Genomic DNA, 56,912 nt, shown 5'->3' with positions numbered 1-56,912 from the left:
GGGCGCCTGGCGGACCAGGGTGCGGCGGCGATCGGCGGGATCGGGGGCCGTCTGCACGGACCCGGCCTCGCGGAGGCGGGCCACGGCGCCCGAGACCTGGCTCTGCGGCAGGCCCGTGCGCTGCGCGGTCTCCCCGACGGTGGTGTCCGGGTGTGCGGCGATGTCTCCGGCGACGATGACGACCGAGCGGGTGCTGCCCGCGTACTGCCCGGATCCGCCCGGAGGTTCGGGCAGGGCCTCCTCGCCGAGCTTCATCAGGGCCCGGCCCAGCAGGAACAGTTCGATTCCATCCACGCCCACAGATTACATCCCGATCGATCCATCGAAATGGATGCATCGCTCTTGATGCATCGAGATGGATGGAATAGGCTGGTCGCAGAGCAGCGGACGAAGGGCCCGCGCCGACCGCACGAAGGAGTCACCATGTTCGTCTCGCCGACCGCGCTTCTCGGTCCGTCCGTCCTCCGGGTCCCCGGCGCCACGCTCCACTACCGACTGGAGGGCTCCGGGCCGCTGTTGCTCGTCTCGCAGAGCGGCGACGGGGACGCTGACCGCACCGTGGACCTGGTCCCGCACCTGACCGACGCCTTCACGGTGCTCACCTACGACCGCCGCGGTCTCTCCCGCAGCCGGCTGGAGCATCCGGGGCGGACCACCTCGCTCACCGAGCACGCCGAGGACGTCCACCGCCTGTTGGCCGCCGTCACCGACGAGCCCGCCCTTATGCTGGGGTGCAGCCTCGGCGCGGTCATCGGGCTGCACCTGGCGGTGCGCCACCCCGGGCAGCTGTCCACCCTCGTCGCCCACGAGCCGGTCGCCCCCCGTCTGCTGCCGGCGGGTGAGCGGGCCCGGCACGAGAGGGAGCTCGCCGGGCTCCGAGAGACATACCGGGCGGACGGACTCGCCGCGGCCCTTCCCGCGGTCGCCCGCTCCCTGGGCATAGACCCGGCCCGACAGGCCACCGAGCCGGGCCTCACCCCGCAGCCGATGGACGAGCGCCGGCGCGCCAACTTCGGCTACTTCATGGAGCACGACGTCCTGGCGGTCCTCCAGGACACCCTCGACCCCAGAGCCCTGGCCACCCTGGCCGGGTCGCCGACCCGCGTCGTCGCGGCCCTCGGGGAAACCACCCCGACCCACGCCTTCGACCGCCGGTGCGGCACCGCGTTGGCGGAGCTGCTGGGCACGGGGACGGAGACCTTCCCGGGCGGACACAACGGCAACACCACCCACCCCCGCGCCTACGCCACCCGTCTGCGCACCGTCCTCGGGACGACCTGAAGCGGGGCGCCCCGGAGCGGCCAGGGGTGGGGTGAGGGACGTGGGCAGCAGCCGGGTCGGGCTTGCCGGGCCCGGCCTGCCGGGTCAGGTGCGGGGGGTCGGGGTGCGGAGGAAGAGGCGTCCGGCGAGATCGGCCCCGATCACGCCCCGGAGGCGTCCCGGGTGAAGAAGCCGCGCCGGCTGCGCAGTCCGCCGCCCGTGACGACGTACTCGTCGCCGTCTCCCGGCAATGGCGCGAGGGAGGCCGGGGCGTAGTCCGGGGGGGAGTTCGGTCTCGGAGGCCGCGCGGATCTCGGGCTTGATGCGGGCGCCGAGGGTCAGGGTCCCGCCCGAAACCTCGCCCGAGCCCGAGATGTTGTCCGAGACCTCGCGCGAGCCTTCGCACTCGGCGGTGTCGGCTATGGCGATCGTGAGGTCATCGCGTCGATGTCGTAGTCACCGGTGATCTCCGCGGCGCGGGTCGGGTCGAAGGGGATGGGCTCGGGGGCGCGCTCGTACAGGCCCAGGTGGGTCTCCGGGAGCCGGCGGACGACGGCCTGGTTGCAGAGGGTGCCCTCCGGGCCGGCGTTGGACACCGCGACGACGGCGAAGTCGTGTTCGGGGACGAGGAGCAGCTCGGCGAACTGGCCGTTGGCCGAGCCGCCGTGGCCGATCGTGGCGACCCCGTCCACCTCACGCAGGAACCACGAGAAGCCGATGCCGTGACCGAGGGAGCTGGCGCGCAGGACGGTCGTCCGCTCCCTCATCCGGTGCAGCAGCTCGGTCGGCAACAGCCGCGCTCCGCTCTCCGCGCGGCCGTCGCCGAGGTGGAAGCGGGCCCAGCGCAGTTGGTCGGCCACCGAGGAGACCAGGCCCCCACCGGGGTTGTTCGCGCGGGAGGGGGTCCAGCCGCCGGTGGGCGTGAGGCGGCCGCCCTCGTCGAGGTTGTGCCCGACGGCGACGGCGGCGTGGGTGGCGGCGGCGTGGGTGGCGATGGCCGGGTCGGGGGCGGGGGCGAAGAAGCTCTCGGTCATTCCGAGGGGCTCGAACAGGGGGGTGGTGAAGGCCCGTTCGTAGGTCTGGCCGGTGACGTGCTCCAGGATCCTCCCGGCCAGCTTGTAGCCGGCCTGGCCGTAGGAGGCGCGGGTGCCGGGAGCGGCGATCAGGTCGACCTCGGCCATCCTCGCCACGAAGGAGGCGAGGGCGTCGTCCCCCTCTCCGGTGTCGGCGAGGAGGTTCCAGTCCAGTCCGGCGGTGTGGTTGAGGAGGTTGAGGACGGTGATGCGGGCGGCGGAGTCCTCGTCGGCGAGCACGAGTTCGGGCACGTACCGGCGAACGGGGGCGTCCACGTCCACCAGACCCTGTCCGACCAGGCACATCGGCGCGGTGGCCGTGTAGGTCTTGGTGACCGAGGCCCACTGGTGGAGGGTGTGCGGGCCGACGGGACGCGGGTCGTCGAGGTCCGTCACCCCGTGGCAGGTGAAGACCTCGTGGCCGCCGGAACGGACCCCGACGACCATGCCGGGGACGCCGTGCTCCGCCGCCGTCGCCGCGACGAACTTCGCTCTTCGGGGGTCTTTCGGGATGGCCGGATCACGCCGGGGATGATCTAGGCAGGGGCCGGTGGCCGTCGGTACGTTGCGGGCATGGACCAAACGGCTGGCGATCCCAGTACCGATCATCGCGCCCTGATAGCGGCCTCCATCACCGTCGTCATGTGGGCTTCCGCATTCGTGTCGATCCGCGCGTCGGCCGAGCACTTCGGCCCCGGGGCACTCGCGCTCGGCCGACTCCTGACCGCCTCGGTCGCGCTGGGCGTCGTCCTGCTGATCAAGCGGGTCCCGCTGCCCTCGCGTCAGGCGTGGCCCGGGATCGCGGCGTCCGGCGTGCTCTGGTTCGGCCTCTACATGGTGGCGCTGAACTGGGGCGAGCAGCAGGTCGACGCCGGCACGGCCGCGATGATCGTCAACATCGGCCCGATCGTCATCGCCCTGCTCAGCGGCTGGCTGTTGAAGGAGGGTTTCCCGCCGAAGCTGCTCGCGGGGATGGCCGTCTCCTTCGTGGGAGCCGTCGTGGTGGGGATGTCGACCTCCGGAGGCGGCGCCTCCAGCCTGACCGGGGTGCTGCTCTGCCTGGTCGCCGCCCTCACCTACGGGGCCGGCGTGGTCTCGCAGAAGCCGGCGCTGCGGTACGCGACGCCGTTGCAGGTGACGACGTACGGCTGCTTCGTCGGGACCCTGTGCACCCTGCCCTTCGCCGGGCAGCTCCTGCACCAGCTTCCCGAGGCCCCGCTGAGCGCCACCCTCAACATGGTCTACCTGGGCCTCTTCCCGACCGCCCTGGCCTTCACCACCTGGACCTACGCCCTGTCCAAGACCACCGCCGGGAAGATGGGCGCCACCACCTACGCGGTGCCCGCCGTCGTGGTCCTCATCGCCTGGCTCGTCCTCGACGAGGTCCCGGGCTGGCTGACCCTGCTCGGCGGCGCGATCTGCCTCGGCGGGGTCGCGGTTTCCCGCAACCGCCCCCGCCCGGCGAACGAGGTGGTGGGCGCCGGCAAGTGACCTCGCCCCGCGCTGCGGCGGGGGTTCAGGAGGCGGCGCGGGCTGTGAGCGTCGCCTCCAGGCCGGTGAGGAGGGCCTGGAGGCCGAGTTCGAAGGTCCGCTCGGGCGCGGCGGCGTACTCGGTGGCGGCGGCCGCGTCCAGGCGCGCCCTCAGCCGGGGGAACTCCCGGGCCACCTCGGTGGCCTTGGCCATGGTGTCGGCGATGAGGGCCTCGGCGTCCCCGCCGTCGCGGCCGAGCCGCCGGTTCAGGGAGGCCGTCGCGGAGGCTCCGAGGACGCTCCCGAGCACGAAGGTGAAGACGGAGGCCGCCGCCCGGTCCGCCTCGGGGCCGGTGAAGCCGGCCGCCTCGTAGACCGCCAGGCTCAGGTCGTCGTGGCGCGCCTTGCCCGGACCGTAGAAGAGGTGCGTCCCGAAGGCGGTCACCAGCCAGGGGTGCCGGCTCAGCATCGCGTGCAGCGAGCCGGCCATCGCGGTGGCCGCGGCGCGCCATCCGAGGGTCTCGGGGTCGGCGGGCTCCACCTCGTTCCACACCCGGTCCCCGACGAGCAGGACCAGGTTGTCCTTGTTCTTCACGTGCCAGTAGACCGCCGTCGCCGCGCTGTCGAGGCGCCTGCCGAGGCTGCGCATGTTGAGGCCTTCGAGGCCCTCCTCGTCGAGCAGCTCGATCGCGGTCGAGAGGATCCGTTCCTGCGTCAGGGTGTCGCGTGCCATGGGGGTCACGATAGGCGCCGCCCCCGGACTTGTACAAAGTTCAGGCACGGACTTGCACTTAGTTCAAGAGTCGACCTACAGTCCTCTTGTACTTAGTGAAGGTCGATCGCGGGGCTTCGGGCGCCGCACGAGGGGGACCCACCGTGAACGCTCTCGTCGCCACGCTCCAACTGCTCGTCGCGGCCGCCCTCCTGAGCATCCCGCTGGTCCGCGCCCGCTACGGAGCCGCCGCGGAGGCGGAGCTCGCCGGCCAGGGGTGCGCCCGGGGTTGCTCGCCGAGAACGGGATGCGCTTCGACGCCGGCGGCCACGAGACCTGGGCCCCCGTCTCGATCGCCGCGGCCCTCGCCGCCGGAGCAGCCCTCAACCTCCTGGGCGTCTCCTGGGCACCGGTCACCACCTGGGTGCTGCTGACACTGGTCCTGCTGATCAACTGCCTGATCCTGCACAGCAACCTGACGGCGGTCTCCTCCGTCCGCGCCGCCTTCGCCCGCAAGGGCGACGAGGAACTGGCCCGTGTGGACGTGCCAGCCCTGCTCAAGGCCGCCGAAGCGGCCTTCCCTGCCTGGGTGTGGGTCCTGCAGAACGCCCGCCACGTGGTGGCGTTCGGCGCCTCGATCGCCGCCCTCGTGGTCGGGGTCCTCGCCTGACGGACCCCTCGGAAACCCGCACGGGCCGTGCCCCGTCCCGTCCCCCCGTCCGGGGAGGGGGCGGGGCACGGTCACAGGATCAAGGTGGCCTCGTTCCTTCCGAGCAGGTATCCGAGCTGTAATCGGTTGAGTGCTCCGAGTTCCTGCTTGATGGCGGCGATATGGGCCTGGAGGGACCGCTCACTGATCCCGATGCGACGGGCGATCGCCTTGTCCGAATAGCCCTCGATGAGCAGTCGACTGATGGACTCCCGGATCGCCGGGACGACCTCGTCGGCGGCCTTCGCCGCGTGCAGCGGGACGAACGGGAAGGGTTTCGCCCGGTCCCAGGCCTTGTCGAAGGTGTCGCGGAGGAATCGCACGATGGTCGGTTCGGTAATGGCGATTGCCGTCGTGCGGTCCTCGTTCGCCGAAATGAAGGCGACGTCGTCGACAATGATGAGGCGGTCGAAGAATTCCTCCAGGGTTCTTACTTGGGCCCCGTATTCCGTGACGGCGCGTACGTATTCCTTGGTCGCCTCGTCGAATCTCGTGGTGTGTTGATACAGGGTCCGCATGGCGATCCCCGCGGAGATGTGTCGTCGTACGGATTCCAGCGCGTCCTTCAACACCGCGCTCGGCCGCGCCCCGTCGGGCTGCGCGGTGAGGATGTCCCGGGACACCGAGGCCAAGGCCTCGTTGATCGCGCTCGAAATGCTGCCCAGGCCGTGGAGGTAGCGGACCCCCGGGCCCACCACCTCGTCCGGAGCAGCCTCCACGGCCGGGATCCGGGCCGTGTGCGAGGCCTGTTGCGCGGCCTCCTGGGCCAGCAGGCCCAGGTGTGCTGCGAGTTCCCGCAAAAACGCCTGCGGTTCCCCGGCCGCGGGCGAAGACGGCGCTTCAGATGCGCCGCTTTGGTCTTGTTTGACGTATTTGACTACGTCCACTTGCCACCCCTGTCTGTCCGGTCTGGAGGTGTTTGCGGCGGTTGAGACCCCGTGGGTTCCCGCAATGCGTAAACCCGAGCCATCGTAGGTCTACCTCGGCGTGACCCGGCAGGGGAGATTTGGTCTCACCGCAGGAACGAACACGAAGAAGGCGCCCGGCGATCATCACCGCCGGAAACCGCCTCGATTTGGCGTTCCTGGAATGGTCAAAGCAAAAACGACTCAAGGGGACTGGGCTAAATGGGGAAGAACCAGATGGCGACTCGTCGTACCGGCCACGTTTCTGGAATCCGTGGTCGTGTGGTTCTGGCCTCCGCCGGCCTCGCCCTCGGCCTGGGCGCCGTGGTCACCGGCATCGCCCAGAGCGCCGGACCGGCCGACTCCGTCAGCCACCTCCGCCTCGGCGACGTCGGCTGGAACAGCAAGAACGCCCACGTCGTGGCCGGTGACGTGGGTTGGAACAACCCGCAGCCGGGTGGAACGCCCACCCCCACGCCCACCCCGACGCCGACCCCGGGCTCCACCAACGACGTTGGCTGGAACTGACCGGTCGTTACCACCCCGCCCTGCACTTCTTTCCCTCCCGCCACTGACACACCGGCAAAGGAATGGCTGATCCTCGTGGTTGCCTCCCCCTGGTTCCTGACTTCCGAGACCGCCACAGGCACTGACCCCGCCGTCCGCGTCCACTGTTTCCCGCACGCCGGCGGAAACCCCCGGACCTTCCTCGGCTGGCAGCCCGCTCTGGAACACGACGCGCGGATCCTCGCCGCCTGCCCGCCCGGTCGCGGCCACCGCTTCCGCGAGCCGGCCGCCGCCTCCCTCGCCGAGCTCGCCGACGGCGCCGCCCGCGCCATCTCCCTCGACGCCGCGCCCGACCGGCCGTTCCTCCTGTTCGGACACAGCTTCGGCGCCGCCCTCGCCTTCGAGGTCGCCCGCCGCCTGGAAGGCGTGCCCGGCCTCGCCGGCCTCGTCGCCTCCGGCTGCTCGGCGCCCTCCCTGCTGCCGACCGCCCGCGTCGTGCGGACCGCGGAGCTGGAAGGCCGCGCCTTCACCGACGCCGTCCAGTTCTTCGGCGGGCTGCCCCCCGAGGTGGTCGAGGACGAGGCCGTACAGGAACTCCTCCTCCCGCCCCTGCGCGCCGACTTCCGCATGGTCGCGGGCTACCGCTACCGCCCCGGCACCCCGCTGGGCGTCCCCGTCACCCTCCTCAACGGACGCCGGGACCCGCACGTCAGCCCCGCCGCGCTCGACCCCTGGGCCCGCGAGTGCGCGAGCGAACCCGAACGCCTCTGGGCCGACGGGGGCCACTTCTACTTCGAGGACGACCCGCGGTCCGTCACCGACGTCCTGGGCCGGCTGGCCCGCGCGGCAACCGGCGCCGCCCGCAGGAGCGATGAGTACGTTGAGCTGATCTGACACCGGCCGACGCACCCCAGCACTTCAGCGAGGACCCCATGAACCAGCGCACCACCCCCGCCGCAGCGACCACCGCCGCCCTCGACGCCGCCCGCCTGCGCAGGGCCGTCGCCTTCCGCGACCTGCACGCCGCGCCGCGCCCCTTCGTCGTCCCCAACCCCTGGGACGCCGGATCCGCCCGCATCCTCGCCGGCTTCGGCTTCGCGGCCCTCGCCACCACCGGCGCCGGGCTCGCCTACAGCCTCGGTCGCCCCGACGGTTCCCTGACCCGCGCCGAGATCCTCGACAACGCCCGCTCCATCGTCGAGGCCACCGGCCTGCCGGTCACCGCCGACCTGGAGAGCGGCTTCGGCGAACGCCCCGAGGACGTCGCCGAGACCATCCGCCTCGCCGCCGACGCCGGCCTGGTCGGCGGCTCCGTCGAGGACTCCACGGGGCGCGCCGAGGACCCGATCCGGTCCCTGGAGGAGTCCGTCGAACGGGTCGCCGCCGCGGTGGAGGCCGCCAAGGGGCTGGACTTCCCCTTCACCGTCACCGCCCGCGCCGAGAACTTCTTCCAGGGCCGCCCCGACCTGGAGGACACCCTCCGCCGCCTGCGGGCGTACGAGGCCGCCGGCGCCGACGTGCTCTACGCCCCGGCCCTGCCCGACGCCGAGGCCGTCCGCGCCGTCTGCGCCGCCGTCGAACGCCCCGTCAACGTCCTGATGGGCGGCGCCCTCAAGCTGTCCGTCGCCGACCTCGGAGCCCTCGGCGCACGCCGGATCAGCACCGGCTCCGCCCTGTCGCGCGCCGCCCTCGGCGCCCTCACCCGCGCCGCCCGCGAGATCGGCGAGCTGGGCACCTTCGGCTTCGGCGCCGACACCCTCCCCTACGCCGAGGCCAACGCCCTGCTCGCCCCCGCCACGCCCGCCACGCCCACCCCGTCCGCCCCGCACGCCGACCGAGAGAGCGACCCGGCACCGTGAGCCTTCCGTACGCGCCACCCGCCGCCCCTGCCGTCCACCTGTCCGCGCCCCGCTACGTGCTCGGCGAACGCGAAGCCGACCACACCACCATCGACGGACTCGCCGAGCGCGCCCGCCAGTTGGGGATGCCGCCCCGCGCCGCGCTGTGGGGCTGGGGCAGCGTCCACCGCACGGCCAAGGCCCTGGAGACCCTGGCGGCCGAGAGCGCCCGCGCCACCCTGGAGGCCGCGGGTGCCGACGCGGCGGACGTCGACTGCCTCATCCTGTGCTCCACCCGCTTCCCGGGCGGCCCGCGCACCCACGGCGCCTTCGTGGAGAAGATCCTGGCCGCCACCGGACTCACCTCGGCCGCCTTCACGGGCCTGACCCTCGGCCGGTGCGCCAACCTCCTCACCGGCATCCGCACCGCACAGGCGTACGTCGCCGCCGGCCTGTACCGCAGGGTCGTGGTCGTCACCGCCGACCGGGTCACCGACGAGTCGACGCGCATGGAGAACTTCGCCCTCTTCAGCGACGGGGCCGCCTCCTGCCTGGTCGCCGCCGAACCGCTCGGCCCGGACTCCTACGAGATCGTCGCGGGGGCCTCCGCGCAGGACCCGACCGGACTCGACTGGACCCACGAGATCAGCTCCGACCTCGCCCGCGAGGTCAACGACCGGATCCTCGACCAGACCGGCATGAAGATCGGCGACATCCAGGGCGTCCTGCACGCGAACCTCTACAAGCCCGTGGTGGTCCTCAAGGAGCGCCAGGCCGGATTCACCCGGGAGCAGCTCTACCTCGACAACATCCGGCGCGTGGGCCACTGCTTCGCCGCCGACCCGCTCATCAACCTCGTCGACCGCGACGCGGCCGGGGAACTGCGGCCCCACGGGCACTACCTGCTGGCCTCCAGCGTCCCCGGCGTCCGCGTCGGCGTCCTGCTGCGCAAGCTCCCGTCGGACCCCGCGGACCGAGCGGCGGCCACGAGCGCGCACACGAACGGCGAGACCGGCACCGGCACCACCACCAGCACCACCACCGGCACGGCGATCACGCACACGGACACCGCACGGCAGGGGCACCCGGCATGAGCATCGACACCAGCACTCACCTCACCGCCGACATGGCGCGCGCCGTCCCAGGCGCCGCCCACCCGCTGCCCGACCTGACGACCTCCCTGCCCCGGACCCCCTTCGAGGCCTCCCCGGCCGGCGCCGCCGAGGCCGCCGCGATCACCGCGGCCGCGCCCGCCGAGCTGTTCCGCCGCCTCCTCGCCGACCAGGAGGGCGAGGCCGCCCTGCTCGCCGCCCGCCGGGTGCTGGCGGTCTTCCTGGCCCCCGAGCCCGACGCCGACGCCGACACCGCCGAGCCCCGCTGGGACGACGCCGACGCGGTGGCCGCCCACGTCCTGGCCGCCCGCGCCGAACTGGCCGCCGTCCTCGCTCCGTTGGGCGCCCACCCCGACCCCGAGGTCCGGGCGGCGCTGCTGCGCCAGCGCGCCCCGCTCACCCTGACCGGCGGCTGCTGGCTCGACAGCCTCTCGCAGGTCGCGACGCAGCCCGCCGAGATCGTCGGCCGGCTCTTCGGCCAGCACTGGTACCTCCAGGGCGAGGGCACCGCCGAGGCCGGCCTCCTCGGCCGCCGCCGACGCGCCCTGATCGGTCACGGGGTCTTCCTCCCCGACGTGGAGGCCGACACCTTCCTCGACGAGACCGGCGCCCGCCCCCTCACCGCCCTGCACGGCGCCTTCCACCTGGCCCTGTCGCGGCTGCCCGCCTCCTTCCTCCCCGAGGTCGTCGGCATCCACTACGCCGCCCACGCGCTCGGCCTCGACGAGCTCCTGCTCGGCAGCGAGCCGATGCTCGCCGAGAGCGACGTACGCCCCGTGCTCGCCGAGTTCCTCGCCCACACCGAGCACTCCCCGACCGGCCCCGAAGACCGCCGCCGCGCCCTGGCCGCCGTACGGCTCCTGCTGCGCCTGGAGCGCGAGCACGCCGCCGCCCTGGCCGAGCTCGCCGCCTGGCACGACGGGCTCTCCCTCGACGCCAAGGTCGCCCGGATCGTCGAGCGTCACGCCCCCCACGCCGGCCGCCAACACCGCGCGGTCCGGATGGGCGCCCGCAAGCTCACCGACTGGCTCGACGACGACAACCTGGACGCCGCCGCCTTCGTCCGGGAGTTCCGCACCGCCCGCCAACTGCGGCCCGGCCGGGACGGCGGCCCCTGCCGCTTCCTGAAGTCGATCAAATTCGGCGGTCCCATGTTCGGCATCTTCGACGAGCGGGAGGCGGCCGTGTTCGCCGCTTGGGCCCGATCGGTCGCGGACGGCGAACCCGCCGGCGCCGACCTGGTGCCCACCACTGCCGGCGACGAGCCCGCCCGCGCCTGGAGCGGCCGGCTGGCCGCCGTACAGCCCGCCGACGTCCTGGTCCGCGAGCCCGAGTCCGCCGACGACCACCGCCGCTTCTTCCACCGCCTCGTCAACTTCGAGCGCCACCCCAACGTCATGCCGCTCGCCCGGGCCCGGGCCGAGGCCGGCCTCGCCGACGCCGAACTCCTCTTCGCCCACGGCGCCGGGGGAGTCCTCACCGACGCCTCCTGGTTCGAGTACACGCCCGAGGCCCTGATGGAACGGGTCGAACGGATCTACTGGGACAAGCTCGTGGACCCGTACGAGCCGCTCACCGAGATCCCCTCCCGCGACGAGGTGGTCTTCGAGCAGTCCACGTACGCGCTCGGCAGCCTCATCGACGGCGCCTGGGCCCACCGCGTGGGCAACCTCGGCCGCCGCCACCGGCGCAGCGACGACATGCTCTTCTCGATCTACGCGGACGAGATGGGCCGCGGCGACATGGCCAAGAACCACATCACGATCATCCACAAGGTGCTGGCCAGCATGGACATGGAGCTGCCGCACGTCCGGCAGGAGGCCTTCCTGCACCAGGGCGACCTGCCCGACCACCTGTACGGCTTCTCCATCCACCAGCTCAGCCTGAGCCTGTTCCCCGACACCCTCTACAACGAGATCCTCGGCTACAACCTGGGCATCGAGATGTTCGGCCTGGGCGCGATGCGGCTGCACGAGATACAGAAGCTGCGCAGCCACGGCCTCGACATCTCCTACGAAGAGGCCCACCTGTCCATCGACAACTTCTCGGCGGGCCACGCCCGCCAGTCCGCCGAGATCGTCACCGCCTACCTCGACGACGTGCGCCGCGCCTCGGGCGAGGAGGCCGTCCGGCGCGAGTGGCGCCGGATCTGGCGCGGCTACGCCTCCTTCGCCTACTTCGTCGAACACGCCCTGGTCAAGCGGGTGCGCGCGCAGGAGGCGTCCGCAGCCGCCGCCGACACCGCCGGCACCGCCGACCTGGTCATCTGAGGAGCCCGACGATGGAACCGATCACGAGCTTCGACCCCGAGATCCTCGGCCTGCCGTTCTACGAGGACACCCACCGCGAGCTGGCCGCGTCGGCGGGAGCCTGGTGCGACGCCAACCGCGTGCTGTGGGAGGAGGCCCGCTCCCTCGACCCCGACACGGCGGGACGGACCCTGGTGCGCGCCCTGGGAGCGGCCGGCTGGCTGGCCGGGCTGGACCCGGAGGCCGGCCCCGCGATCGACCTGCGGTCGGTGTGCCTGCGCCGCGAGGCCCTCGCCTACGCCGAGGACCTGGCCGACTTCGCCTTCTCCATCCAGGCCCTCTCGGCCACGCCCCTGCTGCGCTTCGGCAGCGAGGAGCAGCGCCGTCGCTACTTGCCGGGGATGGCCGCCGGGACCCTGATCGGGGCCTTCGCGGTCTCCGAGAAGGAGGCCGGCTCGGACGTGGCCTCCGTCGGCCTGGAGGCGGTCCGGGACGAGGACGGCTCGTACGTCCTCAACGGGCGCAAGGCCTGGATCGCCAACGGGACCATCGCCGACGTGTTCGTGGTGATCGCCCGTACCGGTCAGGGCCCGGGTCCGCTCGGCCTCTCGGCCTTCCTGGTGCCCGCCGCCACCCCCGGGCTGCGGGTCGAGCGGATCGACGCCATCGCCCCGCGTGCCTTCGCCCACCTCACCTTCGAGGACTGCCGGGTGGACGCCGACGCGCTGCTCGGACGCCCCGGCAAGGGGTTCGTGGTCGCGGTGGACCTCCTGGAGCGCTTCCGCAGCACCGTCGGGGCGGCCGCCCTCGGCTTCGCCCGGCGGGCCTTCGACACCGCCCTGGCCCACGTGCTGACGCGGGAGGCCTACGGGGCCCCGCTGTTCGACCTGCAACTGGTCAAGGCCTCCCTCGCCGACATGGAGGTGAAGCTGAACGCGGCGGCGCTGCTGGTCGCCCGGGCCGGTTGGGAGACCGACCGGGGCAGCCGGCGCTTCGCCCGCCACTCCAACATCGCCAAGGTGCACGCCACCGAGGCCGCCCAGGAGGTGGTCGACTCCGCCGTGCAACTGCTCGGCGCGGCGGGCATCGTCCAGGGCTCGGTCACCGAGCGGCTGTACCGGCAGATCCGGTCCCTGCGCATCTACGAGGGCACCTCGGAGGTCCTCAGGATGGCCATCGCGGGCTCCCTCGACACCCGCAGAGCCTCCCGCCCCTCCCGCGCCGCCTGAACCCGAGCACGCACGACCCGGTCGACCCCCAACCCAAAACACCGCAACCATCAATTGAGCAACCACGACGGCGGGCACCACGTCCGCGAGAGCGGCGCCGGCTTAGGCGCACAAGAGAGAGCAACCACGACGGCGGGCGACCACGTCCGCGAGAGCGGCGCCGGCTTAGGCGCACAACAAGGGAGCAGGCAGTGAGCACCACCACCGTCACCCCCGTCGAGGCCGTCCGCCTCGTCGATCCGTACCCGTACTACGCCCGCCTGGTCGCGACGCGGCCCTTCGCCCACGACTCCGCGCTCGGGGCCTGGGTGGCGGCCGACGCGGCGGCGGTGCGCGCGGTGCTCGGGAGCGGCGCGCTGCGGGTGCGGCCGGTGGCGGAGCCGGTTCCGGCGGGCATCGTGGGGACGCCGGCCGGGAAGGTCTTCGGGGACCTGGTGCGCATGACGGACGGGGCCGTCACGGCCCGGCTCAAGGCGGTGGTGTCCGAGGCCCTGGTTGGCTGTGACACCGCGCGGGCCGGGGAGTTGGCGGCCCGTTTCACCCGCGAGGTGCTGGCCCGGGGCGGGGAGGTCTCCTACGAGGAGCTGATGTTCGCCGTCCCGGCCCGGGTGGTCGCGGCCCTGAGCGGGCTGACCGACGGCGCGGACGTCGAGGCGGCCCGGGCGATCGGCGACTTCGTCGGCTGCATCCCGGCCGGCGCGACCCCGGAGCAGCAGCGGGCGGCGGCGACGGCGGCGGCCCGGCTGCGTGAACTGCTCGGCCCCGGCCTGGACCGGGCGGCGGACGGCCTGCTCGGGGAGCTGGTGCGGGCCGCCGACCGGGCCGGGTGGGAGGAGCTCGGGCCCCTGCTGTCGAACGCCGTCGGCTTCCTCTCCCAGACCTACGACGCCACGGCCGGGCTCGTCGGCAACACCCTGGTCGCCCTGGCCCGGGGGGCCTCCGTGCCGGAGGGGCCGGAAGGCACCGCCGCGCTGGTGCGCGAGGTGGTCCGGTACGACGCCCCGATCCAGAACACCCGCCGCTTCGCCGCCGAGCCGTTCACCCACGGGGGGCTGACGGTGGAGGCCGGCGAACAGGTCCTCGTGGTCCTCGCCGCCGCCAACCGGGACCCCGCCGTCAACCCGGACCCCCACACGTTGACGCCCGGCCGGGTGAATCCGACGGTGTTCACCTTCGGCGCGTCGGCCCACCGCTGTCCGGGCGCACAGCTCGCCGGGGCCCTCGCCGCGGCCGTGGTCACCGAACTGCGCACGGCAGGCTTGAGCACCTCCGCGACCCCTGCCTATCGCCCTCTGGCGAACGCCCGGATCCCGCTCCTGTAGCGCGCGGGCCCTCCCTCAGGAAGCAGCCCCCGCCACGACGAGCAGGCCGGGGGTCGCCCACCCTCATGCCTTCAGACGGGACAAATCAGATCATGTCGGACCGTACGCACCTCTGGATGCGCCACGAAGCCCGCTCCACCGAGCGCCGCGCCCCCCTCACCCCCGCCGACGCGGCCCGCCTCGTCGAGGCCGGAGTGCGCGTCACCGTCGAGGAGTCGGCCCAGCGCGCCTTCCCCCTCGCCGAGTACGCCGCCGCCGGCTGCGCCACCGCCCCCACCGCCTCCTGGCACGAACAGGCCCCCGACGAGGCCTACGTGCTCGGCCTCAAGGAACTCCCCTCCGGGCCCGACGCACCCGCCCTGCGCCACCGCCACATCTACTTCGGCCACGCCTACAAGGGCCAGGCCGGCGCCGCCGAACTGCTGGCCCGCTTCACCGCCGGCGGCGGCGCCCTCCTCGACATGGAGTACCTCACCGACGAGAGCGGCCGCCGCGTCGCCGCCTTCGGCTACTGGGCGGGCTACGTGGGCGCCGCCCTCGCCGTCCTGCACCACCGCGGGACCCTCACCGCCCCGCTCGTGCCCACCGACCGCGACTCCCTCGACGCCCTCCTCGCCGCCGGGGCCCACGAGGGCGACCGCACCACCGCCCTCGTCATCGGCGCCCTCGGCCGCAGCGGTCGCGGCGCCTGCGACGCGCTGGTCCGGGCCGGGTTGGAGCCCACCCGCTGGGACGTCGCCGAGACCCGCGACATCGACCGCGCCGCCCTCCTCGCCCACGACCTGATGGTCAACACCGTCCTGACCACCACCCCCGTACCGCCCTTCCTGACCAAGGCCGACCTCGACGACCCGGCCCGCCGGCTCTCCCTGGTCTCCGACGTCACCTGTGACGTCACCTCCGAGTGCAACGTCCTGCCCGTCTACGACGAGACCACCACCTGGACCGAGCCCGTCCGCGCCCTGCGCGAGGGCCCGCGCCCCCTCGACCTCATCGCCATCGACAACCTCCCCTCCCTGCTCCCCGTCGAGGCCGGCACCGCCTTCTCCGCCGAACTCGCCCCGCACCTCACGGGCCTGGCCGCCTGGGACGGCGTGTGGGAGCGCGCCCTGCACACCTTCCGCCAGGCCGTCGAAGCCCAGGAGGCACCCCTTGTCCGCTGACCCCCACGCGGCGCCCGCCGCGGCCCCCGCGTCCGGCACCGTCCACTGGATAGGCACCGGCCTGTCGACCGGCCGCTCCGGCCTCTCCCTCGTCTGCGACGCCGCCCGGCGGGTGGTCCTGTGGGACCGCACCGCCGAACGCGGCGAAGCCCGCCTCGCCGCCCTCGGCCTGGCGGGCCGCGCCGAGGTCCGCGCCCTCACCCCCGAGGCCCTCGCCGCCGCCACCGGCCCCGGCGACGTCCTCGTCTCGATGCTCCCGGCCACCGAGCACGCCCCGCTGCTGCGCATGGCCACCGAGCGCGGCGCCCACTTCGCCTGCACCAGCTACGTCTCCCCGGAGCTGGCCGAACTGGCCGCCGGGGCGGGGGAGAAGAACCGTACGGTCGTCCTCCTGGAGGCCGGACTCGACCCCGGCATCGACCACCTGATGGCCCACGACCTCGTCGCCCGGGGCCGCGCGGCCCTCGGCTCCATACCCGCGACCGCCGAGTTCACCTCCTACTGCGGAGGCGTCCCGGCGGTCCCCAACGAGTTCCGCTACCGCTTCAGCTGGGCCCCCTACGGAGTCCTCGCGGCCCTCGGCTCCCCGGCCCGGCACATCGCGGCCGGCGTCGAGACCACGGCCCCCCGCCCCTGGGAGGCCACCCGGTCCCTGACCCTGGCCGGCGAGGAGTTCGAGGTCTACCCCAACCGCGACAGCCTCCCCTTCGTCGCCCAGTACGGGATACCGGACCACTGGCGGCTGGAGACCTTCGTCCGCGGCACCCTGCGCAACGCCGGCTGGCGCACCGCCTGGAAGGAGGTCTTCGACACCGTCTCCACCGGAGACACCGAAGCCGTCCGCGCCCTGGCCGCCACCCTCGCCGCCCGCCACCCCACCACCCCCGCCGACCGCGACCGCGTCGTCCTGTCGGTCTCCCTGGAGCTGCGCGCCGCCTCCGGCGAGCACTGGCGCGGCTCCCACCTGCTGGACCTCACGGGCGAGGCGGCCGAGTCCGCGATGGCCCGCTGCGTGTCCCTGCCCGCGGCCCACGGGGTCACCCGGATCCTGGCCGGCGCCCTCCCCGCCGGCCTCAACCGTGCCGCCGAGACCTCCTCGGAGACCACGAACTGGCTCTCCTTCCTCGGCGCCAACGGCCTGGCGGGCATCCGCGAAGACATCTCCTCCACCTCATCAGGAGCACCGGCATGACCCGTCCGTCAGCCTCCCCGCCCGCCCCGGCCACTCCGCCCGAGGCCTTCGTCCTCACCGGCGCCTTCCGGGTCGTCTGCCGCAACCCCCGCTACCTGGAGGAACTCGCCGCCCGCGGCCTGAAGATCCTCCTCATCACCCCCGAGAGCTACCGCGAGGCCGCGCAGAGCGCCCGCAAGGACCCCGAGCACCCCGCCTCCCTGATCGAGGACATCGCCTACGTCGACGGCTCCCTCGACCTCGACGGCTCCTTCACCCCCGGCTTCGTCGCCGCCGCCCGCGCCTGGCGGGGCCGCTACGACGTGCGCGGCGCCTACGCGGTCGGCGAGACCCTCGTCGAGCAGACCGGGCTGCTGTGCGACGCGCTGGGCCTGCCCGGCCCGGGGCTGCGCGCCACCCGGGTGTGCCGCAGCAAGTACCTCCAGCGCTGGTACCTGGAGGAGTTCGGCCCGGCCTGCCTGGTGCTGCCCCCGGGGTCCCGGGAGGAGGCCGACCTGGCCGCGCTGGAGTACCCCGTCGTCGCCAAGCCCGCCACCCGGCACTCCAGTTCGGGCGTGGTCGCCGCCGAGGACGCGGCGGCGCTGCGCGCGCTGCTGGAGGAGTACCCGGCGCACGAGACGGTGATGGTCGAGGGGAAGGTCACCGGTCAGGAGTACTCCGTCGAGTCCCTCGTCCAGCACGGGGAGCTCCTCTTCACCTCCGTCACCCGCAAGGAGACCACCGAGTCCGGCGACCGCACCTTCGTGGAGCTGGCCCACTCCGTCCCCGACACGGACCCCGAGGCCGCGGCCGTCCTGTCGGCCGCCAACGCGCGGATGCTGGAACTGCTGGACTTCCGCGACGGGATAGCCCACGCCGAGTTCCGGCTCGGCGCCGACGGTCGCCCCTACCTGATGGAGGTCGCCGCCCGCACCCCCGGTGACGGCCTGACCGCCCTCTACCACCTCGCCACCGGCCGCCCGTTGGAGCCGGAGATCATCAGGATCGCCCTCGGCGAGAGCGCCTCCTACCCGGCCCCGCGCCGCCTCACCCGCCAGGTGTACCTGGAGCACGAGGCGGGCGTCCTCGCCGACGTCACCCTGGACTGGCCCGGCGTGCGCCCGCTGTGGGTGGGGGAGGCCGCGATGTGGCCCGAGTGGGAGCCGGGCGCCGCCGAGGACCCGCCCGCCCTGCGCGCCCTGCTCGTGCTGAAGGAGGCCGGCGCCCGACTGGCGCCGCTGGCCAGCTCCGACGACCGGGCGGTCACCTTCCTGATCGACGCCCCGGACGCGGCCTCCCTCGACGGGATCGAGCTGGCCGTACGGGCCGCCGTCCGCGTCGTCACCGAACCGGCGGACGCCGATGAGCACTGACATCCGGCCCGCCGAGGCGGGGCCCGCGGAGGCCGAGGAAGCGGAGGCGGAGAACGCCACGGCCGGCGCCGTCGTCGCGCAGGCCCCCGCCCCCGGAGTGTGGATCACCTTCAAGGAGGCCCCGCGCGCGGTGAAGACCGTACTGGCCGGGGTGCTCGTCAACCGGCTCAGCGGCTTCCTGCACGTCTTCCTCGTCCTCTTCCTCACCTCCCGCGGCTACTCCGAGGGCCGCACCGTCATCGCGCTCGGCGTCTACGGCGGCGGGGCCGTCGTCGGCTCCCTCGTCGGCGGCGCCCTCGCCGACCGGCTGGGCATTCGGGGCGCCACCGTGCTCTCCATGAGCAGCACGGCCGCCCTCACCGCCGCCCTGCTGTACCTGCCCGACTTCACCCTGCTGCTCGGCGCGATCGCCCTGGTCAGCCTGGGGGCGCAGCTCTTCCGGCCGGCCTCGGCCACCCTGCTCGCCGACGAGACCGACGGCGACCGGCAGATCATGATCTTCGCGATGTACCGCTTCGGCCTCAACGTCGGGGCCACCGCCGCCCCGTTGGTCGGCTACGGGCTCTACCACGCGGGCGGTCAGACCTACACGCTGCTGTTCTGGGGCGAGGCCGCCCTCGCCCTGGCCTTCGCCCTCGTCGCCCGGGCCACCCTGCCCGCCCGGCCGAAGGTCGCGCCCGAGCGGGCCGCCGCCCCCAAGGTCTCCTCCGGCGGATACGGAGCGGTGCTGCGCGACCGCCGCTTCGTCCTCTACCTGGTGGCCGCCTTCTTCCACTCCGCCGTCTACATGCAGTACCTCTCCACCCTCCCGCTCTACATGAAGGACGCCCAACTGGCGCTCTTCTGGTACACCTTCGCCGTCGCGCTCAACGGCTTCATCGTCATCGCCTTCGAGCTGCTGGTCACCAAGGTCTCCCAGCGCTGGCCACTGAAGATCACCATCGGTCTGGGCTTCGCCCTCGTCGGCGCCGGCGTCGCCTGCTACGGGCTGCCCATTGGACCGGCCGCCGTGATCATCGGCACCCTGGTCTGGTCGCTGGGCGAGATCCTCGGCGGCCCCGCCGTCTTCGCCTACCCGGCGAGCGCCGGGCCCGAGGCGCTGCGCTCGCGCTACATCGGCAGCTTCCAGTTCATGTTCGGCCTCGGCTCCGCCCTCGGGCCGATGGCCGGCACCTGGCTCTTCCTCCAGTACGGCTCGCTCGTCTGGCCGCTGGTCGGGGCCGCCTCCCTCCTCGCGACCCTGTTCGGCCTGATCGCGGTCCGCCCGCGTCCGGCCGTCGCGACGGCGTAGCCGTCCCACCCCTCCCGCTTCCCCCCTCCCCTCCACCCCTCACCTCCCTCCCTTACCGAATCGAACGAGAGGTTCCGACCATGGGGCACGAGAGCATCCGGCCGGGCATCACGCACTTCCGTTGCGTGGGAGTCGGCGTGGGCCCGGCCAACCTGAGCCTGGCGTCACTCCTGCACGGCCGTCCGGACATACCCAACGTCTTCCTCGACCGCAAGGAGTCCTTCAGCTGGCACGACGGCCAGCAGATACCGGGCACCACCTTGCAGGTCTCCCAGTTCAAGGACCTGGTCAGCCTCGCCGACCCGGCCAACTCCTTCTCCTTCCTGTCCTACCTGCACGCCCAGGGCCGGGTCTACCACTTCCTCAACGCCCAGTTCGACGACGTGCCCCGGCTGGAGTTCCGCAACTACCTGGCCTGGGCAAGCCGGCGCAACGAGAACGTCGTCTTCGGCGAGGGCGTCCGCGAGGTCGGCTTCGACGACGACCGCGGCGTGTTCACCGTCGAGACCGACCAGCGGTCCCTGACCGCCGAGAACGTGGTCGTCGGCGTCGGCAGCCGCCCCTGGGTCCCGCCGCAGGGCGAGGGGAAGCTCGGGCCGCAGCAGTTCCACGTGGCGGACTACCTCAACACCGCCCGGGACATCGGCGGCAAGCGCGTCGTCGTCATCGGCGGCGGCCAGTCCGGCGCCGAGGCCTTCCTCGACCTGATCTCCCGGGCCGGCTGGGAACTGCCCCGCCGCGTCTCCTGGATCTCCCGCCGGCAGAACTACTTCCCGATCGACGACTCGCCCTTCACCAACGACTACTACATGCCCAGCCACGCCGACTACTTCTACGGCCTGCCGCGCGAGCGCCGCCAGTCCCTGAACTCCCGCAACGTCCTGACCAGCGACGGCATCTCCGAGTCCACCCTGCGCGAGATCTACCAGTCCATCTACGTCCACCGCTTCGTGGAGGGCAACGAGGACCTGGTCGCCCTGCACCCCGGCCGCGACGTCTTCGACGTCGCCCCGGCCGCGTTCGGCGGCTGGGAGGTCAGCGCCCGCCACACCGGCGAGCCGGAGTCCGTGGAGCGCTTCGAGGCCGACGTCATCATCTGGGCCACCGGCTACCGGCCGGCCGCCATGGACTTCCTCGGCCCGCTGGAAGGCCGCCTGGAGCGCGAGGGCGAGGAGCTCCGCGTGGACGAGGACTACGCCGTGCGCTGGGACGGCCCGGCCGACCGCCGGATCTTCGTCCAGAACGGCGTGCGCGGCCAGCGCGGCCTCGCCGACCCCAACCTCAGCCTCAACGCCTGGCGCAGCGGCCGGATCGCGGACCGGCTGTGCGGCGTACGCGGGGACGAGCAGCTGGCCTCCTTCATCGAGTGGTCCTCCAAGGCACCCCAGCCCGAACGCTGGAGCGCCTGATGGCCGACACCCCCACCGCCGCGACCGGCGGACCCGCCGGGGCGCGCACCGGGATCGCGGTGATCGGCGCCGGGATCCTCGGGGTCCTCCTCGCCCGCGAGATCCTCTCCCGGGACCCGTCCGCCGAGGTCACCGTCCTCGACCGGGACATGATCGGCTCCGGTGCCAGCCGCCGGTCCGCCGGACTGCACTTCCCGCGCGGCGCCGGCGAGGGCGTCCGCGCGCTGGCCGCCGAGAGCCAGCGCTTCTACGCCGACCTGCACGCCGCCCGCCCCGACCTGCCCTTCCACCCGCTGCCGATGACGGTCCTCGCCCCCGAGGCCGACGAGGCGCACCTGCGGGAGGTCTACCTTCCCGAGGCCAAGCTCCGCTGGACGACGGAACTCCCGCCGTCCATCACGACGGTGCCGACCGGCCACGGGGCCTGGAAGGGCGACGGGTGCCAGTACGCCGACGTCCACGCCCTCACCCAGCTGCTCGCCGCCGAACTGCGCCCCCGGGTCTCCTTCCGCGAGGGCGTCGCCGTCACCGCCGTCGACCCCGGGCCGGACGGCGTCCGCCTCACCCTGACCGGCGGCGCCACCCTGAGGGCCGACCACGTCGTCCTCGCCCCCGGGCCCTGGCTCTCCGACCCCGCCTGGGCCGACCTCGTCGCCCCGCTCGGGGCCCGGGTCAAGAAGATCGTGGCCCTGCACGTCGAGGTGCCACCCACCCCCGGGGACGGGGCGATCGTCATGCACGCCGAGGACGCCTTCCTGTTGCCCTTCCACCACCGGGGCCACTGGCTGTTCAGCTACACCTGCCGCGAGTGGGACGTCGACCCGGCCGGGATCGACCCCGCCGTCACCGACGGCCACCTGCGCGAGGCCCGCGCCCTGCTCACCCGCTACGCCCCGGAGCTGGCGGCCCACTGCCGCTCCGGCCGGGTCTTCTGCGACGCGTACGGGCCCGACGGCGCCCCTGTCGTCGCCCCGCTCGACCCCCACGGCCGGCTCGTGTTCGCGGGCGCCGCGAGCGGCTCCGGCTACCGGCTGGCCCCGGCGCTCGCCGCCCGCGCCGCCGACCTCATCCCCACCCTCCCTTCCCCGCGAAAGGCCACGACATGATCATCGCCAGTTATGACGCCGACGTCCTGGAGCAGGCGTTCGGCATCGACATGAGCGGCGTGGAGGGCCTGGGAACCGGCGCCGGCTGGGGCCGCGTCGCCCCCGGCCGCGTCACCGACAGCCACCACCACGACGAGACCGAGCTGTTCGTCGTCGTTTCCGGACAGGGCGACTTCGTCATCGACGGCGAGCGCCACCCCGCCGCCCCGGGCACCGTCATCCTCTTCGAGCCCTTCGAGTCCCACGTGCTGGAGAACACCGCCGGTGCCGGCGGCGCCGACCTCGTCTTCTTCACCCAGTACTGGCGCGACGCGGAGCGGGCCATGACCTCCGCGACCGACCCCGTCCGCAAGGGCTTCGGCGAGCGCCCCGTCTTCGTCTTCTCCACCCCGCCCACCCCCAACGGCGACCTGCACCTGGGCCACCTCTCCGGCCCCTACCTCGGCGCCGACGCCTTCACCCGCTACCAGCGCATGACCGGGGCCGAGGCCTACCACCTCACCGGCAGCGACGACTACCAGAGCTACGTCATCGGCGCCGCCCGCAAGGACGGCCGCACTCCCGCCGAGACCGCCGCCCACTACAGCGCCGAGATCGCCGAGACGCTGCGGCTGATGGACATCCCGCTGGACCAGTACACGGTCACCGACCAGGACCCCGACTACCGCGAGGGCCTGAAGGACTTCTTCGGCAAGGTGGTCGCCTCCGGCGAGGTCGCCGTCGCCGAGCACGACGCCCTCTACGACGCCACCACCGGCCAGTACCTCTACGAGCTCGACGTCAAGGGCGGCTGCCCCGGCTGCGCCCGCCCCACCTCCGGCAACATCTGCGAGGAGTGCGGGGAGCCCAACACCGTCGCCGACCTCGTCGACGCCCGCTCCAACCTCTCCGAGGTCGCCCCGCGCCGCGCCCCGGCCGCCCGCTGGAGCCTGCCGCTGCACGCCTATGCCGGCGAGGTCCGCGCCCACCACCGCCTGGGCCGCGTCCCGGCCAGGCTGCGCGAACTGGCCGACCGCCTCTTCCGCCGGCCCGCGCTGGACATCCCCCTCACCCACCCCTCCGGCTGGGGCGTCGAGCCCCGCGAGGGCGACACCGAGGGCCAGGTCATCTGGGTGTGGCCCGAGATGAGCTACGGGTTCCTGCACGGCATCCAGTCCCTCGGCTCCCGCCTCGGCCGCCCCTGGAAGGCCGCCGACCCGACCGCGGACTGGAAGATCGTCCACTTCTTCGGCTACGACAACAGCTTCTACCACGCGGTCCTCTACCCGGTGTTGTACAAGCTGGCCTTCCCCGGCTGGAACCCGGACATCGACTACCACGTCAACGAGTTCTACCTGCTGGAGGGCGAGAAGTTCTCCACCAGCCGGCGCCACGCCATCTGGGGCAAGGAGATCCTCAACGAGGACACCGTCGACTCCGTCCGCTACTTCCTCGCCTCCACCCGCCCCGAGGGGCTGCGCACCGACTTCCGCCGCGCCGCCTACGAGGCCACCCTCGACGAGACCCTCATCGGGACCTGGCAGCGCTGGCTGAACGGCCTCGGCGCCCGCGTCGTCAAGCACCACGACGGCACCGCCCCCGACGCGGGCAACTGGACCCCCGAGCACACCGCGTTCCTCGCCAAGCTCGGCTCCCGCCTCGCCGCCGTCACCGCCGCCCTCGACAACGACGGCTTCTCCCTGGCCCAGGCCGCCGCCGAACTCGACGGGATCGTCGCCGACACCGTCCGCTTCGCCCGCGCCGAGGGCCACCTCACCGACGCCCCCGGCTGGGACTCCGAGAACCGCACCGCCACCGCCCTCGAACTGGCCGCCGCCCGCCTCCTCGCGCACGCCGCCGTCCCCGTCATGCCGCGCTTCGCCGGCCGGCTCGCCGCCGCCCTCGGCCTCGACGCCCCGAGCACGTGGCCCCGTACCGTCGACCTCCTCACCCCCGGCACCCCGGTCGCCCTCGCCGACGCGGTGTTCTTCCGGCCGACGACCGGCAGCGCTTCCGCCCCGACCGAGCCCGCCCTCACCGGCTGGCTCACCGAACTCGCCCGCACCGTCCTGCGCCTGCCCGAGGACGAGGCCATCGCCCACCGCACCCTCACCCAGCTCGCGGCCGGCTCCCTGCAGGCCGTCACCGTCCAGTACCAGATCCTCGACGCCCTCGACGTGGACCTGACCATGGACGAACTCCTGCACGGCGGCACCCTGTCGGAGCTCGCCGCCGTCCTCGCCGAGCGCGCCGAGCCCTCCGCCGTCGCCGCCCTCACCGCGGGGGAGGACGCCCGATGAGCCACCACCACGTCCTGCGCGAGATGGCGGAACGCGGGCTGTCCGTCAGCCTCGTCGACGGGGACCTGCGCCTCCAGGGCAACCGCGACCGGATGGACCCCGAGTTCATCGCCCGCGTCAAGGCCGTCAAGCCCGACCTCGTCGCCCACCTCGCCCGCGAGGGGGCGCACGGACCCGGCTTCCCCCTCACCCCCCTCCAGCGCAGCTACCACCTCGGCCGCAGCGGCCTCTTCGAGATCGGCGACGTCGCCAGCCACGTCTTCCACGAGATCGAGGGGGACTGGGACCTCGACCGGCTGCAAACCGCCCTCGACACCGTGGTCGCCGCCCACAGCGCCCTGCGCTCCCGCTTCATCTCCGACGAGCGCCAGGCCACCGAACACCCCGGCCACGGACCGCGCATCGGCGTCCTCGACCTGCGCGAGCGCACCCCCGGCGAGCGCGACGCCATCCGCGCCGAACTCCGCGAGATCCGCTCCCACCAGGTCCTGCCGGCCGAACGGGCCCCCCTGCTCTCCGTCGACGCGATCATCCTCGGCGACGCCGAGATGGTCCTCCACGTGGGCCACGACGGCCTCGTGATGGACGGGATCAGCATGTTCCTGTTCTTCCGCGCCTGGTGGCACGCCTACCGCAACCCCACCGCCGAGGTCCACGCCGAACTCTCCTACGAGGAGTACGTCACCGCCCTCGAAGCCGCCCGCGACCGCGCCCCCGCCCGCCGCTCCCAGGCCTACTGGACGGCCCGCGCCGACGACCTCGCCCCCCACCCCGACCTGCCGCTGCGCACCAGCCCGGCCGCCCTGACCTCGGCCCGCTTCACCCAGCGCCGGGTCGCACTCGGCCGCGAGCAGTGGAGCGCGCTCAAGGAGCGGGCCGCCGACGCGGGCCTGACCCCCTCCGCGCTGCTGCTGGCCGCCTACGCCGAGACCCTCGCCACCTGGGGCGCGGGGGAGCGGTTCACGCTCACCACCACCATCGCCCAACGCCCGCCCGTCCACCCCCGCGTCTTCGAGGCCATCGGCCAGTTCTCCGACACCCTCCTCGTCGAGGCTGCGGTCGACCGCGCGCTGCCCTTCGTCGACCGCGCCAAGGCCCTCCAGAGCCGGCTGCACTCCGACATCGACCACCGCCACTTCTCCGGCATCGAGGTGCTGAAGGAACTGGCCCGCCGCCGCGGCGGGATGGCCGGGGCACGGATGCCGTTCACCTTCAACAGCGCCATCGGGCACGTCTCCGGCGAGGTCGACGGCTCCACCCTGGAACTCTTCGGCAAGGAGGTCTTCTCCGTCAGCCAGACCCCCCAGGTGTGGCTCAACGCCTTCGCGATGGAGCAGCACGGCGGCCTCGTCGTCCAGCTCGACGGCATCGACGAACTGTTCTGCGAGGGGCTCCTAGACGACCTCGCCCACGGCTACACCACCCTCCTGGAAACCCTCGTGGAGGAGGCCGCCTGGCAGCGCCACAGCTTCGACCTGCTGCCGCCCGCCCAGCGCGAGCGCCGCCGCGACGCCAACGACACCACCGACGCCCTGCCCGAGGAGATGCTCGGCGACGCCATCGCCGCGCGGGCCGCCCGCACCCCCGGGGCCCCCGCCGTCCTCACCTCCGACCGGACGGTGAGCTACGGCGAACTCCTCGCGCGGGCCTCCCACGCCGCGACCTGGCTGCGCTCCCACGGCGTGGGCCGCGGCGAACTCGTCGGGCTGGTCATGCGCCGCGGACCCGAGCAGATCGTCGGCATCCTCGCGACCGTCCTGGCCGGAGCCGCCTACCTGCCCGTGGACGCGGGCCTGCCCGCCGCCCGCCAGGACTACATGCTGGCCGACGGCAAGGTGCGCTGCGTCCTGACCAACACCGGGTGGAGCCCCGCCGGGGCCACCGCCTCCCTCGCCGCCCTCGACCTGACGGGCCCCGTCCCCGGACCCGTCGAGGTCCCCGCCCGGCTGCCCGGCTCCGACCCCGACGACCTCGCGTACGTCCTGTACACCTCCGGGACCACCGGCGCCCCCAAGGGCGTCATGGTCACCCACCGCAACGTCGCCAACGTCGTCGCCGACTGCCACACCCGCTTCGGGATCCGCCCCGAGGACCGGTTCATGGCCATCAGCGCCTTCAACTTCGACCTCTCCGTCTGGGACGTCTTCGGCGCCCTGTCGGCGGGCGCGGCCCTGGTCATGCCCGACGCGGACAAGGCCGTCGACCCCGTCCACTGGCTCGACCTGTGCCGCCTGCACCGGATCAGCGTGTGGAACTCGGTGCCCGCCATCGTCGGCCTCCTGCACGGCCAGGCCCGCGCCGACGGATGCGTGCCGCCGGCCCTGCGCCTGGTCATGATGAGCGGCGACCGGCTCCCGCCCGCCCTGCCCGCGCAACTGCGCGCGCTGGTCCCCGGCCTGGAGGTGGTCTCCCTCGGCGGCCCCACCGAGACCACCATCTGGAACATCCTGCACCCCGTCGGCGAGGAGGAGGACGGCAGCGAGTCCATCCCGTACGGCCGCCCCAACGCCAACAACCGGGCCTACGTCCTGGACCGCGACGGCCTCGACGCACCCGACTGGGTCACCGGAGAGATCGCCGCCGCCGGCGCCGGCCTCGCCCGCGGCTACTGGGGCGACGAGGAGCGCACCGCCGAGCGGTTCTACGAGGACACCGAGCGCGGCGAACGCATGTACCGCACCGGCGACCTCGGCCGGTACCTACCCGACGGGAACATCCAGATCCTCGGCCGCAGCGACTTCCAGATCAAGATCAACGGCTACCGGATCGAAGCCGGGGAGGTCGAGACCCGCCTCGCCGCCCTCGCCGAGGTCACCCGCGCCGTCGTCGCCGCCCGGGGCAACCGGCTGATCGCCCACCTGGTGCCGGCCGGCGGCGAGCGCCCGCCCCTGGACGAGCTGCGGCGCGCCCTGCGCGCCGACCTGCCGGACTACATGCTCCCGGCGGCCGTCCTGTGGCACGACGAACTCCCGCTGACCCGCAACGGCAAGGTGGACCGTACCGCCCTGGCGGCGCTCGGCGACCGGGAGCCCGACACCACCCCGCCGGCCTCCGAGGGGGCCGCCGCCCCCGAAGGACAGACCGAGAAGATCCTCTGCGACATCTGGTCCACCGTCCTGCGCCGCCCCGACATCGGCGCCGTGGACACCCTCGCCTCCCTCGGCGGGGACTCCATCGCGGCGGCCCGCATCCTCACCGCCGCCCGCAAGCGCTTCGGAGTCACCCTCACCCTCGACCAGTTCGCCGAGGTGGACACCGTCCGCGCCATGGCCGCCGTGCTCGTGCCGGAGGGCGACCGATGATCATCGCCCCCGCCACGCCCGAGACCCTGCACCGCGTCCTGCACGAGCCGCCGACCCGGGGCACCCTGTCGGTGGCCCGCCTCGACGGCATCCGCACCCTGCCGCTGAGCGAGCTGTACGCGCGCGCCGGCCGGCTAGCCTACCACCTGCGCACCGCCCACGGCCTGCGCCCCGGCGACCGCATCGGCATCCTCGCCGCCAACAGCCTGGAGTGGGTCCTCCTCGACCTCGCCGCCCTGCGCCTGGGCGTGCGGACCGCCGGCCTGGAACCGGGCAAGTTCACCCCCTCCGCCGAGCTGATGGAGGCGTACGGCCTGACCCTGCTCTGCACCGACCGCTCCGCCGACCTCCCCGACCTGCCCGGCGTCCTGGCCATGGACGAGGTGCTCGCGGCGACCGAGGAGGGCCGGCCCGAACCCGACGTCCCGCCCTTCGCCTGGGGGTTCGAGGACGTCACCACCATCAAGTTCACCTCCGGCAGCACCGGTGTCCCCAAGGGCCTCGGCGCCACCGCGGGCAGCATCGACAGCTCCCTGCGCGCCGTCCAGGAGATCTTCGAACACGCTCCGGAGGACCACCTCTTCGTCTTCCTGCCGCTCTCCCTGCTCCAACAGCGGTACTGGATCTACTCCGCACTCCTGCACGGCCACGACATCACCCTCACCACCTACGAGGCCGCCTTCGCCACCCTGCGCAAGGTCCGCCCCACCGTGGTCATGGGCGTCCCCGCCTTCTACGAGACGGCCCGCCGCCAGATCGAGGGCCGGCTGCGCCGCGCCAAGGACGGCACCGCCGCCGAGGTCGCCCGCAGCCTGTTCGGCGACCGGATCCGCTACCTGTGGACCGGATCCGCCCCCGCCGCCCCCGAGATGCTCCGCTTCTTCACCGGCGCCGGACTGCCGATCTTCGAGGGCTACGGACTCAACGAGACCTGCATCGTCACCAAGAACCACCCCGGCGCCCACCGCGAGGGCAGCGTCGGCAAGGTGCTGACCGGCAAGGAGGTGCTGATCGGCGAGGACGGGGTGATCAGCGTCCGCAGCACCCACCCCGTCAACAACCACTACACCTACGCCCGACCCGGCGACTCCGAGAAGGTCTTCTCGCCCGACGGGACCGTCCGCACCGGCGACCTCGGCCACCTCGACGAGGACGGCTACCTCTTCGTCCACGGCCGCGCCGACGACGTCATCGTCCTCGACAACGGCAAGAAGGTCATCGTCCGGCCCATCGAGGAACTGATGCGGGCCGACCCGGCCATCGCCGAATGCGTCCTGTTCAGCCCCACCCAGACCGAACTCGTCGCCGTGGTCTCCCCGGCCGCCGAACCCGCCGACCACGACGCCATCGCCGCTCGGCTCGCCGCGACCAACGCCGTGACCGCGCCCGACGAGCGCATCGGCCGCGTCCTGGTCGCCGACCCGCCGTTCAGCATCGACAACGGCCTGCTGACCTCCCAGTACAAGCCCAAGCGCCCCGACATCCGGGCCGCCTACCACGCCCCGCTCCACGCCCAGGAGGCCGGAATCCATGCCTGACACCCAGCTCCTCATCGACGCCGCCCGCGCCCAGCTCTCCCTCGTCCTGATCCCCGAGGTCGAGCCCGAGGACATCGACCTCGACGCCGACATGGTCGCCGCGTACGGACTGACGTCGCTCAACAAGGTCCTCTTCCTCACCGAGGTCTGCGAGGAGACCCACGTCGATCTCGCACACTTCACGGAGCACGACCTCGCCGACATGAAGACCCTGGGCCACGTCATCGCGGCCCTCACCCGCCACGCCCCCACCACGACCGGAGCCTGAACCATGAGCGCGAACACCCGCCCCACCGCCCAGAGCTGGGCCGAGCACGCCGCCGCCGTCCTGGAGAACGACCGGGTCCGCCTCGCCCCGATCGTCGAGGCCGACCGCGAGGGCGTCCGCGCCGTCGCCATGGACCCCGACATCTGGCGCTACTTCGTCTCCGCCGTCGAGACCGACGCCGACTTCGAGTCCTTCTTCGACACCAACCTCGCCGACCAGCAGGCCGGCCGCCGCGCCGTCTTCGTCATCACCGACAAGGAGACCGGCCGCATCGCGGGCAGCATGAGCTTCGGCAACATGGCCGAGGCCGACCGCCGTCTGGAGATCGGCTGGTCCTGGCTCGGCCGCGACTTCCGCGGCCGCGGGGTCAACCACTGGGCCAAGGCCCTCCTGCTGGAGCACGCCTTCACCACCCTCGGCGCCGAACGCGTCGAGTTCAAGACCGACGTCCTCAACCTGCAGGCCCGCCGCGGCCTCGCCAACATCGGCGCCATCGAGGAAGGCGTCCTGCGCAGCTTCAACTACATGCCGGGCGGCCGTCGCCGCGACGCGATCTTCTACAGCGTCCTGCGCGCCGAATGGCCCGCCGTCCAGGTGCTCCTCGCGGCCGGCCCCAAGAAGGCCGTACCGGCATGAGCGCCACCACCACCGACGGGATCACCCACATACGGGCCGCGGGCACCCCGTACGAGATCGGCCGCGCCCACGGCGCGGCCCTCGCCGGGCCCCTGCGGGCCTTCCTCGACGACGGCCTCGCCCGGCTCGCCCACCTGATGCCCGGCCCGCCCACCCTCACCGGCCTGCTGCCCTCGATCGCCGCCCACCGGGCGGCGGTCGGGGCGGCCCTGCCCGACCTGGCCGAGGAGGTCGCCGGGCTCGCCGACGGGGCCGGCATCCACCCGGACGAGGCCTGGCTCCTGCAACTGCGCCGCGAACTGATGGGCTACTCCAAGATCCGCACCGGCGGGGACTGCAGCACCTACGCCCGCACCGGACCGGACGGCCCGCCCGTCCTCGCCCAGACCGTCGACCTCAACGGCGACCTCGACACCCACATCGCCGTCCTGGAGGTCGCCCGCGCCGGCTCGGCCCGCCGCTCGCTCGTCCTCAGCTTCGCCGGACTCCTGGGCTACCTCGGCGTCAACAGCGACGGCCTCGCCATCGGACTGAATCTGGTCCTCGGCGGCACCTGGCGCCCGGGCGTGCCCCCGTACCTGGCGATCCGCCACCTCCTCGACAGCGCGTCCGACACCGAGCAGGCCCTGAAGATCCTCGCGGACCTGCCCCTGGCCAGCTCCCGGTCCCTCATGCTCTGCGACCGCGAACGGGCCCTGTACGTCGAACACCTCGACGGGCAACTGCGCGTCACCGAAGCCGCACCCGGGGAACTGGCCCACACCAACCACTTCCTCCACCCGGACTTCGCCCCCGCCGACGAGCTGAACGTCTTCGCCCGCAACTCCTCGCTGCGCCGCCTCACCGCCGCCCGGAACGGGCTCGCCGCCCTGCCCGCCGACGCCGGAGCCGAAGACCACTTCGCGCTGCTCGCCCAGGTGCCCCTGAGGGTCCCCGACCGGGGGGACGTCCGCGCCGAACGCACCGTCGCCGCGGCCGTCATGTTCCCGGCCACCGGAGAGCTGCACCTGCGGCCCGGCGACCCGGCGCTCTCCCGCACCCAGGTGTTCGGCCTGTAACCACGGCCCCCGCACCACGGCAAGGAAGGACCACGATGGACGCATGGCTGGTCGACCTGGACCGGGTCGACCCCCACGACATCAGCCCGCACTATCCCGAGGGCCTCACCGAGGAGGAACTGCGCCGCGGCGCCGAGTTCGTCCACGCCCGCGCCGCCCACCGCTTCTACCGGGCGCGCCTGACCGTCCGCCGGCTGCTGGCCGACCGGCTCGGACTGCCCGCCCACGAACTGCGCATCCACTACGACCCGGCCGGCAAGCCCTACCTGCCCGACCGGCCCGCCACCCACGTCAGCTGGTCCCGCTCCGACGGACTCCTCCTGCTCGGCGCCACCGAGAGCGGACCCATCGGCGTGGACGTGGAACTGGTCCGCCCCGCCACCGCGAACCTGGACGTGCTGGCCTTCGTCTACCCGGGCGTCCCGGCCGACGCGAGCCCCGAGACCTTCTTCCACGCCTGGACCCTGCTGGAGGCCTCCGTCAAGGCCACCGGCCGGGGCCTGACCGAAGGCGCCCGGGACGTCGACCTCGGCTTCGGCCCCGACGGGTCCGTCACCCTGCGCGGCATCACCGGCCACGGCGCCCCGCCCTGGTACGGACACACCGCGCTCCAGGCCACCCGGTCGGCCGCCCCGTGGGCCATGACCGCCTTCGTCTCCCACGAGCTGCGCCCCGTCACGGTCCTGCCCTGGCCGGACCCCGCCCGCGAGCTGGTACGGGCCGGGGCGCGGCCCGTGCTCACGGGGAGCTGAACTGCGGCGTGCCGTCCGGGGCGATGGACGAGAAGCCGGTGTACGCGACCAGCGCGGGCGGCACGGTCACCGAGCCGTCCGTGCACTGGTACTGCTCCAGGATCGCCACCAGCGTCCGGCCGACCGGCAGCGCCGACCCGTTGAGGGTCGCCGCGAACGCCTTGCGGCCGTCGCGGTCACGGACCCGGATGCCGGCCCGGCGGCCCTGGAAGTCCCCGCAGTCCGAGCAGGAGGAGATCTCCCGGAAGGTGCCCTGACCCGGCAGCCACACCTCGATGTCGTAGGTGCGGCGGGCCGCGAAACCGAGGTCGCCGGCGCGCAGCTCCACCACCCGGTGGGCCAGCCCCAGCCGGCGCAGGGCGCTCTCGGCGTGCCCGACGAGCAGCTCCAACTCCTCCCGCGAACGGTCGGGGTGGCAGATCCGCACCAGCTCCACCTTCTCGAACTGGTGCAGCCGCACCAGCCCGCGGGTGTCGCGGCCGTACGAACCGGCCTCCGCCCGGTAGCAGGAGGTGAACGCCGTCATGGCCAGGGGGAGGTGCGCCTCCTGGAGGGTCTCGCCCCGGTAGAGGTTGACCAGCGGGACCTCGGCCGTCGGGATCAGGAACAGGTCCCGGTCGGCGGCCGTCGTCAGGAACAGGTCGTCCTCGAACTTGGGCAGTTGCCCGGTGCCCGTCATCGACTCCCGGTTCACCAGGTGCGGCACCCCGTACTCGGTGTAGCCGTGCTCGGTGGTGTGCAGGTCCAGCAGGAAGGCCCCCAGGGCCCGCTCCAGGCGGGCGCCGGCGCCCCGGGTCACCGCGAACCGCGAGCCCGACAGCTTCGCCGCCCGGACCTGGTCCACGATCCCGAGCCCCGTGCCGATGTCGAGGTGGTCGCGGGGGGTGAAGTCGAAGCCGGGCGCCTCGCCCCAGGTCCGGCGCACCACCGGCGGATCGTGCTCGGTCCCGTCGGGCACCTGCGGGTAGGGCAGGTTCGGCACGGCCGACAGCAGCGTCGACAGGCCCTCCTCCACCTCCCGGTGCTCCTCCGTCACCAGCCGCAGCCGGTCCTTGGCCTGCTGGATCCGGGCCCGCTCCGCCTCGTCGGGCCTGATCCCGCTGCGGGCGGAGCGGTTCTGCTCGGCCCGCAGTTTGTCCCGCTCGGCGATCAGCCGGGCGCGCCGTTCGGTCAGGCCGCTCAGGGCGGCCCGGTCCAGGACGTGGCCCCGGCGGGCCAGTTCGGCCTCGGCCCCGTCGCGGAGCAGGAGGTGCGGATCGTGCATGACGGCTCCTCAGAGGTCGGGGGTGTCCTGCGCGGTGGCGATGGCCCGGTAGCGCTCGGGGGCGCGGGCCCTCAGCCACGCGGCGTAGCCGAGACCGCCCAGGGCGGCGACCGGCATCAGCCAGGGGATCCGGTTGACCCACACCGAGTCGGTGCCGGTGACCAGCGGGAAGTTGTCCAACAGCAGGTAGAGCGCGCCGGTCAGACCGACCAGCGCCAGGGCCGGCGCGAGCCGGGTCCGCCACCAGTGCGCGTCCGGATGCCGACGGAAGAAGACCAGCACCGCCACGGCCACGGCCGCCTGGAGACCGACGATCCCGACCGTGCCCAGCGCCAGCATGGTCGTCGCCAGGTTGGTGTACGGATGCGCGCCCGCCAGCGCGAACAGGGCGCAGACCACCGCCGTGGCCACCGACAGCACCACGCTCGCCCGGTACGGGGAGGCGTGCCGCGGGTGCACCCGGGACAGGGAGACCGGCAGCACCCGCTCGCGGCCCAGGACGAACAGGTAGCGGTTCGCGGCGGTGTGCAGCCCGAGCAGCGCCCCGAACAGGCTGGTGCACAGCAGCACCTGCATCACGCTCGTCGCGAAGGAGCCCAGGTAGTCGTCGGACAGGTGGAAGAACAGGTCGCCCAGCTCCGCCCCCGCCCGCTCCGCGACCCGGTCGGCGCCCACGGCCCCGACGGCCGCCCAGCTGATCACCGCGAAGAAGACGGTGATCAGCACCACCGAGGTGTAGGTGGCGACGGGCACGCTGCGCCGGGGGTCGCGGCTCTCCTCCCCGTAGAGCGCGGCCGCCTCGAAGCCCACGTAGGAGATCAGGGCGAACATCAGCGCCACCCCGAGGCCCGGGGAGAAGACGGTGTCGGGGCGGAACGCGGCGACGGGCAGGGTGTCCGCGCCGTGCCGGGCGCCGATGGCCAGCGCCAGCACGACCAGGACCGCCACCTCGGCGACCATCAGCACCGCGAGGAGCCGGGCGCTCAGGTCGATCCGCCGGTAGCCCATGACGGCGGTCAGCGCGAGCGCCCCGCCCGTCCACACCGGCCAGGGAGCCGCCAACCCGTGGGCGGCGGAGACCAGTTCGGCGAAGTAGCCGAAGGCCCCGGCCACGCCCGCGACGGCCGCCGTGTAGGCGAGGACCGCGGTCAGCCCGCCGGCGACGGCGAGCGGCCGGCCCAGGCCCTTGCCGATGTACGTGTAGAAGCCGCCCGCGCCGACCACGTGCCGGCTCATCGCCGCGTAGCCGACGGAGAAACACAGCAGGATCAGCCCGGCCAGCGCGAAAGTGGCGGGCACCCCGGCCCCGTTGCCGATGGCGTACGCCAGCGGGACCGAGCCCACCACCCCGGACATCGGGGCCGCCGCGGCGACCACGAGGAACACGATCCTGGGAGTGGTCAGGGTTCGCCGCAGCCCGGCCGGCTCCGCGGCCTCCGGGGCACGTCTCGCGGGGATCGTGGACGTCACCGGGTCACCTCGGGTGGGTGCGGATGATGTCGACGGCCTCGGGGATGCCCATGTACGGCAGCCGCACCTCGGCCATGTCGTCGGTCCACTGCTCGGCGAGGTCGTAGCGCTGCTTGGGCGTGGTCTCCAACAACCGGCAGCCGGGGAAGACCTCGTAGCCCTCCAACAGCTCCCGGTGCGCGCCCATCCCCTGCTGGAACAGTTCCTCGCGCTCCAGGACGAACTCCTCCGAGGGCAGCTCGTCCCACAGTCGGCGCCCGCGCCGGATCAGCTCGATCAGCCGCGGCCGGTAGGAGGGGTTGCGGGCCAGGTGCTCGCGGACGATGGAGCTGCCCACGGTCAGGTGGCGGATCTCGTCGATGGAGGCGCCGCGCGCGATCTCGGCGGCGGCCGGGTCCAGGAGGGTCCACTTGCGTTCGCTCAGCTCGGCGGCCGGTGCGAGGACCCCCTCGATGACGATGGTGAACACCGCGACGGCGCCGATGAAGTCGCCCTCGTCGCGCACCACGCCCGTGGCGAACTCCGCGATCGGGTTCAGCACCCGCCGCGTGTAGTCCGTGCCCTGCTCCTTGATGAAGCCCAGCAGCCCCGCCTCGGGCACTCCGAGGTCCACCAGGTGCTTGCGGAAGATCATCGCGTGCCGGGCCTCGTCGATCACCTGGGTCGCGAAGAACTCCTGCTCCACCACCCCGGGGGAGCCGATCACGTAGTGGGACAGCACCTCGACCGCGCGGGTCTCCGCCAGCGAGCGGTTGCCCAGCTCCAGGACGAGGGCCTCGCGCAGCGGCCCCTCCTCGCGCATGTGGTCCGGGGTGACGGCGTCGTGGCCGGCCTCGGCCCGACCGCGCAGGGTGCCCTGGGCCACGGCAGACAGCCAGTACCCCAGATCGCACTCTTCGGCGGTGAGGGTCATCTCCTGCGCCCCGTCGAGCAGGTTGGGAGCGCGGTCCCAGTCGGCCTCTACGGGGATCTGCGAAACGGTGGTCATGACACGACCTCACTGGTGGCGACGGATGCGGTGGAGTGGACGGGAGCTGCGGGAGTGACGGCCGCGCTGTGCATGCGGCCCGCGAAGCTGAGCATCGGAGCGCCGGGGGCGTGACCACCGCCCGTGACCTCGCCGAGGAGCATGTCGTGGTCGCCGACCTGGTGCCAGCCGAGCACCCGGCAGGCCATGTGGGCGAGGCTGCCGCCGATCAGCGGGGCGCCGGTCAGCGGATCGGTGGACCAGTCGAATCCCTCGAACTGGCCGTCGCCCGGCAGCCGGGCGGGGTCGGCGAAGCGCCGTGCCACGTCGCTCTGCGCCGAGGCCAGCACGTTCACCGAGAAGCGGCCCGCCCGGCGGACCATCCCCGCGAACGTGGACGCGGGGCGCAGGCAGGCGCCGAGGACGAGCGGCTCCCGGGACAGGGTGACCACGGCACTGGCGGTGGTGCCGTGCCGGACGCCGTCGCGGTTGACCGTCAGCACGGTCACGCCGGAGGCCAGCCGGCGCAGCGCCAGCCGGGCCGCCTCCGGATCCTCGTACCCCTCGTACCCCTCGGCGCCCACCGCGCCGGCGCGGTCCGTCAGCCACGCGGGATAGCGGCTCACCGGCTCGCCCCGACCGCGGGCGCGGGACCGGTGGCGGGCGCCGGGCCGGTGGCGGCGACGGTCGCGGGGTGCTCCTCGTACGGCAGCGGCACCGGGCCGTCGGTCGCCGAGCGGCGCTTGAGCATCGCCGTCACCTGGTCGACCAACGGGGTGGAGACCGGCTCGAAGGGGAGCCCGAAGGGCTTGAGGAAGTTCCCGAAGACGCCCCGGTCGCCGAACACGTGGAACGGCAGCGCCAGCAACGCCCACTCGGGGCCGATCAGCCACATCCACAGCACGCCCACCAGGGCCACGCTCAGCAGGCTGTGCATCGTGTTGTAGAGGACGTAGTAGCCCTTGGGGATGCGCCCGTCGGGGCTGCGCCGGTAGGCGATGGCGCCCGGGATGTAGCCGAAGAGGTCGATGTAGAGGAACAGGCCGATCGCCGGGATCCAGCGGATGTCGGTGAAGTGCCACAGGATCAGACCGATCGACACCGCGAAGGCGACCAGGTACTCGGCGCGGTGCAGGGTGAACGTGACCGGTGACTCCACCGGGTTCTTGATGTCCATGAGGGGTGTCCTTCCGGGGACGGCGGGCGGGCGGCCGGGGTCGCGCATCGCCGGACGCGGGGCGCCGGCGCGGTCGGTCAGGACAGCCGCAGGGGGCCGCCCGCGAAGTAGTCGGCCAGTTCGGCGGCGACGCTCGCGCGCGACGGCGGGTGGAAGGCCAGCGCGCGGACCGCCGAGGAGAGGTAGGCGACGTCGCCCGAGCGGATGAACGCCATCCCGCCGAGCATCTCCACGGCCTGGTCCACGCTCTGCGCGAGGAGGTCCTGGGCCGCGTAGCGGGCGGTGAGCACCGCCGCCACCGCCTCGTCCCCCTCCGTGCCGTCCTCCAGGGACCGGGCCGCGCCCTCCACCAGGGCCACCGCGGCGTCGGTGCGGACGGCGAGCTGGGCCCGCTCGGAGGCCGTGCCGCGCCCGCCGTCGAGCACCCGGGCGACCAGCGCGGAGGCGGCGCCCACGTAGGAGGAGGTGGCGAGCAGCTCGAACCAGGTGAACCCGGCCGTCTGCAGGTCGTCGAGGCGGTCGGCGTCCTCCGGGGTGCTGTGGATGACCAGCTCCTCGGGCACCGTCACGTCGGAGAGCACCACCTCGTCGGACTGCGAGCCCGCCAGTACGGGAGTGGCCCAGAACGGCCGGGTGGTGATGCCCGGCGAGGAGGCGGGGATCAACATCAGGGCCAAGCCGGAGCGCCCGTCCTCCCCGGTCACCTGCACGCTCGCCGTCAGCACGTCCATCGAACGCGACAGGCTGCACGGCTTCTTCGACCCGTTGACCAGGTAGCCGCCGGCGACGCGCTCGGCCACCACGGACGGCGTCAGGATGTTCTGGTCGGTCCGCCCCTCCGCCCACGCGGAGGCCAGCAACAGCCCCTCGGGGGCCACCGCCGACAACAGCTCCAACTGGGCCGGGGTGAGCCGGTCGGTGATCTCCGCCAGCCGGAACAGCATCGCCACGGTGAAGTGGTGCATCACCGTGGCCACGCCCAGCGAGGGCGAGACCGAGGCGATGGCCCGCTGGACCCGTACCGCCTCCAACGGGCTCGCCGCCGCCCCGCCGTACGCGGCCGGCACCAGCAGACCGGGGCCGCCGTGCTTGCGGTACAGGTCCAAGGCCGAGCTGTCCGCACCCTCCCTGGACGGACCCTCCGGGGCGGTGAGCGGCAGGTCTTCGAGTGCGTCGAGAAGACCTGCGTGGAAATGCTCGCAGATCCCGCGCGCTGTCGTCAGGGAACGCATCGCCGTGTTCTCCTCGGGCTCTCTCGGGAATTCTCCTGCGGACCGGGGAAGATTTCTTCGAGACCCCTGCGATCCGAAAGTCAATATTCGGAAAGCAGTGTTTCACCCACTGTCTGACTGAGGCCTGACGCCCATCTGACCAGTGTTTTCAACTGACTTGACCCTGACGGGCTGCTGACCGGGAGGGTCTGCGGCCCTTGTGGAGATCGGCCCGCCGTGCCATAAGTGGGGAAGTGTCGGCGCGAGAATGGATCTGAAATGACGGAAACAATTCTGGAGTCGGATGTGGCGCTCGACGCCATCCGGCAGTACGCGGACGCAGGAAATCCGAGCGCCTATTTCGCCTTCAGTGACGGGAACAGCTACTTCCGACTCCCGGACGGGCCCGGGATCATCGTCTACCGGGCCGTCGGCCGCTACCTGGTGCAGTTCGGCGGCCCCTTCGCCCCCTTCACCCCCGCCGGACCCGAAGGCCCCCGGGCCCGCCTGCTCGCCGCCTTCGTCGACTTCGCCGCCGAACAGGGCCGCGAGATCGTCTCCGTCCAGCTCCAGGGCGCGGACGCCGACGTCTACGTCGACCAGGGCTTCACCGTGAACCAGATGGGCTCCTCCTACGCCGTCGACCTGGAGACCTTCACCCTCGCCGGCACGAAGTTCATGCAGCTGCGCAACAAGATCTCCCGCGCCCTGCGCAGCGGTCTGGAGATCAGGGAAGCGCCCTACGAGGACCACGCGGAACAGATCGAGGCCCTCGACGGGGCCTGGCTCGCCACCAAGGGCGAGGGCGTCAAACCGCTGGAGTTCCTCGTCGGCCAGACCGGCGGACGCTACCAGTCGCTGCGCCGGGTGTTCGTCGCCGTCCAGGACGGCCGACTGATCGGCTACGTCTCCTACGCCCCGGTCTACGGACCGCAAGCGGGCTGGATGCACGACCTCAGCCGGCGGCAGCCCGACTCCCCGCCCGGGGTGATGGAGGCCCTCAACAAGGCCGCCATCGACGTCTTCACCGCCGAGGGGACCCGCTGGCTGCACTTCGGATTCACCCCCTTCACCACCCTGACGGCGCCCCAGTTCCCCGGGCACAGCCTGGGCTTCCACTGGTTCATGGAGCACCTGTGGGAGCACGGCGCGCACATCTACCCGGCGCGCACGCAGCTGGAGTACAAGCAGAAGTGGGCGCCCTCCGCGGTCCTGCCCGAGTACATCGCCTTCCAGCACCGGGCCTCCCTGCCCGCGCTGGTCCACGTCTTCCGCGCCTGCAACGCGGTCTGAGAGGAAGGTCCCCCGTGACCGAGGAGATCGAGAACCAGGGCCTGTTGGTCGTGGAGCGCTTCCAGGCCTGCGCGGCCGCGCCCGACGACCTGGAGGCGGCCCGCGCCTGCGACGAGGACCTGGCCCGCCTGGACGCCCTGCTGCGCGCCGCGACCTGAGCCCGGCCGGCCCTCACGCCCGCCCCGCGAACGCCCGAGCCCCCGTACGGATTCCCGTACGGGGGCTCGCGCGTCGTGGGGCCCGCCCGTCAGCGCAGGGCCGGCCGGGTACGGACCACCGTCCCGGACGGGCCGCGCACCAGCATCGGGCGCCGCCGCAGGGCGGCACCCGGCGCCGCCTCCACCGGCCCGGAGACCGGGGAGAGGCGGGCGAACAGGAGGTCCTGGACCAGCGGACCGGCCGGCCCGGCCCGCAGCTCGTGCCGCTCCTCCACCACCGTCCGGCGGTCCGACAGCAGCCCCTGGCCCGGCAGCGGCGCGGCCCGCAGGAGCGGCTCGGCGCGCCCCGCACCGTAGAGGCGCGAGGACAGGGCGCCGTCCCCCTGCCGGGCGAGGACCGCGACGAGCGTGAACGCGCAGCCGACCGGACCCGGCCCGGGCGGCCCCACCCGCACCGCCGCCCCCGAGGGGGCGACGGCGCGGACCCGGTCCAGCTCGATCAGCCAGTCGGCGTGGATGTCCAACCAGGACCCGCTGAGGGTGCGCCGCAGCAGGGCGCCCAACGCGCCCGCCAGCCGCCGCTCCGCGAGGTCGCGCACGGCGAGCGCGGGCCCGCCGGCCTCGTACGGGGGCACGTACTGGAACAGCCAGTCGTCGTCCGCCGTCCAGGACATCCGCAGGCCCAGGGTCCGCCCCGGGGCCTCCCGGAAACCGTCCGCGACCGGCGCGGGCACGGGCGGCAGGCCGACGAGCGCGAACCCGTGCGCGCGCAGCCCGTGCTCACTCGGCGAGGACACCGCTCTCAGCCCGCGGCGACGGGCGTGCGCTCGACGAGGTCCCGATCGGCACCGGTCCGGGCCAGGTCGAGGCGCTCGTCGAGGTGGCGGGCGGAGGAGTTGGCCCGCCACAGGGCGCCGCGGGCGATGCCGCGGCGCATGTAGGCGGTGTCCGCGATCGGGATGACCACGTTGTGGAACCAGCCCGCCGCGTGCTGGGAGTCGATGGTGATGTGCAGCCGGTGGTAGGTGATGCCGACCTCGGGCAGCCCGAGCCGCTCCCAGGCCTTCACCACGTTGCGGAACCGGTCGGGGGCCAGCCACTCGGTCATGCCGAGGAAGCCGACCGCCTCCGGGTAGAGGTGGCGGTAGCGGCACAGCAGCACGGCGAGGTTGCCGGAGTGCAGGTCGGTGGTGGTCATCGCGGCCTCAAGGTCCTCGGAACGGACGTCGAAGACCTCGTAGATCTTGTTGAAGAGGTGGGTGTGGACGGCCTCGGGGTCCCCGTTGCCCATCTCGTCCCAGTAGTTGCCGGCGATCTCCATCTTGCTGGCGCCGGCCGTGCCGATCTGCATCATCGCGAGGAAGTCGTCGAAGCGGCCGTCGATCAGCGACTCCTGGATCACGTAGGTGCGCAGGTCCGTCTCGCGCGCCTCCTGGTTGATGAAGTCGGTGTAGTAGGGGTGCTTGAAGGCGCGGTGCTTGCGGACCAGGCCCTTGAGCCAGGACAGGAACTGCTTCGGCTCGACGGGCGCGGACTCCAGCAGGCCGGGCTCCAGGTGGGCGTCCTCGGCGGCGAGGGTGGCGTTCTCCAGGAGACGGGTCACCTCGTGCAGCAGGACCGATCCCTCGGCGGAGGGCTGCGACGGTATCTGCATCACCGTCTGGTAGATCCGCGACAGCAGGAGCTGCTGGTGGTAGTGGGCGTCGTCGCGGTCGGGGCCGGACACCGCCGCGGCGTTCAGGTCGGTGACCGCCTCGACGACGCGGGCGCGCTCGCCCAGGAACTTGGCGTCGATCTCGTCGGCGTCCACGGTCAGCCAGGAGGTGACCTCCTCCACGAGCGCGGCGGCTTCGGTCCTGCGGATCGTGGGAACGTTGGGGCTGTCGCTGCTGGGCAACTGCGTCTCCATGTCTCTCGGGGTCGCTCGGGAGAACGACGCCTGTTCGGGTCGCGCCGGGTCGGGGAGGGGAACGCGGTTCCGTCGACGGGGACCCGCGGGCGGGAGCGCCGAAGCACACGGTCGCTCCGCGAGTCCGAGGACGAGGTGGGCGCCGAAGGGGACCGGGCCGCGACGGGCGGGGGCCCCTCATGCCAAAGACACGCGCACCCCTTGATCGGACCGGGATGCGCGTGCCTGGGATGAGCACCTGCGGAGAGGGCAGGATTCGAACCTGCGTGGGCAGAGCCCGTCCGACGAGTAACCCCGCCGGACCCCATTGGGCCGCTTTGGGAACCTCTCCAACGGCCTTTCTCTGGCATCAGCTTGGCACGGGGCGGCTGACACGCTGCTGATGGATATCTGAGAGGGAAAGGGAATCATCCGTCAGGGGCCCATCAGCGGCCGCTGGGATAGTGAGGGGCGATCGAGCCACGTCACCAGATGCCAGGGGAGTTCCAGTGAGTGCCGAGACCACGAAAATCGCCGTATCGCGTCTCTACAACGACGAGAACGGCGAATCGCATTTCATCGACGAGCAGCTGGAGCTCACCGCCGTCAATTTCGCCCCGCCGGCGCCGCCCATCTTCGTCTCCGAGGGAGTCGCCGCCAAGCAGGCCGTCTACCTCTTCCTCCCCGCGGGCTACGTGGGCGACTTCCACCCGGCGCCGCGCCGCCAGATCATGACCCTGGTCAGCGGTCTGCTGGAGTGCGGGGTCAGCGACGGCACCTGGCGCACCTTCACCCCCGGCAACACCCAGCTGGTCGAGGACACCCAGGGCAAGGGCCACGCCACCAAGGCCCTGGAGGACTGCGTGATGATCGTTTCGCAGCTCGACTGAGCGGGGACGGGGACCACGGACGGCGGGCGCTGACGCGCCCGACCGTCGAAGGCCCACGCGGAAGGGGCACGGGCCGACGGCCCGTGCCCCTTCCGCGTGGCGGCCCGGCCGCGTCAGCCCTTGACGTAGCCGAAGCTCTCGACGATCAGACCGCCCTCCAGGCGGGTCACGTTCACCCCGCGCACGAAGTCCTTCGGGCCGGTGCCCCAGCGAAGCGTCCAGCGGCAGACCGCCCGCTCGCCCGCCACCCAGACCTCCTCGACCTCGAAGGCGGCGCCCTCGTTGCCCGCGATCGAGCTCCAGAACTGGAGGCATTCGTCATATCCGAGGTGCACGGAACCGTCCGGGGCGGGACCGGAGTTCTCCAGCCGGCAGTTCTCGGCGAGGAGGTCCTTCAGAAGGCCCGGATCGTGCTGCTGGAATGCCTGGTTGAACTGTTCGATAACCTTGCGTGTCTGCTCGTCGGACATCGGGACTCCTCATGTCTCATGGCTCGGCACGGGCGGCCCGCCGGTCGGACCGGGCCACAGGGAAAGTAATACAGTCCCATGGGTCCCGGCGTCCAAGTCTCCGGCCGTTCCGGCCATTTGAGTCAGTCGCACGTCAGTACCCGACATCTAACTTCGTACTATGACCACAGCAGACAGTGCGCCTCTCGCATTGGCCTATCAGCAGGCCACCGAATATCTGGCGGGTCTCGCCGATCGGCCGGTGGGTGCCACTGCCGGCTCCGAACAACTGCTGAAAATGTTCGGTGGCCCGCTGCCAGCCGGTCCCGGCGAGGCGACCGAGACCATCGAACTGCTCGGCCGGGCCGTCGCCGAGGGCGGCATCCCCACCGCCAACGGCCCCCGCTACTTCGGCTACGTCACCGGCGGCACCCTGCCCGTGGCCATCGCCACCGACTGGCTCGTCTCCGCCTACGACCAGACCGCCAGCCTCTACAACCTCTCGCCCGCCATCGCGGTCGCCGAGGACGTCGCCGCGCAGTGGGTCCTGGAACTCCTCGGCCTGCCCGCGCACGCCTCCGTCGGCTTCCCCACCGGCTGCACCATGGCCCACCTGACCTCCCTGGCCGCCGCCCGCCACAAGCTCCTCGCCGAGGTGGGCTGGGACGTGGAACGCGAAGGGCTCGGCGGAGCGCCCGACGTGGCCATCGTCGCCGGCGCCCAACACCACATGACCATCGACCTCGCCGCCCGCTACCTCGGCTTCGGCACCGCGCGCATCCGCAACGTCCCCGTCGACGACCGCGGCCGGATGGTCCCCGCCGAACTGGAGGCCGTCCTCGCCGACATCGAGGGGCCGGTCATCGTCTGCGCGCAGATCGGCGACGTCAACTCCGGCGCCATCGACCCCGTCGGCGAGATCTGCGACATCGCGCACCGCCACGGGGCCTGGGTCCACGTCGACGGAGCCTTCGGCCTGTGGGCCGCGGCCAGCCCGAAGCTGCGACCCCTCGTCGCGGGCGTGGAGCGCGCCGACTCCTGGGCGCTGGACGCCCACAAGTGGCTCAACGTGCCCTACGACTGCGGCATCGTCGTCATCGCCCACCCCGAGGCCCACCGCGCCGCCATGCTCAACGAGCGCGCCGGCTACCTGCCGCCCGGCACCGACGGCGAGCGCGACGCCATCGAGTGGGTCCCCGACTTCTCCCGCCGCGCCCGCAGCCTGCCCGTCTGGGCCGCGCTGCGCTCCCTGGGCCGCGCCGGCGTCGCCGACCTCGTCGAACGCTGCTGCGCGCACACCCGACGCTTCGCCGAACTGCTCGCCGACGTGCCCGGCGTGGAACTCCTCAACGACGTGGTCCTCAACCAGCTGATGGTCCGCTTCGGCGACGACGACCGGGTGACCCGCGAGGTCATCGCCCGGATCCAGCGCAGCGGCACCTGCTGGTTCGGCGGCACCCTCTGGGAGGGCCGGGCCGCCATGCGGATCTCGGTCGTCAACTGGCGCACCACCCGCGAGGACGTGGACCGCAGCGCCCAGGTCATCCGCGAGGCACTGGCCGCCGAGCTCGCCGCCTCCTGACCCTTCCCCCGAAGGACCCCCCGAAGGACCGCCACCCCCCGAAGAGCGCCGGGCCCGCCACCGCGGGTCCGGCGGTCGGCGTACGGGGGTCTGCGTACGGGGGTCTGCGTACGGGCGCCCGTCGTGTGGGCGCTCAGGAGATCCCGTAGCGGGCCCCGATGCCCGCCACCACCAGGCGCAGGCCCTCCTCGAAGCCCTCCTCGTAATCCTGGAAGAGGTCCGCGCCGGCCGCCGCCGAGAGCGGGAAGTCCGCCAGGCGCGCGGCGCGCTCCTCGATGTCGAAGCCCTCGCGGCGTTCGCCCGGCAGCGGCTCGACGCCCTGCTCCTCGGTGACGAAGCCGAGGGTGAAGAAGTAGGCCGTGGTGGTGGCGCGGACGGCCTGTCCCGGGGTGAAGCCGGCGTCGACGAGGGCGCGCAGGGTCTCCTCCATGTGGACCGCGTGCTCCGTGCCGGTGAAGCGGGAGCCGCTGAAGACCTTCGCGCCGTCGCGGTAGCGCAGCAGGGCCGCGCGCAGGCTCCGGTTGGCCGCGAGGAGCCGCTCCTGCCAGCCGGCGTCCTCGGGCAGGCGTCCCTGCGCGAACATCCGGCGGGACATCTCCGTCGCCATCTCGTCGAGCAGCTCGCGCTTGTTCTTGAAGTGCCAGTACAGGGCGGGCGCCTGGACGTTCAGCTCCCGGGCGATGGCCCGCAGGGTGAGCCCGTCGAGGCCCACCTCGTTCAGCAGCCTCAGGGAGGTGTCGACGGCCTGGCGCTTGTCCAGCTTGGGGGTTTTCCGGTTGTCCACGCTTGACAGCTTAACAGCATTAAGTGCATCCTCCGGAGGTAGGTGACTTAACAACGTTAAGGAGATGTCGTGGACACGGACGTACTGATCGTGGGCGCGGGCCCCGCCGGACTCGCCCTCGCCGTGGACCTGGCCCGACGCGGGACGCGCGCCCTCGTCGTGGAGCGCTCCGCCGCCCTGTTCCCGGGGTCGCGGGGCAAGGGCGTCCAGCCCCGCACCCTGGAGGTCTTCGACGACCTCGGCGTGTACGGGGCGATCCGGGAGGCGGGCGGCCCCTACCCGGTGGGGATGGTCTGGAAGGACGGCGAACGCCAGGGCGAGCACCGGATGTTCGACGAGAGCGAGCCGGCCGAGGGCTCCCCGTACGAGGACCCCTGGATGGTCCCGCAGTGGCGCACCCAGGAGGTGCTGGCCGCCCGGCTGGCCGAACTGGGCGGGGGGATCGCCTTCGGCCGGGAGCTGGTGGGGATCGCGCAGGACGCCGACGGGGTGACGGCCTCCTTCGCCGCCGGCGGCCCGCTCCGCGCCCGCTACGCGGTGGCCGCCGACGGCGGGCGCTCCACCGTCCGGCGGGCCCTCGGGATCACCATGAGCGGCGAGAGCGTCGACCCGGACACCGTCCTGGTGGCCGACGTCCGGCTGACCGGCCTCGACCGCGAGCACTGGCACCTCTTCGCGCCGTCCGAGGGGGAGGGTTTCCTCTCGATCTGCCCCCTGGCCGGGACCGAGGACTTCCAGGTCGCGGCGCAGGTCCCGGGGGGCGCCCGGGCCGACCTGTCCCTCGACGGCGTCCGGACCCTGATCGCGGCCCGCTCGCACCTCGCCCCCGAGGCGGTCACCGAGGTGCGCTGGGCCTCCGACTTCCGGCCGAACGCCGCCATGGCCGACCGCTTCCGCGAGGGCCGCGTCTTCCTTGCCGGGGACGCCGCCCACGTGCACTCGCCCGCGGGCGGCCAGGGGCTCAACACCAGCGTCCAGGACGCCTACAACCTCGGCTGGAAGCTGGCCGCGGTGGTGACCGGCGCGGCCCCGGCGTCCCTCCTCGACTCCTACGAGGAGGAACGGCTGCCCGTCGCCGCCGACATGCTCGGCCTGTCCACCCGGGTCCACCGCGGCGAGACCCGGCGCGGAGCGGCCACCCGGCAGCTCGGTCTCGGCTACCGGGGGTCGTCCCTGGCGGAGGAGACCCGCACCGGGCTGTCCCAGGGCGCCCTGCGCGCGGGCGACCGGGCGCCTGACGGGGTCCTCGACGGCGTACGCCTCTTCGACGTGTTCCGGGGCCCGCACTGGACGCTGGTCACCGTCGGCGCGGGCGCACCGGAGCCGGGGGAGCGGTTCGAGCGCTCCGGCGTCCGTACCGTGCGCATCCCGTCGTACGGGGTCTACGGCGACGGGGTGTTCCTCGTCCGCCCGGACGGCTACGTCGGATGGGCGGGCGACTCGGCGCGGGGGGCGGAGCGGTACGCGGCCCGGGTGGGCGTCGCCTGACGGGCGGTCAGCCGGCGACGAGGGTCCGGGCCGGCCAGTACGGCTCGTCCTGGAGCAGCATCGGGTCGTGGGTGAGGATCGCCCGCTCGTACTGGCTCAGCACGGGGGAGGGTTCGATGCCCTGTGACTCGATCATGTTGTGTCGGCACTGGCGGTAGACGGTCAGCGCGTCCAGTTGCCGGCCGGAACGGTACAGCGCCCGCATGAGCAACATGCAGAACTGCTCGTTGTTCGGGTTGCGCGAGTAGAGCTCCGTCAGCTCCGGAAGAATTCTCTCGTGGCCGCCGGTGCGGAGTTCCAGGTCGTACAGCAGGATGAGTGCCGAATTCCTCGCCTCCTGATATCGAGTGGAGGCGGTCCGGCAAATCGGCCCGCCGGCCAGTCCGCCGAATACCGGTCCCCGCCAGCGAGAAAGTCCCTCGCGGAGATCGGCGATGTTCTGGCGGTGTCCGGAGACGGTGTCGTCCCCGGTTCTCCCGTGGATCGCGTCCACGGTGTCGAGGAATAAATAGGCGTCGAGCTCCCATCGGTCGAAGAGGAACATGTAGCCGGAGGTGCTGGTCACCACCCTCGATCCCTCCCGGTCCGGCTCTACGGCCGCCAGGGTCCTGCGAACCCTGCTGACCTGGGCCTGGAGGGCATTCTCGACTTTGGCGGGGGGTGTGGTCCCCCAGAGTTCGAGGATGAGGGAGTCGACCGTGACGAGCGATCCGCCGGCCGCGAGCAGCGTCGCCAGAAGCGTCTGCTGCATGGCGCCACCGAGTCGTACGGCGACTCTCTGTTTCATTATTTCCATGGAGCCTAGAACTGAGAACAGCAACACAAACATCTCCCCGCGAGATGGAAAGAGAACGGTGTCGTGTGCACTGGCGCCGGTCGTTCGATACGGCCGCTTGGGGAACTCTTTGCTTTTACCTGAAGCTTTCGAAATTCCTAGTGGACCGATCGGTCCCGACCGTACTTGGTCAAGTAGGAACATGTCAATGAAGCCACAGCCCCCACAAAATGCCGCACTAGGGAGCAAACGCGACAAGGCCGTGCAACACGTCCGGCGCCGGATGCGGGGGATCCAATGGGTGCGCCGGAAGCGTTGCACGGCCGTTCAGGGGGTGGCGGTGGCGCGAAGCCGCCGCCCGCGGTGGGGCGGCGGCCGGGTCCCTACGGTCAGGCCGTGGCCTTCACGCGGTGGCGGGCGGCGCCCGCCAGGGCCACGAGGGTGACGGCGAGGGTGATGGCGGTGACCGTCCACAGGCCGGCCCGGTAGGGCGCGGTCCCGCCGGTGGAGAGGGAGAAGACGGTGGCGGTGATGGCGATGACCACACCGTTGCCGATCTGGGCGCCGGCGTTGAACAGGCCCGACACCAGGCCCTGCTCGTCGGGCTCGGCGGTGCCGACGGCCGCGATGTTCAGGGCCGGGTAGACGGCGGCGAAGCCGAGGCCGCCGAGCAGCTGCTGCGCGAACAGGGTGACCAGCGGGTCGACCTGACCCAGGAGCAGGACCCAGCCGAGGTAGCCGACGCTCAGCAGCACCAGGCCGCCGGTGGCCACCGGCCAGGCGCCGTACTTGGTGACCATCGCGGCGCCGTAGCGGGCGGTGCCGGCGGTCAGTACCCCGCCGAGGAGGAAGGCGAGACCGGCTTCCAGGGGGCTCCAGCCCAGCTGCTCCTGGTAGTAGAGGGTCAGCACGAACTGGAAGGAGACGTAGGCGCCGAAGAAGAGCATGCAGACCAGGGCGCGGGTCAGCTGGCCCTTGCGGAAGACGGCGAGCGGGACCAGCGGCGCCGGGTGGCGGCTCTCGACGAGGGCGAACAGCGGGAAGAGGACGGCGGCGGCGACGAGCGCGCCGATGGTCTGGCCGTCGGCCCAACCATCGCTGGCGGCCCGGCTGAGCCCGTAGACGAGGGCGATCGCGCCGGCCGTGACGGTGACGGCGCCCAGGATGTCGAGGCTGCCGCTCTTGCCCTTCTCCTGCTGCGCGGGCACCACGGAGGCGGCGAGCAGCGCGACGAGGACGCCGGCGACGGCGGGGGCGAAGAGGACCAGGCGCCAGGAGATGCCGGCCATCAGGCCGCCGAGGATCAGACCGAGGGAGTAGCCGGCGGAGGCCACGGCCAGGAAGGTGCCCAGTGCGCGGTTGCGTGACTGCTCGTCACGGAAGGCGTCCAGCAGGATCGCCATCGCGGCGGGCGCGGTGATGCCGGCGCTGATGCCCTTGAGCAGTCGGGCGACGACCAGCAGGACGCCGTTGTCGGCGATGCCGCCGAGGACGCTCGCGACGACGAACAGGGCCAGGAAGCCGATCAGCAGCTTCTTGCGGTCGTAGAGGTCGGCGAGCCGGCCGCCGAGGAGCAGGAAGCCGCCGAAGCCCAGGGCGTAGGCCGACACGACCCACTGGAGGGCGGAGGTGGACATCCCCAGGTCCGCCTGGACCAGGGGGAGGGCCGGGCCCATCGAAGCGATGTCCATCGCGTCGAGGAACTGCACCGCGCACACGACCAGGAGCAGCAGCGGAAGGTTCTTGACCGCCGGTGTGGAAGGCAACGTCCGTGCGATGGGGGGAGAGGTCGGTGATGCCTCGGTCATGATCAGACTCCGATCGGAGTGTTCGTCGGAAGCAGTGGCCGCAGCCTGGGAAAATGACGGACCGATCAGTCCGGGACTGATCGGTCCATTTCTAGCGCCCACAAACCCCTGTGTCAAACGTATGCTGGGAACCGCGGGGGAGAGGGGAAGGAGTTCAGACATGGCGCGTACACCGGCACCAGGTACGAGGCGACGCATTCTGGAGGCCTCGGCCAAACTCTTCGGTGAGCAAGGGGTCCGGGCCGTCGGCATGCAGCAGGTGATCGACGCGACCGGAGTGGGGAAGAGCCTGCTCTACCGCGAGTTCGCCAGCAAGGACGAACTCATCGCCGCCTGGCTGCGCGAGAGCGACGCGCAGTGGTGGGAGCGGGCCGAAGAGGTCACCTCCCCGTACAGCGGGGACCCGGTCCGCCAGATCCTGGCGTTGATGGAGTTCTTCCACACCAGCGTGCGGGACCCGGACTTCCACGGCTGCATCTACTACAACACCTCCAGCGAGTTCCGCGACCCCGAGCACCCGGGCCGTCGCGAGGCGACGCTGCACCTCAAGGGGCTGCGCAACTGGCTCCGCGACATGGGGGCCCAGGCCGGCGCCGAGGACCCGGAGGACCTGGCCGACAGCCTCATGCTGATCGTCGGCGGGGTGCTCTCCAACGGCGAGGTCCTCGGATCGAACGGCCCCGCCAGGATGGCGATGGCCACCACCGAGCTGGTGCTGCGCCACCACTGCGCCGACGCGATGGCGGCCGCCGCCTGACGGAGGCCCGCCGCAGCGAACGGCCCCACGGCACTGGGATGCCGCGGGGCCGGTTTGTGTGCGCATCCGGCGTCGTCAGGGCGCCGGAACGCCGGTGGGCGTGGGCCGGGCCGGACGGACCGCCACACCGTGCTCCTCGTAACCGTCGTTGTAGGCGAACGACGCCGGCATCCGGTCGTGGAACTGGTAGTCGGCCTGAATCCGCCCGTCCTCGGCGAGCACGACGATGTCCTGCCCGGACATCTCCATCTCGCCCGTGGCCCCCGAGACCATCACCCAGTTGAACCGGACGACGTCGTGGTGGCCGGTGGCGTTGTTGGCGGACCGGAACTCGTAGCCCATCGGCCCGTACACCTCGTGCGTGTAGGCCAACTGCTCCAGGAGCGCCTGGTGCCCCCGGACCGGATCCTTGCGGTAGAAGACGTAGGTGCAGTCCGGCGCGTACAGCTCCCGCACCCGCTCGCGCCGGCGGTCCGCGTCGGTCTCGTTCCACAACGCGACGTAGCGCGCCAGGAGTTCATTCGGTCGGTACGGCATGGGGTGAACCTCCGGTTCCTTGCGGGACGAGGCCGCCCGCTCAGCCCGTCGCGGTGTACCGCGACAGCGACTGGGACAGGTCGGCCGTGAGGGCGCGGGCGTGGTCCCGCAGGTAGTAGTGGTCCCCGGGGAAGGTCCGGCACCCCAGGAACTCCGCGGTCCGACCGGACCACGCACGCATGGCGCCGGGCGCGAGGAGGGGGTCCTCCCGGCCCTGGTAGGCGACGACCGGAGCGCCCACGACGGCCCCGTCGTCCCGGTGGTCGGCGCACACCGCGCCGTCCGCGGCCATCGCCCGGACCGCCTGCGCCAGCAGCTCCGGATCCGCCTCCACGCCGGCGGGCAGCCCGCCCAGCAGGCGCAGCGCCGCCAACGGGTCCGAGGACAGCGCCGCCGGAGCCGAGAACCCGGTCGGCGCCCACCCCGACACCGCGAGCAGCGCCGGCGCGGGCAGGGCGCGCCGCTCCAGCTCGACCGTGAGCCGGTAGCCGAGCAGCGCCCCCATCGAGTGGCCGAACACCGCGTACGGCCGCCCGTCCCAGTCCTGCGCGACCACCTCGGCCAGCGCCGCCACCAGCGGCTCCAGCCGGGTGTACGGAGCCTCGCGCCGCCGCTCCTGCCGGCCGGGCAGCTGCACGGCCCGGCAGGCCACCGCCGCGCCCAGCTCCGCCGGCCACGCGCGGTACATCGAGGCGCCGCCCCCGCTGTGGTGCAACAGGAACAGCCGTACCCCGGCGTCCGGTTCGGGCTCGGCGGGGTGCAGCCAGCGCCCCGCGTCCCGGACCTCGGGCAGCGGGTCGGCGTACGTCCCGCCGCGCGGGGCGGCCACGGCATCGACAGCGTCCACGGCGTCCACGGCGGCTACGCGGCGGGGGGCGCGGCCGGGGTCGGTGCCCCGGCTCCCGCCCCGGCGACGGCGCCCAGGTGGTTCTCCCGCAGCACCCGCCGCAGCACCTTCCCGGTGGGATTACGCGGCAGGGTCGCCAGGAGGTCGTACCCCGTGGGGATCTTGAACCCGGCGATCCGGCCGTTCAGGAACCGCAGGAAGTCGCGCGGCGTGGCCTCGAATCCGGGCCGCAGCACCACCGCGGCCCGTACGGCCTCGCCCCACTCGGTGTGCGGGACTCCGTACACCGAGACCTCGGCGACCGCCGGGTGGGCTCGCAGGGCATGCTCGACCTCCATCGGATAGATGTTCTGACCCGCGACGATGACGGTGTCGTTGACCCGGTCGACCAGGAACAGGTAGCCGTTCTCGTCGATCCGGCCCATGTCGCCCATCGACAGCCACGCCCCGTCCTCGCCCGACAGGGACCGGGCCGTCACCTCCGGCAACTGCCAGTACCCCAGGAACCGCGCCGGGCTCTTGATCACCACCCGGCCCACCTCGCCCACCGGGACCTCCCGACCCTCCCCGTCCAGGATCCGCACCTCGTTGCCGGGGCAGACCCGCCCCGCCGAGGAGAGGACCTCACTGTCGGCGGTGTGGTCGGAGGGTGCCAGACACGTCACGAAACTGCCGGCCTCCGCCGAGGAGTAACCCTGGGCCAATGCGCAGCCCAGGACGTCCATGCAGGTCAGGAGCAGTTCGCGGTCGATGGGGGAGCCGCTGTAGACCACCTTGCGCAACGAGCGGAAGGTCTCGGAGCTGGTGCCCCGCTCGGTCAGCATCAGCCGCAGCATCGCGGGCGCCGCCCACAGCGTCGTGATCGCGTGGCGCTCGATCAGCCGGGTCGCCTCGTCGGCGACGAACTGACGCATGATCACCGTGGTGGCGCCGGCGTTGAAGGAGTGCATGAACCAGCCGAAGCCGGAGGTGTGCAGGCCGGGGAAGCAGCTCAGCCCCCGGTCCTCGGGCCGCCAGTCGATCCAGTCCACCCCCGCCGCGCGGGTGTCGGCGATGAAGGTGAAGAAGGTCCGCTGCGCCAGCACCACCCCCTTGGGCAGCCCCGTCGTCCCGCTCGTGTAGAGCTGCGCCACCGCGTCGTCGAAGCCGACCGACCCGGCCGTGGGCGGTTCCGTGTCGGGCCGGCCCGCCTTCCAGTCGAGGAACCCGCCCGCCACGTGCCGGTCGGAGTCCATCTCCACGACCTGCCCCAGTCGGGGCAGCAGCGGGCGCAGCTTGTCCACGAGCGGGAGGAACTCCCGCTCCACGAAGAGCAGTTCGGCCTGCGAGTCGCGCAAGATGTGCTCCACCTCGCCGACCGTGAGCCGCGAGTTCACCGGCACCAGCACCGCGCCGCCCTTCGCGCAGCCGAGCGCCAGGTCGTAGTAGTGCTCCGACTCCCGGCCCAGGTAGCCCACCCGGGCGCCCGCACCCAGCCCGGCCGCCGCCAAGGCGTGCGCGGTCCGGTTGCTCTCGCGGTGCAGCTCGGCGTAGGTCAGGACGCGGTCCTCGCAGATCACCGCCGGCTGGTCGGGGCGGGTCCGGGCGTGCAGGGCCGCGCGGGCGGCGAGGGTCCGGTCCTCCGTACGGTCGTCCATGGGGGTTCCCTTGTCTCGTGGCTCGGATGCTCTGGGGGCGGGAGGGGGAGCGGGCCTCACGGGACGGGCACCGGCACGGGCTCGGGCACGGACCCCGACCCGGGCTGCGACCCGGGCTGCGGCCCCGACTCCGGCGCGGGCTCGTCCTCGGGGGCCAGGCGCAGCGAGAGCAGTTCGGCCAACTCCTCCACCGAGGGGTGGTCGAAGACGGCCGAGGAGGCCACCGCCACCCCCAGCCGGTCCTGGAGGCGGGCGCTCAACGTGATCGCGGTGAGCGAGTCCACGCCCAACTCCAGGAAGCTCGCCCGGGTGTCCACGTACTGCGCGTCCTCCACGGCCAGCAGCGCCGCGACCGTCCCGCGCACCAGTGCGACCAGCGCGGACCGGCGCCCGGCCGGGTCCGCGGCCCGCAACAGCGCCACGTCCACCGCGAGCGCCGCCGACTCGGCGCCGCGGTCCGCGCCCGGATCCGGGGCGTCCGCCTCCAGCGGGCGGTCCGGCAGTCGGGTGAAGCCCATCCCCGACAGCTCCATGACCGGCCGGCCGGCCCCGTCCCCGGCGCCGCCCTCCAACAGCAGCACGTCCAGGGTGAAGGCGGCCGCGCCGTCGGATTCCCGCTCGGGACGCGTCACGCGCGCCGCCGAGCGCAGCAGTTCCCCGCGCGGCTTCTTGAAGGAGCGCAGCCGGGCCACGCTCGTGGCCACGTACCGGTGCCCGTCGTCGGCCAGGACCGACAGGCCGTGCGTGGCCCCGTCCAGCAGGGGCGGCGGCAGGTGTTCCGCCCGCGAGACCTCCCCGCCGGACAGCTCGGTCACGGCGAAGTCGGGGCCGTACGCCGCCACCCGCCGGGCCCGCCGGAACTGCGGACCGTACTCCAGGCCGGCCCGCGCGTACGCCGCGCGCACCCCGTCGGCGTCGAGCACCCGGCTCGGCGGCTCCTGCTCCGCCTCCACCGCCTCCACCGCGTCCAGCAATCCGAGCAGCCCGAGCGGCCCCCGCCCCCGGCCCGGGCCCGCCGGGTCGTCGCCGGACCGGTCGGCCCGCGCCGCGATCGAGGCCGTGGCGTGCAGCCGCTCCCCGGAGGCGTCCCCGGGGGCGTCCGCGGCCCGGCTGGAGACCTCCACCACGAGGCGCCCGTCCGCTTCGGGCCGCACCCGGGTCAGCAACGAGGTCGGCCGGTCGGACAGGAACAGCGCCTCGTGGAAGCGGACGTCCTCCACCGCCCGGCCCGTGTCCCCGTGGACCTCGTCCTGCACGGCGAGCAACAGCTCCAGGTAGGCCGACGCGGGCAGGAACACCCGGCCGCCGATGGTGTGGTCCGCCAAGTAGGCGGGCTGCTCCGCGCTGATCCGGGCGGTGAACTGCCGTACGCCGTCGACCCGTTCGCCCTCGCGGCCCAGCAGCGGATGCCCCTCGGCCCCCGCCCCCGGCCCGGTCGGCCGGGTCGGCAGCCGGTAGCGGCGCCGGTCGAAGGCGTACCCCGGCAGCGGGACGCGGCGCCCCGGCCGGCCCGCGTACACCTGCGGCCAGGCGAGGTTCAGCCCGGCCGTGTAGGCGCCCGCCAGCGCGGTCTCCAGGGCGGCGCCCGTCGTGTCCTTCGCGCGCAGCCCGCTCAGCCAGCGGTGTTGCTCCTGCGGTATGCACCGCCGGGCCAGGGAGGTGAGCGCCGAGGACGGGCCGACCTCCAGGAACACGTGCCGGCCGCGCGCGGCGACCGTACGCACCCCCTCCGCGAACTCCACCGTCCCCAGCGCGTGCCGCACCCAGTACTCGGGCGTCGCCACCTCGCGCGGGTCGGCGATCCGCCCCGTCAGGTTCGACACGAACGGCAGCAGCGGCTCCCCGAAGGAGATCCCGCGCAACACCTCGGCCAGCGGCTCCGCGATCCCCGCCATCAGCGGCGAGTGGAACGCCGCCGTCACGTGCAGGGGCGTCACCGTCCACCCCGGGGCCCGCAGCGCCTCCACGGCCTCGGCCAGCTCCCGGGCCCCGCCCGAGACCACGCACTGGGACGGCCCGTTGACCGCCGCGACCGCCAGCTCCGGCCAGGCCGCCAGCAGCGGCCGGACCTCCTCCACGGGCGCGGCCACCGCGGCCATCCCGCCCGGGGCCGGCACCGACTCGATCAGCAGGGCGCGGGCGGCGAGGAAGGCCGCCCCGTCGGCCAGGGAGAACAGCCCGGCCACCGTCGCCGCGGCGATCTCCCCGACGCTGTGCCCGAGCAGCACGCTCGGCCGCACCCCCCACGACATCCACAGCCGGGCTAGCGCGTACTCCAGGGTGAAGAGCGCCGCGTGCGTGAAGGACGTACGGGCCAGGGTCTCCTCGGCGTCCGGCGCCTCGCCGAACATCACCGCCCGCACCGAACGCCCCAGCAGCGGGGCGAACAGCGCGTCGCACTCGTCCACGTACCGGGTGAAGACGGGGAAGCGCCCGTACAGGGACCGCCCCATCCCCACGTACTGCGAACCGGACCCGGTGAACAGGAAGGCCACCTTGCGGAAGGCGTCCGGCTTCTCCTCACCGCGCACGGGAGCGCTCCACCGCTCCAGGTGCGCGCCCAGCTCCTCGACCGAGGAGACGGCCGCCGCCGCCCGGTGACGGAAGTGCGAGCGGCCCGTGGCCCGGGTGCGGCACAGGTCGGCGAGCGGGGTCCCGGGGTGCGCCGCGAGGAACCGGGCGTACCGCTCGGCCTGGAGCCGCAGCGCGGGCCGCGACTTCGCCGACAGGGTGAACACCTCCCCGTACGGTCCTCCGCGCCCGGCGGCCTCCGGTTCCCGCGCGTCGCCCGACGGTTCCTCCGGCTCCGCGACCCGGGGGGCCTCCTCCAGCACGGCCACCGCGATGGCCCCGGCGACCCCGAAGCCGTTCACCGTGGCCCGCCGCACCGGGGCGTCCCAGGGGCGCTCCTCCATGGCCGGCGCGATGGGGTAGGTGTCCCACGGGATCCGCCCCGAGAGGTTCTGCCACACGTGCGGGAAGAAGGTCCCGGTACGCATCTGCGTGATCACCTTGATGATGCCGCCCAGCCCGGCCGCGGGCTCCATGTGCCCGATGTTCGCCTTGAGGGAGCCGATGACCAGGGGGTGGTCCGCGTCGTGCGAGGCCCCGAAGACGCCGTTGACCGAGCCCAACTCGATCGGGTCGCCCAGCGGGGTCCCCGTCCCGTGCGCCTCCACGTACTGGATGTCGCCCGGCTCCAGCCGCGCGTTGGCCAGCGCCGCCCGCATCACGGCCTCCTGCGCCGTGCCGTTGGGCGCGCTCAGACCCGCGCTCTCTCCGTCCTGGCCGATCGCGGTCCCGCGCACGAGCGCCAGTACGCGGTCCCCGTCCGCCAGCGCGTCCGAGAGCCGCTTGAGGACCAGGGCCCCGCAGCCCTCCGCGCGCGCGTAGCCGTCCGCGCTCTCGTCGAAGGTCTTGCAGTGCCCGTCCGGGGCCAACATCTGGCCGTGCGAGAGGATCACGAACGAGCGCGGACTGTGCAGCGCGTTCACCGCCGCGCACAGCGCGATCCCGCACTCGCGCCGCCGCAGCCCCTCCACCGCCAGGTGCAGGGCGGTCAGCGAGGCCGCGCACGCCGTGTCCGTGGTCAGGCTCGGACCGCGCAGGCCCAGGAAGTAGGAGAGCCGGCCCGACATCGAGTAACCGCCGAGGCCGGTGGTCAGGCTCCCGTCGAGCTGCTCGTCCGACAGGCCCTCCAGCTCCAGCGCGAAGTCCAGCGGCGAGGCCCCCACGTACACCCCGCCGTCGCCGTGGCGCAGCACGGTCGGGTCGATGTTCGCGTCCTCCAGGGCCTCCCACACCGTCTCCAGCAGCAGCCGCTGCTGCGGATCGACGAAGGGCGCCTGCCGGGGCGGAATGTTGAAGAACTGCGCGTCGAACTCGTCTATCCGGTCAAGGAATCCACCGGCGGCGGCCGTGATGTCCCCGTCCGCGACCTCCGGCACCCAACGGTCGCGCGGCAGCGGGCCTATTCCGGAACGGCCCTCCCGCAGGAAGGATTCGAGATCGGAAAGAGAACGGTTCTCGCCGGGCAGTCGCATTCCGACGCCGACCACGGCGATCGGCTCGTACTTTTCCAGGAGGAATCGTTCCAGCTCCGTGTCCTGCCGACGGACCTTTTCCTCGGCGGCTTCGAGCCTTTCCCGAATTCCCGGCGTTCGCGGCATGGCGGCCGTTCCCCTCTTAGTTCGCGTCG

The 56,912-nt window shown here is 73.0% G+C and carries 50 protein-coding genes and 1 tRNA gene (2 of these 51 cut by a window edge); 29 read left to right on the top strand and 22 right to left on the bottom strand.

Features of this window, described 5'->3' with window-relative positions; genetic code table 11:
* Positions 1 to 255, bottom strand: partial view of a MarR family transcriptional regulator gene (locus ACIOD1_RS23455; protein WP_401904438.1) — the 5' portion only. Its footprint begins 162 nt before the window's first position; only the first 255 of its 417 coding nucleotides appear in the window; its start codon is at positions 253 to 255; the stop codon falls past the left edge of the window.
* A gap of 168 nt (positions 256 to 423) precedes the next feature.
* Between ACIOD1_RS23455 and ACIOD1_RS23450 the strand changes: the two genes are divergently transcribed.
* The gene (locus tag ACIOD1_RS23450; RefSeq protein ID WP_401904402.1) at positions 424 to 1,281 is read left to right on the top strand and encodes an alpha/beta fold hydrolase; all 858 of its coding nucleotides are present in this window, start codon (positions 424 to 426) and stop codon (positions 1,279 to 1,281) included.
* Positions 1,282 to 1,679: 398 nt separating this feature from the next.
* Here ACIOD1_RS23450 and ACIOD1_RS23445 read toward each other — a convergent pair whose 3' ends face one another.
* A complete protein-coding gene (locus ACIOD1_RS23445) occupies positions 1,680 to 2,780 on the bottom strand; it encodes a serine hydrolase domain-containing protein (protein ID WP_401904400.1) in 1,101 nt (366 codons plus the stop codon).
* 126 nt (positions 2,781 to 2,906) lie between these two features.
* On the opposite strand from ACIOD1_RS23445, the gene ACIOD1_RS23440 reads away from it, so the two are divergent.
* On the top strand, positions 2,907 to 3,824 hold the full coding sequence (locus tag ACIOD1_RS23440) for a DMT family transporter (protein ID WP_365622609.1): 918 nt from the start codon (positions 2,907 to 2,909) through the stop codon (positions 3,822 to 3,824).
* A 25-nt stretch (positions 3,825 to 3,849) separates the two neighbouring features.
* Here ACIOD1_RS23440 and ACIOD1_RS23435 read toward each other — a convergent pair whose 3' ends face one another.
* Positions 3,850 to 4,536: a TetR/AcrR family transcriptional regulator C-terminal domain-containing protein gene (locus tag ACIOD1_RS23435; RefSeq protein WP_365622607.1), complete on the bottom strand. Its 687-nt coding sequence runs from the start codon at positions 4,534 to 4,536 to the stop codon at positions 3,850 to 3,852.
* A gap of 268 nt (positions 4,537 to 4,804) precedes the next feature.
* Between ACIOD1_RS23435 and ACIOD1_RS23430 the strand changes: the two genes are divergently transcribed.
* Positions 4,805 to 5,185 (top strand): hypothetical protein, encoded by a 381-nt coding sequence (locus ACIOD1_RS23430; RefSeq protein WP_401904397.1) that lies wholly within the window; start codon positions 4,805 to 4,807, stop codon positions 5,183 to 5,185.
* A 71-nt stretch (positions 5,186 to 5,256) separates the two neighbouring features.
* Here ACIOD1_RS23430 and ACIOD1_RS23425 read toward each other — a convergent pair whose 3' ends face one another.
* Entirely contained in the window at positions 5,257 to 6,111 is an 855-nt protein-coding gene (locus ACIOD1_RS23425) for a helix-turn-helix transcriptional regulator (protein WP_365622603.1), read from the bottom strand.
* A gap of 300 nt (positions 6,112 to 6,411) precedes the next feature.
* On the opposite strand from ACIOD1_RS23425, the gene ACIOD1_RS23420 reads away from it, so the two are divergent.
* The 20 genes from ACIOD1_RS23420 (at position 6,412) to ACIOD1_RS23325 (ending at position 31,732) form a co-directional block, all read left to right on the top strand.
* Complete coding sequence (locus tag ACIOD1_RS23420; protein WP_365622601.1) at positions 6,412 to 6,657, top strand: hypothetical protein; 246 nt, start codon at positions 6,412 to 6,414, stop codon at positions 6,655 to 6,657.
* 75 nt (positions 6,658 to 6,732) lie between these two features.
* Positions 6,733 to 7,530: an alpha/beta fold hydrolase gene (locus ACIOD1_RS23415; RefSeq protein ID WP_365622599.1), complete on the top strand. Its 798-nt coding sequence runs from the start codon at positions 6,733 to 6,735 to the stop codon at positions 7,528 to 7,530.
* A 38-nt stretch (positions 7,531 to 7,568) separates the two neighbouring features.
* Entirely contained in the window at positions 7,569 to 8,495 is a 927-nt protein-coding gene (locus tag ACIOD1_RS23410; protein ID WP_365622597.1) for an isocitrate lyase/phosphoenolpyruvate mutase family protein, read from the top strand.
* Positions 8,492 to 9,568: a 3-oxoacyl-ACP synthase gene (locus ACIOD1_RS23405; RefSeq protein WP_401904393.1), complete on the top strand. Its 1,077-nt coding sequence runs from the start codon at positions 8,492 to 8,494 to the stop codon at positions 9,566 to 9,568. Before ACIOD1_RS23410 ends, ACIOD1_RS23405 begins: the two co-directional genes overlap by 4 nt.
* A complete protein-coding gene (locus ACIOD1_RS23400; RefSeq protein ID WP_365622593.1) occupies positions 9,565 to 11,856 on the top strand; it encodes an iron-containing redox enzyme family protein in 2,292 nt (763 codons plus the stop codon). Before ACIOD1_RS23405 ends, ACIOD1_RS23400 begins: the two co-directional genes overlap by 4 nt.
* Before the next feature lie 11 nt (positions 11,857 to 11,867).
* The gene (locus tag ACIOD1_RS23395) at positions 11,868 to 13,064 is read left to right on the top strand and encodes an acyl-CoA dehydrogenase family protein (RefSeq protein ID WP_365622591.1); all 1,197 of its coding nucleotides are present in this window, start codon (positions 11,868 to 11,870) and stop codon (positions 13,062 to 13,064) included.
* A 191-nt stretch (positions 13,065 to 13,255) separates the two neighbouring features.
* Positions 13,256 to 14,386, top strand: a complete 1,131-nt coding sequence (locus ACIOD1_RS23390; protein ID WP_401904389.1) for a cytochrome P450 — start codon at positions 13,256 to 13,258, stop codon at positions 14,384 to 14,386.
* A 92-nt stretch (positions 14,387 to 14,478) separates the two neighbouring features.
* The gene (locus ACIOD1_RS23385) at positions 14,479 to 15,549 is read left to right on the top strand and encodes a saccharopine dehydrogenase (RefSeq protein ID WP_401904387.1); all 1,071 of its coding nucleotides are present in this window, start codon (positions 14,479 to 14,481) and stop codon (positions 15,547 to 15,549) included.
* A complete protein-coding gene (locus ACIOD1_RS23380; protein ID WP_365622585.1) occupies positions 15,539 to 16,741 on the top strand; it encodes a saccharopine dehydrogenase family protein in 1,203 nt (400 codons plus the stop codon). The genes ACIOD1_RS23385 and ACIOD1_RS23380 overlap by 11 nt, the downstream gene beginning before the upstream one ends.
* A complete protein-coding gene (locus tag ACIOD1_RS23375; protein ID WP_365622583.1) occupies positions 16,738 to 18,093 on the top strand; it encodes an ATP-grasp domain-containing protein in 1,356 nt (451 codons plus the stop codon). The genes ACIOD1_RS23380 and ACIOD1_RS23375 overlap by 4 nt, the downstream gene beginning before the upstream one ends.
* Positions 18,083 to 19,384, top strand: a complete 1,302-nt coding sequence (locus ACIOD1_RS23370; RefSeq protein ID WP_365622581.1) for an MFS transporter — start codon at positions 18,083 to 18,085, stop codon at positions 19,382 to 19,384. The genes ACIOD1_RS23375 and ACIOD1_RS23370 overlap by 11 nt, the downstream gene beginning before the upstream one ends.
* A gap of 80 nt (positions 19,385 to 19,464) precedes the next feature.
* Positions 19,465 to 20,793, top strand: coding sequence for a SidA/IucD/PvdA family monooxygenase (locus ACIOD1_RS23365; protein ID WP_365622579.1), 1,329 nt, complete (start codon positions 19,465 to 19,467; stop codon positions 20,791 to 20,793).
* Positions 20,793 to 21,899 (top strand): FAD-dependent oxidoreductase, encoded by a 1,107-nt coding sequence (locus ACIOD1_RS23360; protein ID WP_365622577.1) that lies wholly within the window; start codon positions 20,793 to 20,795, stop codon positions 21,897 to 21,899. The genes ACIOD1_RS23365 and ACIOD1_RS23360 overlap by 1 nt, the downstream gene beginning before the upstream one ends.
* Positions 21,896 to 24,178 (top strand): class I tRNA ligase family protein, encoded by a 2,283-nt coding sequence (locus tag ACIOD1_RS23355; RefSeq protein ID WP_401904383.1) that lies wholly within the window; start codon positions 21,896 to 21,898, stop codon positions 24,176 to 24,178. The genes ACIOD1_RS23360 and ACIOD1_RS23355 overlap by 4 nt, the downstream gene beginning before the upstream one ends.
* Entirely contained in the window at positions 24,175 to 27,480 is a 3,306-nt protein-coding gene (locus tag ACIOD1_RS23350; RefSeq protein ID WP_401904381.1) for an amino acid adenylation domain-containing protein, read from the top strand. Before ACIOD1_RS23355 ends, ACIOD1_RS23350 begins: the two co-directional genes overlap by 4 nt.
* Positions 27,477 to 29,018, top strand: a complete 1,542-nt coding sequence (locus ACIOD1_RS23345; protein ID WP_401904378.1) for an AMP-binding protein — start codon at positions 27,477 to 27,479, stop codon at positions 29,016 to 29,018. The genes ACIOD1_RS23350 and ACIOD1_RS23345 overlap by 4 nt, the downstream gene beginning before the upstream one ends.
* Positions 29,011 to 29,286, top strand: a complete 276-nt coding sequence (locus ACIOD1_RS23340; protein WP_365622569.1) for an acyl carrier protein — start codon at positions 29,011 to 29,013, stop codon at positions 29,284 to 29,286. Before ACIOD1_RS23345 ends, ACIOD1_RS23340 begins: the two co-directional genes overlap by 8 nt.
* A gap of 3 nt (positions 29,287 to 29,289) precedes the next feature.
* Complete coding sequence (locus tag ACIOD1_RS23335; RefSeq protein ID WP_365622567.1) at positions 29,290 to 29,922, top strand: GNAT family N-acetyltransferase; 633 nt, start codon at positions 29,290 to 29,292, stop codon at positions 29,920 to 29,922.
* Positions 29,919 to 30,980, top strand: coding sequence for a C45 family autoproteolytic acyltransferase/hydolase (locus ACIOD1_RS23330; protein WP_401904375.1), 1,062 nt, complete (start codon positions 29,919 to 29,921; stop codon positions 30,978 to 30,980). The genes ACIOD1_RS23335 and ACIOD1_RS23330 overlap by 4 nt, the downstream gene beginning before the upstream one ends.
* Positions 30,981 to 31,015: 35 nt before the next feature.
* On the top strand, positions 31,016 to 31,732 hold the full coding sequence (locus ACIOD1_RS23325) for a 4'-phosphopantetheinyl transferase family protein (RefSeq protein WP_401904372.1): 717 nt from the start codon (positions 31,016 to 31,018) through the stop codon (positions 31,730 to 31,732).
* On the opposite strand, the gene serS is transcribed toward ACIOD1_RS23325, so the two are convergent.
* From serS to ACIOD1_RS23295, 6 genes are all read right to left on the bottom strand, one after another.
* The gene (serS, locus tag ACIOD1_RS23320; RefSeq protein WP_401904370.1) at positions 31,719 to 32,996 is read right to left on the bottom strand and encodes a serine--tRNA ligase; all 1,278 of its coding nucleotides are present in this window, start codon (positions 32,994 to 32,996) and stop codon (positions 31,719 to 31,721) included. The two genes, ACIOD1_RS23325 and serS, sit on opposite strands and share 14 nt — an antisense overlap.
* Positions 32,997 to 33,005: 9 nt before the next feature.
* The gene (locus ACIOD1_RS23315) at positions 33,006 to 34,466 is read right to left on the bottom strand and encodes an APC family permease (protein ID WP_401904367.1); all 1,461 of its coding nucleotides are present in this window, start codon (positions 34,464 to 34,466) and stop codon (positions 33,006 to 33,008) included.
* 4 nt (positions 34,467 to 34,470) lie between these two features.
* Entirely contained in the window at positions 34,471 to 35,454 is a 984-nt protein-coding gene (locus ACIOD1_RS23310) for a VlmB-like protein (protein ID WP_365622557.1), read from the bottom strand.
* On the bottom strand, positions 35,451 to 36,059 hold the full coding sequence (locus tag ACIOD1_RS23305; protein ID WP_365622555.1) for a flavin reductase family protein: 609 nt from the start codon (positions 36,057 to 36,059) through the stop codon (positions 35,451 to 35,453). The genes ACIOD1_RS23310 and ACIOD1_RS23305 overlap by 4 nt, the downstream gene beginning before the upstream one ends.
* A complete protein-coding gene (locus tag ACIOD1_RS23300) occupies positions 36,056 to 36,610 on the bottom strand; it encodes a hypothetical protein (protein WP_365622553.1) in 555 nt (184 codons plus the stop codon). Before ACIOD1_RS23300 ends, ACIOD1_RS23305 begins: the two co-directional genes overlap by 4 nt.
* 77 nt (positions 36,611 to 36,687) lie before the next feature.
* On the bottom strand, positions 36,688 to 37,842 hold the full coding sequence (locus tag ACIOD1_RS23295; RefSeq protein ID WP_365622551.1) for an acyl-CoA dehydrogenase family protein: 1,155 nt from the start codon (positions 37,840 to 37,842) through the stop codon (positions 36,688 to 36,690).
* Positions 37,843 to 38,100: 258 nt separating this feature from the next.
* Between ACIOD1_RS23295 and ACIOD1_RS23290 the strand changes: the two genes are divergently transcribed.
* Together ACIOD1_RS23290 and ACIOD1_RS23285 are read left to right on the top strand one after the other, a co-directional pair.
* A complete protein-coding gene (locus tag ACIOD1_RS23290) occupies positions 38,101 to 39,114 on the top strand; it encodes a DUF2156 domain-containing protein (RefSeq protein ID WP_365622549.1) in 1,014 nt (337 codons plus the stop codon).
* A gap of 14 nt (positions 39,115 to 39,128) precedes the next feature.
* Positions 39,129 to 39,272, top strand: a complete 144-nt coding sequence (locus ACIOD1_RS23285; protein ID WP_401904363.1) for a hypothetical protein — start codon at positions 39,129 to 39,131, stop codon at positions 39,270 to 39,272.
* Positions 39,273 to 39,361: 89 nt separating this feature from the next.
* Here ACIOD1_RS23285 and ACIOD1_RS23280 read toward each other — a convergent pair whose 3' ends face one another.
* From ACIOD1_RS23280 to ACIOD1_RS23270, 3 genes are all read right to left on the bottom strand, one after another.
* A complete protein-coding gene (locus tag ACIOD1_RS23280) occupies positions 39,362 to 40,069 on the bottom strand; it encodes a hypothetical protein (protein WP_365622545.1) in 708 nt (235 codons plus the stop codon).
* Positions 40,070 to 40,074: 5 nt separating this feature from the next.
* Positions 40,075 to 41,169: an iron-containing redox enzyme family protein gene (locus ACIOD1_RS23275; protein WP_401904361.1), complete on the bottom strand. Its 1,095-nt coding sequence runs from the start codon at positions 41,167 to 41,169 to the stop codon at positions 40,075 to 40,077.
* A gap of 253 nt (positions 41,170 to 41,422) precedes the next feature.
* A tRNA-OTHER gene (locus ACIOD1_RS23270) sits at positions 41,423 to 41,512 on the bottom strand.
* A gap of 157 nt (positions 41,513 to 41,669) precedes the next feature.
* On the opposite strand from ACIOD1_RS23270, the gene ACIOD1_RS23265 reads away from it, so the two are divergent.
* Complete coding sequence (locus tag ACIOD1_RS23265; protein WP_365622541.1) at positions 41,670 to 42,050, top strand: hypothetical protein; 381 nt, start codon at positions 41,670 to 41,672, stop codon at positions 42,048 to 42,050.
* A 113-nt stretch (positions 42,051 to 42,163) separates the two neighbouring features.
* On the opposite strand, the gene ACIOD1_RS23260 is transcribed toward ACIOD1_RS23265, so the two are convergent.
* The gene (locus ACIOD1_RS23260; RefSeq protein WP_401904360.1) at positions 42,164 to 42,520 is read right to left on the bottom strand and encodes a nuclear transport factor 2 family protein; all 357 of its coding nucleotides are present in this window, start codon (positions 42,518 to 42,520) and stop codon (positions 42,164 to 42,166) included.
* Between the two features lie 160 nt (positions 42,521 to 42,680).
* Here ACIOD1_RS23260 and ACIOD1_RS23255 point away from each other — a divergent pair, with 160 nt between their 5' ends.
* Positions 42,681 to 44,081, top strand: a complete 1,401-nt coding sequence (locus tag ACIOD1_RS23255) for an aminotransferase class V-fold PLP-dependent enzyme (protein ID WP_365622537.1) — start codon at positions 42,681 to 42,683, stop codon at positions 44,079 to 44,081.
* Positions 44,082 to 44,214: 133 nt separating this feature from the next.
* Here ACIOD1_RS23255 and ACIOD1_RS23250 read toward each other — a convergent pair whose 3' ends face one another.
* The gene (locus ACIOD1_RS23250) at positions 44,215 to 44,865 is read right to left on the bottom strand and encodes a TetR/AcrR family transcriptional regulator C-terminal domain-containing protein (protein WP_401904358.1); all 651 of its coding nucleotides are present in this window, start codon (positions 44,863 to 44,865) and stop codon (positions 44,215 to 44,217) included.
* A gap of 69 nt (positions 44,866 to 44,934) precedes the next feature.
* Here ACIOD1_RS23250 and ACIOD1_RS23245 point away from each other — a divergent pair, with 69 nt between their 5' ends.
* Positions 44,935 to 46,353: an FAD-dependent oxidoreductase gene (locus ACIOD1_RS23245; protein WP_401904356.1), complete on the top strand. Its 1,419-nt coding sequence runs from the start codon at positions 44,935 to 44,937 to the stop codon at positions 46,351 to 46,353.
* Between the two features lie 7 nt (positions 46,354 to 46,360).
* Here ACIOD1_RS23245 and ACIOD1_RS23240 read toward each other — a convergent pair whose 3' ends face one another.
* Positions 46,361 to 47,104 carry an AfsR/SARP family transcriptional regulator gene (locus tag ACIOD1_RS23240; protein ID WP_365622531.1) on the bottom strand — a complete coding sequence of 248 codons (744 nt, stop codon included), beginning with the start codon at positions 47,102 to 47,104 and terminating at the stop codon, positions 46,361 to 46,363.
* 413 nt (positions 47,105 to 47,517) lie between these two features.
* Positions 47,518 to 48,894: an MFS transporter gene (locus ACIOD1_RS23235; RefSeq protein WP_365622529.1), complete on the bottom strand. Its 1,377-nt coding sequence runs from the start codon at positions 48,892 to 48,894 to the stop codon at positions 47,518 to 47,520.
* Between the two features lie 202 nt (positions 48,895 to 49,096).
* On the opposite strand from ACIOD1_RS23235, the gene ACIOD1_RS23230 reads away from it, so the two are divergent.
* Positions 49,097 to 49,693, top strand: coding sequence for a TetR/AcrR family transcriptional regulator (locus ACIOD1_RS23230; RefSeq protein WP_365622527.1), 597 nt, complete (start codon positions 49,097 to 49,099; stop codon positions 49,691 to 49,693).
* Positions 49,694 to 49,768: 75 nt separating this feature from the next.
* Here the strand turns inward: ACIOD1_RS23230 and ACIOD1_RS23225 are convergent, their stop codons facing one another.
* The 5 genes in view from ACIOD1_RS23225 to ACIOD1_RS23205 are tightly spaced (at most 56 nt apart) and all read right to left on the bottom strand, a layout consistent with a single transcriptional unit that may run on beyond the window.
* Positions 49,769 to 50,230 carry a nuclear transport factor 2 family protein gene (locus ACIOD1_RS23225; protein WP_365622525.1) on the bottom strand — a complete coding sequence of 154 codons (462 nt, stop codon included), beginning with the start codon at positions 50,228 to 50,230 and terminating at the stop codon, positions 49,769 to 49,771.
* Positions 50,231 to 50,270: 40 nt separating this feature from the next.
* Positions 50,271 to 51,077 carry a thioesterase II family protein gene (locus tag ACIOD1_RS23220; protein WP_401904353.1) on the bottom strand — a complete coding sequence of 269 codons (807 nt, stop codon included), beginning with the start codon at positions 51,075 to 51,077 and terminating at the stop codon, positions 50,271 to 50,273.
* A 14-nt stretch (positions 51,078 to 51,091) separates the two neighbouring features.
* On the bottom strand, positions 51,092 to 52,714 hold the full coding sequence (locus tag ACIOD1_RS23215) for a long-chain-fatty-acid--CoA ligase (protein WP_365622522.1): 1,623 nt from the start codon (positions 52,712 to 52,714) through the stop codon (positions 51,092 to 51,094).
* Between the two features lie 56 nt (positions 52,715 to 52,770).
* Positions 52,771 to 56,883 (bottom strand): type I polyketide synthase, encoded by a 4,113-nt coding sequence (locus ACIOD1_RS23210; protein ID WP_401904352.1) that lies wholly within the window; start codon positions 56,881 to 56,883, stop codon positions 52,771 to 52,773.
* 16 nt (positions 56,884 to 56,899) lie between these two features.
* A protein-coding gene (locus ACIOD1_RS23205) for an acyl carrier protein (RefSeq protein WP_365622518.1) crosses the window boundary here: on the bottom strand, positions 56,900 to 56,912 show its 3' portion. 242 nt of this gene lie beyond the right edge of the window; the window shows 13 of its 255 coding nt (coding positions 243–255); its start codon lies beyond the right edge, outside the window; its stop codon occupies positions 56,900 to 56,902.

Origin of the sequence: Streptomyces sp. NPDC088097 (genome assembly GCF_044741845.1) — a bacterium.
GTDB lineage: Bacteria > Actinomycetota > Actinomycetes > Streptomycetales > Streptomycetaceae > Streptomyces.
The sequence above is the reverse complement of the archived record's forward strand: the minus strand, read 5'-3'. Positions and strand labels throughout refer to the sequence as shown.

Coding starts and splice junctions, on each gene's coding strand:
- ACIOD1_RS23450 (WP_401904402.1), top strand. CDS start 424: ATGTTCGTCTCGCCGACCGCGCTTCTCGGTCCGTCCGTCCTCCGGGTC.
- ACIOD1_RS23445 (WP_401904400.1), bottom strand. CDS start 2,780: ATGGTCGTCGGGGTCCGTTCCGGCGGCCACGAGGTCTTCACCTGCCAC.
- ACIOD1_RS23440 (WP_365622609.1), top strand. CDS start 2,907: ATGGACCAAACGGCTGGCGATCCCAGTACCGATCATCGCGCCCTGATA.
- ACIOD1_RS23435 (WP_365622607.1), bottom strand. CDS start 4,536: ATGGCACGCGACACCCTGACGCAGGAACGGATCCTCTCGACCGCGATC.
- ACIOD1_RS23410 (WP_365622597.1), top strand. CDS start 7,569: ATGAACCAGCGCACCACCCCCGCCGCAGCGACCACCGCCGCCCTCGAC.
- ACIOD1_RS23400 (WP_365622593.1), top strand. CDS start 9,565: ATGAGCATCGACACCAGCACTCACCTCACCGCCGACATGGCGCGCGCC.
- ACIOD1_RS23395 (WP_365622591.1), top strand. CDS start 11,868: ATGGAACCGATCACGAGCTTCGACCCCGAGATCCTCGGCCTGCCGTTC.
- ACIOD1_RS23385 (WP_401904387.1), top strand. CDS start 14,479: ATGTCGGACCGTACGCACCTCTGGATGCGCCACGAAGCCCGCTCCACC.
- ACIOD1_RS23375 (WP_365622583.1), top strand. CDS start 16,738: ATGACCCGTCCGTCAGCCTCCCCGCCCGCCCCGGCCACTCCGCCCGAG.
- ACIOD1_RS23370 (WP_365622581.1), top strand. CDS start 18,083: ATGAGCACTGACATCCGGCCCGCCGAGGCGGGGCCCGCGGAGGCCGAG.
- ACIOD1_RS23365 (WP_365622579.1), top strand. CDS start 19,465: ATGGGGCACGAGAGCATCCGGCCGGGCATCACGCACTTCCGTTGCGTG.
- ACIOD1_RS23360 (WP_365622577.1), top strand. CDS start 20,793: ATGGCCGACACCCCCACCGCCGCGACCGGCGGACCCGCCGGGGCGCGC.
- ACIOD1_RS23355 (WP_401904383.1), top strand. CDS start 21,896: ATGATCATCGCCAGTTATGACGCCGACGTCCTGGAGCAGGCGTTCGGC.
- ACIOD1_RS23350 (WP_401904381.1), top strand. CDS start 24,175: ATGAGCCACCACCACGTCCTGCGCGAGATGGCGGAACGCGGGCTGTCC.
- ACIOD1_RS23345 (WP_401904378.1), top strand. CDS start 27,477: ATGATCATCGCCCCCGCCACGCCCGAGACCCTGCACCGCGTCCTGCAC.
- ACIOD1_RS23340 (WP_365622569.1), top strand. CDS start 29,011: ATGCCTGACACCCAGCTCCTCATCGACGCCGCCCGCGCCCAGCTCTCC.
- ACIOD1_RS23335 (WP_365622567.1), top strand. CDS start 29,290: ATGAGCGCGAACACCCGCCCCACCGCCCAGAGCTGGGCCGAGCACGCC.
- ACIOD1_RS23330 (WP_401904375.1), top strand. CDS start 29,919: ATGAGCGCCACCACCACCGACGGGATCACCCACATACGGGCCGCGGGC.
- ACIOD1_RS23325 (WP_401904372.1), top strand. CDS start 31,016: ATGGACGCATGGCTGGTCGACCTGGACCGGGTCGACCCCCACGACATC.
- serS (WP_401904370.1), bottom strand. CDS start 32,996: ATGCACGATCCGCACCTCCTGCTCCGCGACGGGGCCGAGGCCGAACTG.
- ACIOD1_RS23310 (WP_365622557.1), bottom strand. CDS start 35,454: ATGACCACCGTTTCGCAGATCCCCGTAGAGGCCGACTGGGACCGCGCT.
- ACIOD1_RS23300 (WP_365622553.1), bottom strand. CDS start 36,610: ATGGACATCAAGAACCCGGTGGAGTCACCGGTCACGTTCACCCTGCAC.
- ACIOD1_RS23295 (WP_365622551.1), bottom strand. CDS start 37,842: ATGCGTTCCCTGACGACAGCGCGCGGGATCTGCGAGCATTTCCACGCA.
- ACIOD1_RS23290 (WP_365622549.1), top strand. CDS start 38,101: ATGACGGAAACAATTCTGGAGTCGGATGTGGCGCTCGACGCCATCCGG.
- ACIOD1_RS23260 (WP_401904360.1), bottom strand. CDS start 42,520: ATGTCCGACGAGCAGACACGCAAGGTTATCGAACAGTTCAACCAGGCA.
- ACIOD1_RS23255 (WP_365622537.1), top strand. CDS start 42,681: ATGACCACAGCAGACAGTGCGCCTCTCGCATTGGCCTATCAGCAGGCC.
- ACIOD1_RS23240 (WP_365622531.1), bottom strand. CDS start 47,104: ATGCAGCAGACGCTTCTGGCGACGCTGCTCGCGGCCGGCGGATCGCTC.
- ACIOD1_RS23230 (WP_365622527.1), top strand. CDS start 49,097: ATGGCGCGTACACCGGCACCAGGTACGAGGCGACGCATTCTGGAGGCC.
- ACIOD1_RS23225 (WP_365622525.1), bottom strand. CDS start 50,230: ATGCCGTACCGACCGAATGAACTCCTGGCGCGCTACGTCGCGTTGTGG.
- ACIOD1_RS23215 (WP_365622522.1), bottom strand. CDS start 52,714: ATGGACGACCGTACGGAGGACCGGACCCTCGCCGCCCGCGCGGCCCTG.
- ACIOD1_RS23210 (WP_401904352.1), bottom strand. CDS start 56,883: ATGCCGCGAACGCCGGGAATTCGGGAAAGGCTCGAAGCCGCCGAGGAA.